Origin of the sequence: Mesorhizobium sp. LNJC391B00 (genome assembly GCF_000502535.1) — a bacterium.
GTDB lineage: Bacteria > Pseudomonadota > Alphaproteobacteria > Rhizobiales > Rhizobiaceae > Mesorhizobium.
This window is the reverse complement of the sequence record NZ_AYWI01000017.1, coordinates 1-54260: the sequence shown is the minus strand read 5'-3', so window position 1 is coordinate 54260 and position 54260 is coordinate 1. Positions and strand designations below refer to the sequence as shown.

Genomic DNA, 54260 nt, shown 5'->3' with positions numbered 1-54260 from the left:
TCTGGCTGGCGTCGAGCGGCCGGTCGGCGAACTCGGCCACCGCCAGCCCTTCGGCGAGCTTCAGCGCCGTTTCGATGGAATCGGCAAGCCGTGTTGCCAGGTCGCCGCGCACGACGATGCGGTCGACGACGACGTCGATGTCGTGCTTGTACTTCTTGTCCAACGCCGGCACATCGGCGATCTCATAGAAGACGCCGTCGACCTTGACGCGCTGAAAGCCCTTCTTCTGCAGCTCCAGCAGTTCCTTGCGATATTCGCCCTTGCGGCCGCGCACGATCGGCGCCAGCAGGAAAAGGCGCGTGCCTTCCTCGACCGCCAGCACCCGGTCGACCATCTGTGAAACCGTCTGGCTCTCGATCGGCAGGCCGGTCGCCGGCGAATAGGGGATGCCGACGCGCGCGAACAGCAAGCGCATGTAGTCGTAGATCTCGGTGACGGTGCCGACCGTCGAACGCGGGTTCTTCGACGTGGTCTTCTGCTCGATCGAGATGGCCGGCGACAGGCCGTCGATCTGGTCGACATCCGGCTTCTGCATCATTTCGAGGAACTGGCGCGCATAAGCCGACAGGCTCTCGACGTAACGGCGCTGGCCCTCGGCATAGATGGTGTCGAAAGCAAGCGACGATTTGCCGGAGCCCGACAGGCCGGTCATGACGATCAGGCTGTCACGCGGCAGGTCGAGATCGACATTCTTTAGGTTGTGTTCGCGTGCCCCGCGAATGGAAAGGTATTTATGGTCGGCCATCGCCGGTCGCCGCCTCAGGTCTGGTGTCAGTGGGATCGGCGGGTTTTCCCGGCCATTCCCTATGTAGGTATTTTTGCCGCCACGTCGAGAGACGCCACACTTCTCGACCAAAGCCGTTTAACCGTCTTTCGCGCGAACGGGCAAGCGGAAAGAACAAAGACCGAACACGCTCCTGACAAAGCTGTGCAGAAACTGACAAGGGTGTTTCAGAAACTGACCCTAACGTAAGCTCCCGACGATCACATTTTCCGTAACCGGCTATTCAAGGTTGACGCCGTCGAATCAGGGGCGCACTCTGCCGGAGTCAACGGAGCCGGCCGTCTTTGATGGCCTCGCCGCCCATAGCGGCCTGCGAGACGCCGCAGGTTTTTGCGATTTGTGCTTCGGATTGACACCTGTCGCAACGGACATAGGAGCGGAGCATGACGCCACCGGATAGTCCCTTGAGGCTCCACCTGCTAGTGGAGCCGCGGCGGGCATAAGTGCCAGGTAGTTTCGAGGCATTGAAGTGTATGTGTCCAAATGGACGCATCGCGACAATCCAACAAACCACCCGACAAACCGTGACCTGCCGAATCCCACAAAAATCAGAGACGGCTAGTCGGATCGTCGGCTGAACGCCGCGAAGCATCCGAAATCAAAGTCGGTATAACACTACCGGCAGTTTGGATTTGGAATCCAAAAAAAGCCCCGACCGTTAGCGGAAGCAACGGCGGGGCTGTTCTTTTGCGAGGAAGTCGTCGGCGCAGGCTTTCTCTCCCGTATAGTAGCTGGGAGAAGGGGCTACCGGCGCGGCGGCTTGATCCCACCCGTGCCGACATCGACAGTGATGCTGCCGGAAATCCTGACATCGGTGCCGCCGATCTTGAACGTGCCGTTCTCGCCGGCAGACAGCGCGTCGTCCGGCTCCGGCTGCGGCGCGGGCTTGGCGATGCGGTAGTCGCCGGTCACGCCGGGCAGGGCGCCTTTCCGCGACGTGCTGGTGCTGCCCCCGGCAAAGGCCATGCTCGATGTCGCCGCCGTGATGGCAATGGCTATGGTCAGTCTGTTCAGGTGGTAGCGCATGGCAAGACTATAGTGCCGCGCTCAAGGCGAGGCCAGACCAGCGGCGTTGAAATTGAGGGAACACCGGCCTGCATTCAATCCGCCGATCAGGCCGCCGCCTTTTTGCGGGTGTCGAACACATGGTCGACGAGGCCCCACTCCTTGGCCTCCTTGGCGGTCATGAAGAAATCGCGGTCGAGCGTGCGTTCGACCTCTTCATAGGTGCGGCCGCAATGCTGCGCATACAGTTCCGTCATGTGCCGTTTGGTGCGCAAAATGCCTTCGGCATGGCGCTGGATGTCGGAGGCCTGGCCCTGGAAGCCGCCCAGAGGCTGGTGCAGCACGATGCTGGCGTTGGGGAGCGCGATGCGCCGGCCCGGCGTTCCCGCCATTAGCAGGAACGAGGCCATCGAGGCGGCAAAGCCCATGCACACCGTCGATACCGGGCAACTGACAAATTGCATCGTGTCGTAGATGGCGAAGCCGCTGGTCACCACGCCGCCCGGCGAGTTGATGTAAAGCGAGATCTCCTTGTCGGGGTTTTCGGATTCCAGTGACAGGAGCTGGGCGCAGACCAGCGCCGACATGCCGTCATTGATCTCGCCATTGACGAAGATGATGCGCTCGCGCAGCAGCCGCGAGAAAATGTCGAAGGCGCGTTCGCCGCGGCTCGATTGCTCGATCACCATCGGCACCAGATTGGCAAAGCCGCTCATCTCATTGTCTCCGTTTTGATTTTTCCGGTTCAGGCAGCGCGCAGCAACAGGCGTGGCGCGTTGGCGGCGACAGGCGGTTTGGGCTTGTATGCGCGCAGCCAGAGCCGGCAGCCGGCGCCGGCCATCGCGACCGCAGGCGTCAGGACAAACGCGTCATGGACGATGCGCAGATGCGTGCCGCCGGAAACGGTGCGGGCGAGTGTGAAGGTGACGATGCTCTCCAACTCCTCGCGGTCGGCGTCGCCGGAACGCTCGCGCCAGGAATAGCGCAGCAGGCGCCCCGGTTCGGCATCGAGCACTTCGCACTCGATCGGCTTCTCAGGCCCGGCAAAGGCAAAGCGGCTGCCGGTTTCCGGATTGATGTCGTTCGGCATCATCCATTCCGCCAAGAGGTCCGGCACGGTCAGTGCCCGCCACACTTTTTCCGGTGCGTCCGGCAGATCGCATTCGAAGGCGAGGGCATCTTTGGCGGTCTGCGTCTGCTTTTCGTCGGTCATTGGTCCATGTCCTTCAAAACGGCCTTCAGTCTTTCGATGCGCTCCGGCCAGAATGCGCGGTAGCGTTCGATCCAGCCGAGCAGCGGCTCGAGCCCTTGCGGATCGGCGCGATAGTAGGCGTTGCGGCCGGCGCGTCTTTCGCTGACCAGGCCTGCGCCGCGCAGCACGGCAAGGTGCTGCGACACCGCCGGCTGCGACACGCTCATGCCAGTGCGCAACTCCGACACGCTCATCTCGCCGGAAGTCAGCCGCTCGTAGACGGCGCGTCGCGTCGGGTCGGCCAGGGCGCGAAAAATCTCTGCTTCGATCATGGCAAAAGCATAAGTCGATACTTATCGATTTGGCAAGGGGTGTTTTGAATGCCCCGTATTGATTGGATCCTGCCGGGCCTCTAATCCATGGGCAACAAGATGGGCCGATCATGGCGAGGCAGGAGTAGTATTTATGAATTCCAACGTCGATCGTTCGTCCGCCGAGAACCTCAACGAGGCTCTGAGGCTCTATCGCCGCCTCGTCCTCGGTATAGGCGCCATCGCCGTCATCGGTTTCGTGGCCGTGATCTTGTTGGCCAAGCTGGGTACGGCGCTATCGCCGCCATACGGGATTTACATCTTCGGCGAAGGATTGGGGACCTGGGGCCTGATCGCGGTGGTAGCGGCGCTCGTCGCTCAGGTCTGGTGGCACGGGCGCGCGATCGGGAAATTGCTGAATGACCCGGCTCTGAAATCTGAACCTGCAGTCGGGCTGATGTCGGCACCAACCGTGATCGCACAGCGCGCCCATGCCATGGGCATGGAGTGGAGCGGCTTTTTCGGTCCGTTGCGACCAGCGAAAAAACGGCGCTGACGACACCGCTTCTCGCCGCTGCGTGTCAGCTAAATCCACGCGCCCGCGTCGGCGATTGCTGCCATTCCTTGACAATCCGTGGTTAACAGTATAGGAACGAAAAGGGAACAAAAACCTTGTGGGAAAAGCCAGCCGCGGCAAGCCAGGATTGTCCGCGGCCTGTAAGGTGAACGACTTGAAATTTGTTTCGGATGAGCACGGAGAAGTGTCATGGCGGGTAGCGTCAACAAGGTCATTCTGGTCGGTAACCTCGGCGCGGACCCTGAAATCCGCCGCCTGAATTCCGGTGATCCGGTCGTCAACATCCGCATCGCCACGTCGGAAAGCTGGCGCGACAAGAACTCCGGCGAGCGCAAGGAAAAGACCGAATGGCACAACGTGGTCATTTTCAATGACCAGATCGCCAAGGTCGCCGAGCAGTACCTGAAGAAGGGCATGAAGGTTTACGTCGAAGGCCAGCTGCAGACACGCAAATGGCAAGACCAGACCGGCGCCGACAAGTACACGACCGAAGTCGTGCTGCAGAAATTCCGCGGCGAGCTGCAGATGCTCGATTCTCGCGGCGAGGGCGGCGGTCAGGTCGGCAACTATGCCGGCGGCGGCGGCGCGAGCCGTGGCTCGGATTTCGGCCAGTCTGGCCCCAATGAGAGCTTCAACCGCGGCGGCAATAGCGGTGGCGGCGGTTCCAAGGGCGGCGGTGGCGGCGGCTCGTCGCGCGAACTGGACGACGAAATCCCGTTCTGAGCTGACGATAGTCAGCGATATCTGAGGAGAGGGTGCGGTGTCGCTCGGACCGCTTCTATCGGCGAGCCCTCCCATTCCATGGCACGCCTTCGCGGCCTTTGCCGCGCTGGCCGTTGGCGCTACGCAACTGGCGCTGCCGAAAGGCACGACGCGTCATCGTGTCGTCGGCTATGCCTGGGCGGCGCTGATGCTGGTCTCGCCGTCTCCAGTTTCTGGATCCAGCAGATACGCCTCGTCGGTCCGTTCAGCCCGATCCATCTCTTATCGATTTTAGTGTTGATCGCCGTGCCGTTGGCGGTCTGGCACGCGCATATGCATCGGGTCGCCAAACATCGCAGGGTCATGATATCGCTGTATGTTTTCGCCCTGATCGGCGCCGGCGTGTTCACGCTGCTGCCGGGGCGGATCATGCACACGGTCGTCTTCGGCCAGTGACGCTTTCTGAAAGGAAGATTGCCGTGAAAGCCCGGATCAAATGGGTCGAGGAGCGCACCTTCGTCGGCGAGTCCGGCAGCGGCCACAAGGTTGTGCTGGGAACCGCCTCCGGGCCGGAAGGCAAGACGCCGGGTCCGAGCCCGATGGAACTGGTGCTGATCGGCACCGGCGGCTGCTCGGCCTATGATGTCGTTCACATCCTCGAAAAAGGCCGCGAGGCGATCGAGGACTGTGTTGTCGAACTCGACGCCGACCGGGCCGAAACCGACCCGAAAGTCTTCACCCGCATCCACATGCATTTCATCGTCACGGGCCACGCGCTGTCGCACGACAAGGTCCAGCGCGCCATCAACCTGTCGATCGAGAAATACTGCTCGGCCTCGGCTATGCTGGCCAAGACGGCTGTCATCACCCACGATTTCGAGGTCGTCGATACGGCGGTGGAGTAGGGAGCAGGGAGCAGGGAGCAGGGGCTGCCGTTTACCCCGCCATCAGCGCCTTGATGCCATCCGCGACGAACTGAACCGCAAGCGCGGCCAGGATGACGCCGAGCAGGCGGGTCAGGATCGAGCGGCCGGTCTGGCCGAGGATGCGGTCGATGCGCTCCGACAGCACGAACACCAGATAGGTGATGGCAAGGCAGACGAAGATGATGCCGACCAGCGCCGCTTGTGCTGCAAAACCCTGAAACGAGCCCGACAGTAGCACGGTCGCCGAAATCGCACCGGGGCCGGCGATCAGCGGGATCGCCAGCGGGAAGGCCGCGATGTTGTGGATCATGTCCTTGGTGATGGCGACGTCGCCGATCTTCTCCTTGCGGTCCTGGCGGCGCTCGAACACCATTTCGAACGCGATGAAGAACAGCAAAAACCCGCCGGCGACGCGGAAAGCCGGCAGCGTGATGCCGAACACCGACAGGATGGACGCCCCGGCCACCGCAAACAGCGCCATCACCAGGAAGCCGATGATCGAGGCGCGCACCGAAACCTGCTGACGTTCCTCGCGGTTCATGCCGCGTGTCACCGCGAGGAAGAGCGGCGCGAGACCTGGCGGGTCGATGGTCACCAGAATGGTGACGAAGGCGTTGAACAGGCTGTCGAAACTCGGCATCGCTGACCCCTCCCGCCGGGCCGGACCCCTGCGCCACGATAGTGGTAGAGCAAAGCCTGGCCGGTGGGAACCGTCTGAGATGGCGATACCGGAGACGCCGGCAGTGTTAGGCGGCAGCGTTGCAACAGGCCTCCAGGCGATAGCCGTCGGGATCGACGATGAAGGCAGCGTAATAGTTCTCGCCATAGTCGGCGCGCAGCCCCGGCGCGCCATTGTCGTTGCCGCCTGCACGCAAGGCGTCGGCGTGAAAGGCGTCGACGCTCCGCCTGGTCGGCGCGGTAAAGCAGAAATGCAGACCGGACTTCTCGTCCGACGGCACTGGCTGCTCCGCGTCGTTCACCCACAGCCCGACGGCTTGCGCACCATAACCCAATGAGCCTGGCGACTGGCTGAGGCAGGAATAACCGAGCGGCTTTAGCGCGGCATCGTAGAAGGGGTTCGAAACGTTGGTGTCGCGGACACCGATCGAGACATGGTCAAGCATGTTTTTTCACCTTTTTTGCAATATGTTGCGTCATCAGTCCTGGGCGACGCGGCGCGCCAGGAACTCGACTTCGAGACGCCATGTCTTGCGATCGTCGTGCGAACGCTCGCCGAGCCAGCGGAAGCTGTCTTTGGTGATGCGTGAAAAGCTCCAGCGGACCGAGGAACCAGTGCCGTCGGCGCCGACCTGCACAATCGTGTCGCCTTCGGCGCGACCAAGCTGGCGGCTGTAGTATTGGTTGCGCGGGTCGCTCCAGAAGATGTGCCAGGCATCCGAGCCGGGATCATAGGCCCGCAGCGTTGTGCCATAGAAAGTCCATTTGCCGAGCGAGGGCGAGGGGCCGGCATCCCGCGCGGGCAGGATCCATACATCCTGGATCGCCCTGCCTTCCAGGACCCAGCCGAAATGCACCTCGCCGCGTCCGGTGAGAACCGTGCCGTCCTCGAGATGGCGCGTGGCCTCGAATGTCCAGGCGCCGACGAAGCGGCCGTAGAGATCCAGCTTTTCAGCCAGGCCGGGATTGGGGCCGTCGCTGTGGAGCGCTTCGGCAAAGGAGGATGCACCGATCATACTTGCTGCCTTCGTTGTGTCAGGAGGCTGCAAGCGATAGGCCCCGGCAGGGTGTCGCGCTTGGGAAAAATTGCTATCTTTCAAGCCATGACGACGAGCCAACAAAACCTGGCATCGGGGCAGGGTTGGTATGTCTGTGACGTGCTGTGCACGGCCGGCGCCGGCGACCGCCCGTTCGAGGAGGCGCACGACACCTTCTGCGTTGCCGCTGTCACCAGCGGCACCTTCCGCTACCGCACCAGGCAAGGCGCCGCCATGCTGGCGCCGGGCGCGATCCTGCTCGGCAATGTCGGCGCCTGCTATGAATGCGGGCATGAGCATGGCGCCGGCGACCGTTGCCTGTCCTTCCACTTCGCTCCGGCCTATCTCGACCGCATCGCCAGCGACGTGCCCGGCGCGAGCAAGCTCGCCTTCGGCGTGCCGCATATGCCGCCCTTGCCGGCGCTGGCATCGCTGCTGGCCGAGGCGGAAGCGGCGCGCGAGATGGTCGACATCGACGCCTTTGAAGAGCTTGGCCTGCGAATTGCGGGCGCAGCACTGGCAGTTGCCGGCGCAGCACTGCCTGTGGCCAGCGATGCGGTGCCTGGCGTTCGACCGCCGAGCCGCCGCGACCAGAAACGGGTTGCCGAGGCGGTGCGGCAGATCGAGCTCAATGCCGACAGGCCGGTCTCGCTTTCCGAGCTTGCCTGCGCGACGGCGACCAGCCCGTATCATTTCCTGCGCACCTTCCGGCAGGTCGCCGGCATGACGCCCTATCAGTTTCTGCTGAGAACCCGGCTGCACCGCGCGGCGGTGCGGCTGCGCATGTCAGGCGATGCCATCTCGGCAATCGCCTTCGAGGCCGGTTTCAACGATTTGTCGACGTTCAACCGCCGTTTCCGGCGCGTCATGGGTGAGACGCCTGGCCACTATCGCGCCCGGCGGGTGGCTACCCGCTGACGCGTCTGTCTGCCTCCAGATAAGCTGTTGGCTTGGAAAACTGTCCTTCGCAGGCTTTTGCCCCTGGCGGCGGCGAATGCGTTATGGCCAAATCGTCGCAATCAGAGGTATCCATTTGAATTTACCACTGAAATCCTCATTGGAAAAGCACCACGAATATTGGAGTTTCGGCCGTGCTTCCTATATAAGCGGTCAGTGATTCCTGATTAGATTGTGATCCGATTTGACCGACCAAAAACCCCCGCGCGGCGCCGACGGCGGCCCTACCGGCATCGAGCCCATCTCCATCATCGAGGAGATGCAGAGCTCCTACCTCTCTTATGCCATGAGCGTCATCGTCAGCCGTGCGCTGCCCGATGTACGCGACGGCCTGAAGCCGGTTCACCGCCGCATTCTCTATGCGGCGCATGAGAGCGGTTACCACTGGAACCGCAAATATGTGAAGTCGGCCCGCCCGGTCGCCGACGTGATGGGTAAATACCATCCGCATGGCGACGCCTCGATCTACGACGCCTTGGTGCGCATGGCGCAGGACTGGTCGCTGCGCGTTCCGCTGATCGACGGGCAGGGTAATTTCGGCTCCATCGACGGCGATCCGCCGGCGGCGATGCGCTACACCGAATCGCGGCTGACCAAGGTCGCACATGAACTCTTGGAGGACATCGACAAGGAAACCGTCGATTTCCAGGAGACTTATGACGCATCCGACACCGAACCGAAGGTGCTGCCGGCCCGCTTCCCCAATCTTCTGGTCAACGGTTCCGGCGGCATCGCCGTCGGCATGGCCACCAACATCCCGCCGCACAATCTGGCCGAGATCTGCAACGGCGCCATCGCCATCATCGACAATCCGGCGATCGATTTGCCGGCGCTGATGGAGATCATTCCGGGTCCCGATTTCCCGACCGGCGGCATCGTGCTCGGCCGTTCCGGCATCTACAGCGCCTATGCGACTGGCCGTGGCTCTATCGTCATGCGCGGCAAGGTCAATGTCGAACAGCGCGGAAACGACCGTGAATCGATCATCATCACGGAAGTCCCGTACCAGGTGAACAAGGCCTCGATGATCGAGAAGATGNAGACGTGTGCTCTTCCGATCTGGAAACGACCGTGAATCGATCATCATCACGGAAGTCCCGTACCAGGTGAACAAGGCCTCGATGATCGAGAAGATGGCCGAACTGGTGCGCGACAAGCGCATCGAAGGCATTTCCGACATTCGCGACGAAAGCGACCGCCAGGGCTACCGCGTCGTCATCGAGCTGAAGCGCGACGCCGTCGCCGACGTCATTCTCAACCAGCTTTATCGCTTCACGCCGCTGCAAACCTCCTTCGGCGCCAATATGGTGGCGCTGAACGGCGGCAAGCCGGAAGTGATGAACCTGACCGACATGCTAAAGGCATTTGTCGGCTTCCGCGAAGAGGTGATTAGCCGGCGCACGAAGTTCCTGCTGCGCAAGGCGCGTGACCGTGCCCATGTATTGGTCGGTCTCGCCATAGCCGTCGCCAACATCGACGAAGTGATCAAGCTGATCCGCACCGCGCCCGATCCGCAGACGGCGCGCGAGCAGTTGATGGAGCGGCGCTGGCCCTCCGGCGACGTCGAGTCATTGATTCTGCTGATCGACGATCCGCGCCATCGCATCAATGAGGATGGCACCTACAACCTGTCCGAGGAACAGGCGCGCGCCATCCTCGAACTGCGCCTGCAGCGCCTGACTGCGCTCGGCCGTGACGAAATCGCCGACGAGCTGAACACCATCGGCGACGAGATCAAGGATTACCTCGACATTCTGTCGTCCCGCGCCCGCATCCAGCAGATCGTCAAGGACGAGCTTGCCGCCGTGCGCGACGAGTTCGGCACGCCGCGCCGCACCGAGCTCACCGACGGCGGCGCCGACATGGAAGACGAGGATCTGATCCAGCGCGAGGACATGGTCGTCACCGTCAGCCATTCCGGCTACATCAAGCGCGTGCCGCTGTCGCTCTACCGGGCGCAACGCCGCGGCGGCAAGGGCCGCTCCGGCATGTCGACCAAGGAAGAGGATTTCGTCACCCGGCTGTTCGTCGCCAACACGCATACACCGGTGCTGTTCTTCTCCTCGCGCGGCATCGTCTACAAGGAAAAGGTCTGGCGGCTGCCAATCGGCAATCCGCAGTCGCGCGGCAAGGCGCTGATCAACATGCTGCCGCTGGAGCAGGGCGAGCGCATCACCACCATCATGCCGCTGCCCGAGGACGAGACCAGCTGGGGCGAACTCGACGTCATGTTCGCCACCACGCGCGGCACCGTGCGCCGCAACAAGCTGTCCGAATTCGTCCAGGTCAACCGCAACGGCAAGATCGCCATGAAGCTGGAGGAGGAGGGCGACGAGATCCTCGGCGTCGAGACCTGCACAGACAATGACGATGTGCTTTTGACCGCCAGCTCCGGCCAGTGCATCCGCTTCCGCGTTGGCGATGTGCGCGTCTTCCAGAGCCGCAATTCGGTCGGCGTGCGCGGCATAAGCATGGCCGAGACCGACCGCATCATCTCCATGTCGGTGATCGAGCATGTCGATGCTTCGCCGGCGGAACGCTCCGCCTACCTCAAGCGGGCAGCACTGGAGCGGCGGCTTGCCGCCGAGGTGACCGGCGAGGAAGAAGAGATTGCACTCACCAATGAGGAGATTGGCGAGGAGACCGAGCTTTCCGACAGCCGTTACGAAGAGCTCAAGGCGCATGAGCAATTTGTGCTGACGGTGACCGAATATGGCTACGGCAAGCGCTCGTCATCCTACGATTTCCGCCTGACCGGACGCGGCGGCAAGGGCATCCGCGCCACCGACGTGTCGAAGGTGGCCGAGATCGGCCAGCTGGTGGCGACTTTCCCGGTCGGCAATGACGACCAGATCATGCTGGTTTCGGACGGCGGCACGGTCATCCGGGTGCCGGTCAACGGTATCCGTTTCGCCAGCCGCGCCACCAAGGGCGTGACCATCTTCAACACCGCCGAAGGCGAGAAGGTGGTTTCGGTCGAACGGATTTCGGAGCCGCAGGCCGACGAGGATGTCGAAGAGGGTGTCATTGAGGCCGGCGCCGGAGATGCCGTACCGGACAGCACCGAATAGGTTTGAGCAACAACGCCGGCCCGATGGGCCGGCGCAAACAAGAAACTAGCAATAAATCAGGGGCGACGGTGGGGCCAGCGAGCGCCGAAACCTTCGAACCGCTTTGTGCGGACACGGACGCGCTCTGCCTCGCTATGCAATCCGAATGCGGTGGCGATCAGCATGGCGACGGTCATTGCGGTGGCGAGCATGTAGATCAGCATGTGCGTGTTCTCCTGCGCCTATCCAACGGTTAGATCGGGTTTTGGTTTCATCTTCCGAAGTGCAAACTAGCGAACGCGGCGTGAAGTCTTCGTGATCAAGGCATTCATCTGTCGTTCATGTCTGCGAAAAGGTTCACGCAGATGTTCCCAATCGCATTTGCCTTCCGCCCAATGCCCCGCTAGAAGCACCTCCCATGACCGATCGCATCGCCCTTTATGCCGGCTCCTTCGACCCGCTGACCAACGGCCATCTCGATGTGCTGAAGGCATCGCTGGCTGTCGCCGACACGGTATATGCGGCGATCGGCACCCATCCCGGCAAGACGCCGCTGTTTTCCTTCGACGAACGGGTGAAGCTGATCGAGGCCGCGACCAAGGCCGAATTCGGCCGCGACGGCGACCGCATCAAGGTCGTCGCCTTTGACGGGCTGGTCATCGACGCGGCCCGCAAGCATGGCGCCTCGATCATGATCCGCGGCCTGCGTGACGGCACCGATCTCGACTATGAGATGCAGATGGCTGGAATGAACGAGACGATGGCGCCGGAACTGCAAACGGTTTTTCTGCCCGCCAGCCCGTCGGTACGCACCATTACCGCCACACTTGTGCGCCAGATAGCCTCGATGGGCGGCGACATCCGTCCGTTCGTGCCGGCCGCCGTTGCCGGCGCGCTCACCGCCAAATTCGCGAAATAGTGCATGTCGCCCAAAAGTGGATGCCGGTTTTGGGGCAACGACATGCACCCTAACAAAGACCTTCGGAGATCCCTTATGCAGCTGAAAAAGCTCGCCTCGTTCCTCGTCGTGCTTGCCGGTCTCGTGACCGCATCCGTTTCGGCCTTCGCCGCCGAACCGGAAAACACCATGGTCATCACCTTGAAGAACGGCGACGTTACCATCGCGCTACGCCCCGACCTGGCGCCCAAGCATGTCGCGCAGATCAAGAAGCTGGTGCGCGAAGGCGCTTATAACGATGTCGCATTCCACCGCGTCATCAACGGCTTTATGGCGCAGACCGGCGACGTCAAGTTCGGCAACATGAAGAAGGGGTTCAGCCCCGAGGCCGTCGGCACCGGCGGTTCAGACCTGCCCGACCTGCCGGCCGAATTCTCGCAGAGCGAACATTTCAAGCGCGGCACGCTCGGCATGGCCCGCTCGGAGGACCCGAACTCCGCCAATTCGCAGTTCTTCATCATGTTCGCGCCGGCGCCGAACCTCGATGGCCAGTACACCATCGTCGGCAATGTCGTCAGTGGCATCGAACTGGTGGACAAGATCAAGAAGGGTGATGAGGCCGACAACGGAACCGTCACAGACCCCGATCGCATGATCAAAGTGCGCATGGCGGCCGACAAGTGACCTATCAAATCAATCTGTTTTTCTGAGATAAAAGGATATCCGACATGGCTGAGATCAAGGACCGCGAGAACGCGCTCATCCTGGAAACGACCAAGGGCAAGGTCGTCATCGAACTGTTTCCCGACCTGGCTCCCGGCCACGTCGCCCGCATCAAGGAACTGGCGCGTGAAGGCGCCTATGATGGCGTGGTCTTCCACCGCGTCATAGAAGGCTTCATGGCGCAGACCGGCGACGTGAAGTTCGGCAATTCGACCAAGCCCACCTTCGCGCCGTCGCGTGCGGGCATGGGCGGCTCGGAAAAGCCGGACCTGAAGGCTGAATTCTCCAACGCCAACCATGGCCGCGGCACCTGCTCGATGGCCCGTTCGCAGAACCCGCACTCGGCCAATTCGCAGTTCTTCATCTGCTTCGACGATGCCGCTTTCCTCAACCGCCAGTACACGGTCTGGGGCCAGGTCATCGAAGGCATGGACAATGTCGACAAGATCAAGCGCGGCGAGCCGGTGGTCGATCCCGACAAGATCGTGTCGCTGAAGGTCGCGGCCGACGTCAGGTAAGGACAAACGAAGATGATGGGCGTGGTCTGGTCGCTGCTCGGCATCCTGTCAGGCGCCTTCATCGCCGTCCAGGCGCCGATCAACTCGCAGCTGGCGCGCGGCCTGGGGCTCCCGGTCGCGGCTGCTGCGTTTTCGTTCCTGTCGGGCGCGATCGTGCTTGGTATCATCTCCATTGCCGTTGTGCGGCTGCAGGACATCTCGCTCGACTGGAAGGCGCCGGCGCCTTGGCTGTTCATCGCCGGCGGCATGCTCGGCGGTTTCTATGTTACCCTGTCAACCATTCTTACGCCGCGCATTGGTGCAGCCGCGTTGATGGCGTTCCTGGTTGCCGGCCAGTTGCTGGCCGGCATGCTGATCGATCGCGTCGGCTTTCTCGGCGTGGCGGTGCGCGAGATTTCGCTCGGCCGCATCGCCGGCGCGGTGCTGCTGTTGGCCGGAGCGCTGCTCGTCCGGCTCTACTGATGCGCGTCGATCTCTTCGACTTCGACCTGCCGGAGGAGCGCATCGCGCTGCGCCCGGCCGAGCCGCGCGACAGCGCCAGAATGCTGGTGGTCAGGCCAGGCGAAGACTTTGCGGACCGCGCGGTGCGCGACCTTCCGTCCTTGCTCAGAACGGGCGACGTGTTGGTCTTCAACGACACCAAGGTCATTCCGGCACAGTTGAGAGGCATCAGGCGGCGCGGTGAAGCGCAGGCGCAGGTCGACGCCACGCTGCATATGCGCATGGCGCCGGACCGCTGGCTGGCCTTCATGCGGCCGGGCAAGCGCATCGCCGCCGGCGACCGCATCCATTTCGGCCATGACGGCAATTCCTGTTTCCTCGGCCAGCTCGACGCCACGGTGATCGAGAAGGGCGATGCCGGCGAGGTGCTGCTCGGTTTCGACCTGTCGGGGCCGTTTCTCGACGAGGCGCTGCATGCCGTCGGCCGCATCCCGCTGCCGCCCTATATCGCGTCGAAGCGCGACGACGACGCGCGCGACCTGACCGACTACCAGACCATCTATGCCAAAGAGGAAGGTGCTGTGGCAGCGCCCACCGCCGGCCTGCATTTCACGCCGGAACTGTTTGCAGCACTCGACTCTAAAGGCATCGAACGCCGCTTCGTCACCTTGCATGTCGGCGCCGGCACCTTCCTGCCGGTCAAGGCGGACGACACCGCTGACCACAAGATGCATGCCGAGACCGGCTCGGTCAGCGAAGCAACAGCCGACGCTCTGAATGGCGCCAAGGCGCGGGGCGGGCGCATCATCGCTGTCGGCACGACCTCGCTGCGCCTGCTGGAGAGCGCGGCACGGCCTGATGGCTCGCTGACCGCCTGGTCCGGCCCGACCGACATCTTCATCACGCCGGGCTATCGCTTCCGCACCGCCGATCTGCTGATGACCAATTTCCATCTGCCGCGTTCGACGCTGTTCATGCTGGTTTCGGCCTTCAGCGGCCTAGATACGATGCGTGCGGCCTATGCTCATGCCATCGGGAACAATTACAGGTTCTATTCCTACGGAGATGCAAGCCTGCTTTATCGAGCGGAGATGAGCGATGGACGATGATCTGCAAGCCTTTGATCGCGAGAGCCTGATCGCCGAAGTGAAGAAACTCCGTGCCGGCATACGCCAGCATCGAGATTCTACCGGCCATGATTTATGCTGGCATCATCCCAACCTGTGGGACCTGCTGCCGGAAAAGACCGATCCATCGATTGCCGTGCCGCCATGGCCGAAATTCATGCGCGGCTGCATCCAATACCGCCAGTCGCTCGACAGGCAGGCGCCAGGCGCGCCTGTCCATGACAAGGAATTCAATGGCTGAGACATTCACCTTCAAGATCCTCGCCACCGACGGCAAGGCGCGGCGCGGTTCCATCACCATGCCGCGCGGCGAAATCCGCACGCCGGCCTTCATGCCGGTCGGCACCGGCGGCACGGTCAAGGCCATGTATATGGACCAGGTGCGCGGCGTCGGCGCCGACATCATCCTGGGCAATACCTATCATCTGATGCTGCGCCCCGGCGCCGAGCGCGTGGCGCGGCTTGGTGGGTTGCATGAATTCGCCCGCTGGCCGCAGCCGATCCTGACCGACAGTGGCGGTTTTCAGGTCATGTCGCTGTCGAAGCTCAGAAAATTGACCGAGAAGGGCGTCACCTTTCGCTCGCACATTGACGGCGCTGCCTACGAGATGTCGCCGGAGCGCTCGATCGAGATCCAGGGCCTGCTCGATTCCGACATCCAGATGCAGCTCGACGAATGCACAGCGCTGCCGGCCGACCTCAAGCAGATCGAGCGCGCGATGGAGCTGTCGCTGCGCTGGGCCGAGCGCTGCAAGACAGCGTTCGGCGATCAGCCCGGCAAGGCGATGTTCGGCATCGTCCAGGGTGGCGACAACGCAGCTCTCAGGGTGCGTTCGGCGCAGGCGCTGAGCGCGATGGAGCTGAAGGGCTATGCGGTCGGCGGCCTGGCCGTCGGCGAACCGCAAGCGGTGATGCTGGATATGCTGGAGATCACCTGTCCGGAATTGCCTGACGACAAGCCTCGATATCTCATGGGCGTCGGCACGCCGGACGACATCATGAAATCGGTGGCGCGCGGCATCGACATGTTCGACTGCGTCATGCCGACCCGCGCCGGCCGCCATGGCCTGGCTTATACCAGGCGCGGCAAGGTCAATCTCAAGAATGCCCGCCACGCGGACGATCCGCGGCCGCTGGATGAGGAGAGCGACTGCCCGGCCGCGCGCGACTACTCACGCGCCTATCTGCACCATCTCGTGCGCTCGCAAGAGGCGCTGGGGGCGATGCTTCTGACCTGGAACAACCTGTCCTACTATCAGAAGCTGATGCAGGACATTCGCGCCGCGATCGAGGCCCGGGCCTTTGAGGCGCGCACGGCTGAGATTTCCGAGGCATGGGCGAGGGGTGATATTCCGGTGCTGTAGCCGGGCCTCAGGTACTGAGCGAATTCGCTGCGCGCAAGCTGCAGCCGGTGATCTGAAAGCTGCCGTCGGGCTGCTGTTCCAGCGTGTAGACCGCCTCATAGTCCTTGCCGTCGGGTCCGACGATCAGCACTTGCTGGATTATCGAAGTTGGCCCCATCTGCTCGACCTTGCCGAAGGAATAGCTCTGCGGCTGGCGCACCGGCGGATAGCCGTTGGTCACCATGTTCATGAAGGTGTCGACGGTCGGAAAGATGCGCTTCACATTTGGAGCGGCGAAACTGTACGCCTTGGCGCCATCATTGGCGATGAGCGCCTTCAACTGACCATCGATGACGGCCTGGCCGGCCTTGACTTCGGCGTCGCCGGCAAGGGCTGCCGAGACGAACAACGCGAACAGCAATGAAACGACTGCGAATGCGATGCGGCGCATGGCCTGTCTCCATTGTCCTCAACAAAACCTGTCCCAGGACGCATCATACCATACGCTTGGCGGAGCCTCACGGTTTCAGCAACCGCAATATTTGCCACGCAAGTGCCACAAGATCATGCTTAAGCCTCCTTTAACGCGGGGCGCGCATCGTAGGGACGGGTGGGGACCCGTTCGCGCAACCAGGGGACGACCATGTTCAAGCAGCCGATCGACCGGCGCCTTTTGCTGAAGGGCGCGGCAAGCCTCGCAGTTTTGGCTCCCTTGCCCGCCTGGGCAAGCACTGGGCCGACCGTCACGGAAGTCGCCTTCGATCCCGCCATTCCAGCGCTCGGCAACCCCGATGGCGACGTCACCATCGCCGAATTCGTCGACTATCAGTGCCCGATCTGCAAGCTCGTCTTCGTCGAACTGAAGAAGTTGATGGAAGAGGACAGCGGCGTTCGGCTTGTGATGAAGGACTGGCCGATCTTCGGCGACGTGTCGCGCGACGCGGCGCGGGTGACGCTGCTGAGCGGCGAACACTATGGCGCGGCGGTCGATGCGCTGATGACCAACCAGCGCGGCCTTTCGGAACGCCGCACCAACGACATCCTTTCTTCCGTCGGTGTCGATGTGGCGATGGTGCGTGCCGACCTCGCCATCCGTGAACCCGACATCGACGCTGCCCTTGTCCGCACCGAAGTCCAGGCGACAGCGTTCAAGCTGCGCGGCACGCCAGCCCTGGTCATCGGCGGCAACTTGTATCGGCGCGGCATGCCGGTGTCCGAACTGAGACAAGCCGTCGCCAAGGCGCGCTCGGCCTGATGCTTGAAAGCCGGGCGGCAGTCTGCCACAAGGGCCGCTTGAGTGCTGAAGCTTGATCGGGACCGGCAATGAAGACGTTTTTCATGCAGATAAAGTGCGATCTGGGCAAGTCCTATGAGGTCGCCAGCGCGCTCGCCGATGCCGAAATCGCCTCGGAAATCTACTCGACCGCCGGCAATTACGACCTGCTTGCCAAATTCTACGTCGACGACGAGGAAGATGTCGGCCACTTCGTCAACGAGAAGGTGCAGATTATTCCCGGAATCAAGGACACCTTCACGGTCGTCACTTTCCGCGCTTTCTAAAGCAATTCCAGGAAAAAAATGTGAAGCGGTTTTCCGTCCGGAATTGCGTCAAAGCAAAAAGCCATGGCAGGTCGCCGTTTCCATGAAACGGTGAACTGCTATGGCCGCATCAGGCACTTGCCCGGCGACAAGGCAGAGCCTGATTAAGGTCCCGTTCCGACTGCCCGAATTTTGGGCAGTCGAAACATACTGATCGCCGATATCCTCCAAATCACCGATTGCGCTTGATTTTCTCCCGCGACGCCAGTGAAATGGCGTCACAGGGGAGTATGCGATTGGCAGCGTTCGATGAAATGCTTCCGGAAGTTTCCGGGCTTAGACAACCGTATACGGCTTACGACCGCTGGCTGAAGGAGCAGGACCCGGCCAGGCTTACCGAAAAGATGCAGGACGCCGAGCGCGTCTTCCGCAAGACCGGCATTACCTTCGCCGTCTATGGCGAGCAGGAAGCCTCCGAGCGGCTGATCCCCTTCGACATCGTGCCGCGCATCATCTCCGGCAATGAATGGCGAAGGCTGACGCAAGGCATCGAGCAGCGCGTGCAGGCGCTGAACGCTTTCCTCGACGACATTTACCACCGCCAGGAAATCCTGCGCGCCGGCCGCGTGCCGAGGGAGCTGATCGCCAGGAACGAGGCGTTCCTGCCGGAAATGATCGGAGTGCGGCCACCGGCCGGCGTCTACACCCACATTATCGGCGTCGATATCGTCCGGATCTCGGAGAACGAGTTCTACGTGCTGGAGGACAATGCGCGCACGCCGTCGGGGGTCTCCTACATGCTGGAGAACCGCGAGACGATGATGCAGCTCTTTCCCGAGCTGTTCCAGCAGATCAAGGTGCGGCCGGTGGAGAATTATCCGCAATTGCTGCGCCAGTCGCTGGCGGCAGTGCGGCCGCAAAGCACCAAGGGCGCACCGACCATTGCCGTGCTGACGCCGGGCAGCTTCAACTCCGCCTATTTCGAACATGCCTTCCTCGCCGACCAGATGGGCGTGCAACTGGTCGAAGGCCAGGATCTGCGCGTTGTAGACGGCCACGTCGCTATGCGCACGACCGAAGGCTACAAGCAGATCGACGTGCTTTACCGGCGCGTCGACGATTCCTTCCTCGATCCGCTGACCTTCCGGCCGGAATCGGCCCTTGGCGTGCCCGGCATCATGGACGTCTACCGCGCCGGCAACATCACCATCGCCAACGCGCCGGGAACCGGCATCGCCGACGACAAGGCGATTTATTCCTACATGCCCGACATCGTCGAGTTCTACACCGGCCGCAAAGCCATCCTCGGCAACATCCCGACCTGGCGCTGCTCGGAGCCCGACAGCCTGAAATACGTGCTCGAACACATCCATGAGCTGGTCATCAAGGAAGTGCACGGCTCCGGCGGCTACGGCATGCTGGTGGGGCCGGCTGCGACCAAGAAGGAATGCCAGGATTTCGCCAAGAAGCTGCAGGCGAAGCCTTCCAACTACATCGCCCAGCCGACGCTGGCGCTGTCGACCTGCCCGATCCTGACAGAAAAAGGCCTGTCGCCGCGCCATGTCGACTTGCGACCCTATGTTCTGGTCTCCGACCGAATCCAGATCGTTCCCGGCGGCTTGACGCGGGTGGCGCTGAAGGAGGGTTCTTTGGTCGTGAATTCCTCGCAAGGCGGCGGCACGAAGGATACGTGGGTGTTGGACGATTAGGTAGGGAATAGGGCAGTAGGCAGTAGGCAGTAGGCAGTAGGCAGTAGGCAGTAGAGGGACAAGAAATGCCATATTCCACAGAGATTCAAATGCTTACTAATCCCTACTCACTATTCCCTACTCACTAGCCCCGAAGGGCCACTTCACATGCTTCTCGGCCGCACCGCCAACGGGCTCTACTGGATGAACCGCTATATCGAGCGGGCGGAAAACATGGCGCGTCTGGTCGATGCCGGCCTTCGCATGGCGCTGACCCGCACCCAGAGCGCGTCGGAAGAGTGGAATTCGGTGCTGCTCAGCGCCGGCTCCGACGTCACCTTCACGCAGAAATACAAGGACTATACCGCCGCCAACGTCGCCGACTTCCTGCTGCGCGACACCTCGAACCCGTCGAGCACGATGTCGGCGATCGAGACCGCTCGCAACAATGCCCGCATGGTGCGCACCGCGCTGACGCGCGAGACGTGGGAGAGCATCAACGAAGCCTGGATGGCCCTGAAGCGCATGCTGGCAAAGCCGATCGACGAGCGCGACCTGCCGAGTGTGCTCGACGCCATCAAGCGCGAGACGGCGCTGATCCGCGGCTCGTTCTACGGCACGATGCTGCGCAACGAGATCTTCGACTTCTCGCAGCTCGGCACCTATGTCGAGCGGGCCGACAACACGGCACGCATCCTCGACGTGAAATACTACGTGCTGCTGCCGTCGATCTCCTGGGTCGGCTCGAGCCTCGACAACTACCAGTGGGAATCGATCCTGCGCTCGGTGTCGGCGCACCGTTCCTATCGCTGGGTCTATGAGGCCGACTACAAACCGACCAACATTGCCGACTATCTGATCCTCAATGTGCGCATGCCGCGCTCGCTGACCTTCTGTTATCGTTTTCTCGCCGAGCATCTGAAGTTCCTCGGCGACGATTATGGCGACCGTCATGCCTGCCACGCCACCGTCGACAGGACACAGGCGATGCTGCAGGCAGGGTCGATCAAGGACATATTCGACACCGGCCTGCACGAATTCCTGGCCAGGTTCATTCAAGACAACACCAAGCTTGGCGAAGAGATCGCACAAGATTACCGGTTCAATTGACATGCGATTGAAAATCACCCATCGGACCGAATACCGCTACGACGCGCCGGTGCATTATCTGCTGCAGCGGCTGCGGCTGCTGCCGGTCAGCGGACCGACGCAGACCGTGCTGTCCTGGGCGCTGAAGATCGAGGGCGCGCGCGAGGAAGTCCGCTTTAACGACCATTTCGGCAACGATAACAGGCTGTTGAGCGTCGAGGGCGAGCGCGACTTCATCACCGTCGAGGCCTCCGGCGAGGTTGTCACCCGCGACACAGCGGGCGTCTCGGGTCCGCATCACGGCTTTGCGCCACTGTGGCTGTTCAGCCAGGAGACAGCTTTGACCATCCCCGGCGAGGGCATAAGCGAGCTTGCCGCGGCGGTCGGCAAAGGTACCGACATCGAAAGGCTGCATCGGCTGATGGCGCTGATCGTCGAGCGCGTCGCCTACACGCCGGGCACCACCAGCGTGACGACCCCGGCGGAAGAGGCATTGGCGCTGAAGACCGGCGTTTGCCAGGATCACAGCCACATCTTTGTCACCGCAGCCCGCGTCATGGGTTTTCCGGCCCGCTATGTCAGTGGCTATCTGATGATGGATGCGGCCATCGAGCAGGCGGCAAGCCATGCCTGGGCCGAAGCCCATGTTCAGGGTCTCGGCTGGGTCGCCTTCGACGCCGCCAACGGCATTTCCCCCGATGAACGCTATGTCAGGGTAGCCACCGGCCGTGATTATCGCGACGCCTCGCCGGTGTCGGGAATTCGACTGGGACAGGCGGAGGAACAGCTTGCAGTCACCGTCACGGTAGAGCAGTAGTCTCCGGCAAGATTGCTGCCTGAAGAGATTCCATGACTTATTGCGTCGGCCTCAAGATCGATCGTGGGCTCGTGTTCATGTCGGACACGCGCACCAATGCAGGGATGGATTCGATCTCCACTTTCAAGAAGATGCATGTCTGGGAAGAGCCAGGCGAGCGCGTCATCGTACTGATGTCGGCCGGCAATCTGGCTACGACGCAGGCCGTGGTCAGCCTGCTCGACGAGCGCACAAAGGCGGTGGCGGAACGCCACGCGACGCTGCTCGAGACCCCATCCATGTACCAGACGGTGCGGCTGGTCGGCGACACCGTCAAGGAAGTCATCGCCAGCTCGTCGCCTGCCGGCGAAAAGGCGGATTCCTATTTCAACGCCTCCTTCATCCTCGGCGGCCAGATCAAGGGCAGCCCGCCACGGCTGTTCATGATCTATCCCGAGGGCAATTTCATCGAATCGACCGACGACACGCCGTTCTTCCAGATCGGCGAGACCAAATACGGCAAGCCGATCATCATCCGTGCCTATGAAAGGACGATGAGCCTGGCTGAAACGGTCAAGCTCTTGCTGGTATCGTTCGATTCGACGCTGAAATCGAACCTGTCCGTCGGCCTGCCTCTCGACCTGCTGTTCCTGGAGGAGGACACGTTCACGGTGGGTTTGAAAAAGCGCATCGGCCAGGACGATCGATATTATCGTGCTATTTCCGAGGGCTGGTCGAACGCGTTGAAGACGGCCTTTGCCAGCCTGCCGGATTTTCCGGGGTAGCGCGGGAACCTTCGTCGCGGTTGCCTGTCTCTATTTAACATGTTAATCAAAATTCAAACGGCTGGCTGATCGGCGCGTCGGGAGGATCCATGGACAACGAGCAATTCCGCGACTGGTCGAGGCGCGCCGCCGAATGGGGCGCTGATTACCGCGCCGGCCTTCGCGATCGGCCCGTGCGACCTGCCATAGCGCCGGGCGAGATCTTCAGGAGCATCGAAGCTTCTCCGCCGGAGGCTGCGGAATCGATGGAGACGATCTTCGCCGATTTCGAAGCCAAGATCGTGCCCGGCATGACGCATTGGCAGCATCCGCGTTTCTTTGCTTATTTCCCGGCCAATGCAGCACCCGTCTCGGTGGTTGCCGAATATCTGGTCTCTGCGATGGCCGCGCAGTGCATGCTGTGGCAGACTTCGCCGGCGGCGACAGAGCTTGAGACGCGCATCGTCGACTGGATGCGCCAGGCGCTCGGCCTGCCCGAAGGCTTTTCCGGTGTGATCCAGGACTCCGCATCATCGGCGACGCTGGCCGCCGTGTTGACCATGCGCGAGCGCACGCTCGACTGGCAGGGCAACAAGAAGGGCCTTTCCGGGCAGGGCAGGCTGCGCGTCTATTCCTCCGACCAGGTGCACACCTCGATCGACCGCGCCATCTGGGTCGCCGGCATTGGCGAGGAAAACCTCGTCCGCATTCCCGTCGCCGGCACCTACCGCGCCATGGATACCGCGGCTTTGGAAGCGGCGATTGTTGCCGACCGCGCGGCCGGCCTATTGCCGGCCGGCATCATCGCGTGCGTCGGCGGCACCAGCACCGGCGGCACCGACGACATCGCTGAAGTGGCCGCGGTGGCCAAACGCCAGGGGCTCTATCTGCATATCGACGCCGCCTGGGCCGGATCGGCGATGATCTGTCCGGAATACCGGCATTTCTGGACCGGTGTCGAGGGCGCGGACTCGATCGTCTTCAACCCGCACAAATGGCTGGGCGCGCAATTCGACTGCTCGATCCAGTTCGTCCGCCAGCCGGAGGATCTCGTGCGCACGCTGGCGATCAAGCCGGACTATCTGAAAACTCGCGGCCATGACGGCATCATCAACTACTCCGAATGGTCGGTGCCTCTCGGCCGTCGCTTCCGGGCGCTGAAGCTGTGGTTCCTGCTGCGCGCCCATGGCCTCGAGGCGCTGCGCACCATGATCCGCAATCACGTCGCCTGGAGCGAAGGCATAGCCGGGCGCCTGGCCGAGGAGGAGGATTTCGAGCTCGCCAGCCAGCCGATGCTGTCGCTGTTCTCGTTCCGGCATCGCGCCGCATCCGGCATTGACTCCGACGAGCACAATTTGCGTCTGGTCGACGCCATCAACAATGACGGCCGTATCTACCTGACGCAGACGCGTGTCGATGGCCGGGTCGCCATCCGCTTCCAGGCAGGCCAGTTCGAGACAACCGCGGCCGATGTCGATACCGCCTTCACTGTCATCTGCGAGTGTGCAAGATCCCCGAAGGACTGACAGGGATTGCTCGGGTGGTTGCCGCCGCCGGGGCAAGCCAGCAAGGACTTGCGAGCAAGCATATGGCCGGAAGGGCCGAAGGGGTTAGCCAGAATCTGACGGGCGTCTGGAGCGGGCGCTATTTCTATCCGCGCGAACTGCCGCCGGTTTCCTTCGTTGCAACGCTGATCGAGACGGCAACCAGCTTGACGGGGATGACCCACGAACCGGCGGCGACCAGCACGGCAAGATACGCAAGCCTGCAGGGGCAGCGAGAGGGCAACGCCGTCTCCTTTACCAAGACATACGACAAGGCCGAATTGAAGGCGCACCCGATTCACTACAGCGGCATCATCAACGGTGATGCAACCGAGATCAAAGGCACTTGGCGAATCCCGGGATACTGGTCCGGCAATTTCCTGATGATCCGCTCGCCAGGTAAAGTCGCGGCTGTCACCCGCAAGGTGGCGGAGCGGGTCTGAGCCGTATCTGCCCGGTTCGCCTTTGCAATCATCGATATTTCATTAGCCGGCGTCTCCCTTTTCATTGCTTTCGTTTTCAGCTACAAACAAGAAAAACGAAAACGGGAGGTTCTCAGTGTATTTGTCGCCGCGCCATGCCGAGATCATCCAGATGGCGAAGGACCATGGCCGTGTGCTGGTCGATGACCTCGCCACGCATTTCAACGTGACGCCACAGACCATCCGCAAGGACCTCAACGATCTCTGCGATCAGCGGCTGCTGACGCGCATCCATGGCGGGGCCCTGTTCCCGTCCGGCATCGAAAACATGGAGTATGAGGCGCGCCGCAAGATTGCCGCCGACGAGAAGGAGGCCATCGGCCGCGCGGCGGCCAGGCTGATACCCGACAACGCCTCCCTGTTCATCAACATCGGCACCACGACCGAGTCGGTCAGCAAGGCGCTGCTCGACCATGCCGGGCTGATGGTCATCACCAATAATATCAATGTTGCCAACAGGATGCGCATCTATCCTTCGATCGAGGTGGTAATCGCCGGCGGCGTCGTGCGCGGCTCCGACGGCGGCGTTGTCGGCGAGGCCGCGGTCGATTTCATCAGGCAGTTCAAGGTCGACTATGCGGTGATCGGCGCCTCGGCCATCGACCATGACGGCGCGTTGCTCGATTTCGACTTTCGCGAAGTGAAAGTGGCGCAAGCCATCATCGCCAATGCCAGGCATGTCATCCTGGTGTCCGACCAGACCAAGTTCGAACGCACCGCGCCGGTTCGCATCGGCCATCTCTCGCAAGTCAACACCTTCATCACCGACCGTTGCGACATCCCGTCGGTGCGCAAGATCTGCGAGGAAGCGGAGGTTCAATTGATCGAAACGTCGCTCGGCTAAGCTATCGATCACGGTCCCGTTACATTTCGTTTGACATTCGTTCTTATTTCGAAATAATCCCGCTACGGTTTCGTAAAAACCTAAAAATGCTGCAATGCGAAATCGCGGGAGGGCTTTGTGGACGCAGTCCGTGACATCTTCGTCATCGGTGGCGGCATCAATGGCTGCGGCATCGCCCGCGACGCCGTTGGGCGGGGCTTTTCGGTATTTCTGGCCGAGATGAACGATCTTGCCAGCGGAACCTCCTCCGGCTCGACCAAGCTGATCCACGGCGGTCTGCGCTACCTCGAATTCTACGAGTTCCGGCTGGTGCGCGAGGCGCTGATGGAGCGCGAGGTTCTTTGGAAGAACGCGCCGCACATCATCTGGCCGATGCGCTTCGTGCTGCCCTATGCCAAGGGCCTGCGCCCGGCCTGGCTGATCCGGCTCGGCCTGTTCCTCTACGATCATATTGGTGGCCGCAAATTGCTGCCGGCGACCCGGACACTGGACATGTCCAAGGATCCGGCGGGCAAGCCGCTGAAGCCGCTGTTTCACAAGGCCTTCGAGTACTCGGACGGCTGGGTCAACGATGCCCGGCTGGTGGTGTTGAACGCGCGTGACGCCGCCGACCGCGGCGCCACCATCCGCACCCGCACGAAAGTCGTCGGGGCGCGGCGCGAAGGCGATCTATGGGCGATCCGCGTGGAAGACGTGCGGACGGGAGATGCCGACGAGGTCAAGGCCCGGCTGCTGGTCAATGCCGCCGGTCCATGGGTCGACCACGTCCTGTCGACCACCGTGGGCCAGAACGACGTGCACAATGTGCGCCTGGTGCAGGGCAGTCATATCGTCATCAAAAAGAAATTCGATGATCCGCGCGCCTACTTCTTCCAGAACAAGGACGGGCGCATCATCTTCGCCATCCCTTACGAGGAAGAATTTACGCTGATCGGCACCACCGATCGCGACTATCCCGGCGATCCGCATGACGTGAAGATCAGCGACACCGAGATCGACTATCTCTGCGCGGCGGCGAGCGAATATTTTGCTGTAGCCGTGACGCGCCCCGACATCGTCTGGACCTATTCGGCCGTGCGCCCGCTCTACGACGACGGCGCTTCGAAGGCGCAGGAAGCGACCCGCGACTATGTGTTGAAAGCCGATGGCGGCGAGGGCAAGGCGCCGATCGTCAACGCTTTCGGCGGCAAGATCACCACCTACCGCCGGCTGTCGGAATCGATGCTGGAAAAGATCGAAGGTTTTCTCGGCAAGCGCGGCAAGCCGTGGACGGCGAACGCGCCCTTGCCGGGCGGCGATTTCCCGGCCACCGGTTTCGACGTCCAGGTGGCGAAGCTGAAGAGCGCCTATCCTTTCCTCGACCAGCGCCTGGCGCGTCGGTTGACCAGGCTTTACGGCACGCGCGCGCAAGTGCTGCTCGGCCTCGCCAAGTCGAACGCCGATCTCGGCCGCAATTTCGGCGCCGATCTCTATGAGGCCGAGGTACGCTACCTCAGCGAAAACGAATGGGCGCTGACCGCCGAAGATGTATTGTGGCGTCGCACCAAGCGCGGTCTGCATCTCAGCCGCGAACAGGCCTCGGCGCTTGACGAATTCATGCGCGGCATCAGCCGGCGCCATGTCGCGGCAGCGGAATAGGGAAGGCGATTGATGCACAAAGCCTGGGAGGAGGCATCATGCTGGAACTGAGAAACGTGACGAAGATGGTCGGCGCGGTGGAGCATATCCGCGACGTGTCGCTGACGCTTCAGCACGGCTCGCTCAACGTTTTGCTCGGGCCGACACTGTCGGGCAAGACCAGCCTGATGCGGCTGATGGCCGGGCTCGACGTGCCGACCACCGGTTCAGTCTGGTTCGACGGCCAGAATGTCACCGGCATGCCGGTGCAGCAGCGCAAGATCGCCATGGTCTATCAGCAGTTCATCAACTACCCCGCGATGACCGTCTACGAGAACATCGCCTCGCCGTTGCGCGTCGCCGGCACCGACCAGGCCAAGATCGACAAGGAAGTCCGCAACGCGGCAGGGCTTCTGAAGCTCACACCCTATCTCGACCGCACGCCGCTCAGCCTGTCCGGCGGACAGCAGCAGCGTACGGCGCTGGCCCGCGCCATCGTCAAGAATGCCAGCCTGGTGCTGCTCGACGAGCCGCTCGCCAATCTCGACTACAAATTGCGCGAGGAGCTGCGCGCCGAACTGCCCAAGATATTTGCCGCCGCCGGCACCATTTTCGTCTACGCCACGACTGAGCCGCATGAAGCCTTGCTGCTCGGCGGCAATACGGCGACGCTGTCCGAGGGGCGGATCACCCAATTCGGGCCGACCATCGACGTCTTCCGCAAGCCGATCGACCTGGTGACGGCGAAAACCTTTGCCGATCCGCCGCTCAACACCATCGTGCTGGCCAAGAAGGGCCCGGATTTCCTGCTCGAGGGCGGCGTCAAGCTGCCGGTGCCGGCCGAACTCGCCGGCATTGCCGACGCCAATTACACGATCGGCTTTCAGCCGCATCATCTGTCGCTGGAGCGGCCCAACGCTGCCGCGGTGCCGGTGCGCGCCAAGGTGACGATCACCGAGATCACCGGCTCGGAAAGCTTCATCCACCTCGATTTTGCCGATGCGCGCTGGGTCATGCTGACCCACGGCATCCGCGATTTCGAGCCGGACGCCGAGATCGAGGTGTTTATCGATCCGCGCCACATCATGGTCTTCGACAGCAACGGCAGCGCCGTCGCCGCGCCGAAGCTTGCGGCCTGAGGGGGAAGAGATGGCGCGCATCGACGTCAACCATGTCAGGCACTCCTACCTGCCCAATCCGCAGAAGGATGCCGATTTTGCGCTGCGGGAAGTGCACCACACATTCGAGGATGGCGGCGCCTATGCGCTGCTTGGGCCCTCGGGTTGCGGCAAGACCACGCTGCTCAACATCATTTCGGGACTTCTGCACCCCTCGCACGGTGAGTTGTTGTTCAACGGCAAGGACGTCACCAATCTGTCGACGCAGGAGCGCAACATCGCGCAGGTGTTCCAGTTCCCGGTCATCTACGACACCATGACCGTTTACGACAATCTTGCCTTCCCGCTGCGCAATCGCGGCGTGCCGGAGGCCGATGTCGACCGCAAGGTGCGCGAGACGCTGGAGATGATCGACCTGGCGTCGTGGGCGAAGAAGAAGGCGAGGGGCCTGACCGCCGACCAGAAGCAGAAGATCTCGCTCGGCCGCGGCCTGGTGCGCTCGGATGTCAATGCCATCCTGTTCGACGAACCGCTGACGGTTATCGATCCGCACATGAAATGGGTGCTGCGATCGCAGTTGAAGCAACTGCACCGCCGCTTCGGCTACACCATGGTCTATGTCACCCATGACCAGACCGAGGCGCTGACCTTCGCCGACCAGGTCGTCGTCATGTATGATGGCGGCATCGTCCAGATCGGCACGCCGGCTGAATTGTTTGAGCGCCCGCGCCACACATTCGTCGGTTACTTCATCGGCTCGCCCGGCATGAACGTCATGCCGGTGGCGATCGACGGCAAGACTGCGACCATTGGCAGCCAGCGCATCGAGTTGCCCGGCGCGCCAAAGACCGCCGCTGGGAGCTCCGGCGCCATCGAACTCGGCATCCGCCCCGAATATGTCAGGCTCGGCCTCGAGGGCATGGCGGTTAAAATAAGCAAGGTCGAGGATCTCGGCCGCCACAAGGTGGTGCGCGCCAGCCTCGAAGGCCGCGAGATCGCTGCCGTCATCGGCGAGGACGAGAGCGTGCCGGCCGACCCAAAGGTTCGCTTCGATCCGGCCGGCATCAACATCTATGCCGATTCCTGGCTGGTTGAGATGGGGCGTGTCGAGATGGGGGCATAGATGGAAAAGACCTGGAACAACAAGGCCTGGTTCCTGGTGCTGCCGGTGCTGGTGCTGGTGGCGTTCTCGGCCGTCATTCCGCTGATGACGGTCGTCAACTATTCGGTGCAGGACACCTTCGGCAACAACGTCTTCTTCTGGGCAGGCACCCAGTGGTTCGAGGAACTGCTGTCGTCCAGCCGCTTCTGGGAAGCCATGGTGCGCAACCTGATCTTCTCCTTCATCATCCTGGCCATCGAAGTGCCGCTCGGCATCTTCATCGCGCTCAACATGCCGAAGAAGGGTTGGGGCGTGCCGGTCTGCCTGGTGCTTATGTCGTTGCCGCTGCTCATTCCGTGGAACGTCGTCGGCACCATCTGGCAGGTCTTCGGCCGCAACGACATCGGCCTGCTCGGCTACTACGTCAACGCGCTCGGCATCGACTACAATTACGTGCAGGATCCGTTCGACGCCTGGGTCACCATCATCATCATGGACGTCTGGCACTGGACCAGCCTTGTCGTGCTGCTCTGCTATGCCGGCCTGGTTTCGATCCCGGATGCCTTCTACCAGGCGGCCAAGATCGACGGCGCCTCGCGCTGGGCGGTGTTCCGTTATATCCAGCTGCCGAAGATGCAGCGTGTGCTTTTGATCGCCGTGCTGTTGCGCTTCATGGATAGCTTCATGATCTACACCGAGCCCTTCGTCGTCACCGGCGGCGGCCCCGGCAACTCGACCACCTTCCTGTCGATCGACCTCGTCAAGACCGCGCTCGGCCAGTTCGACCTCGGTCCGGCGGCCGCCATGTCGCTGGTCTACTTCCTGATCATCCTGTTGTTGTCGTGGGTGTTCTACACCGTGATGACCAACTACGACGCGGAGCGCTGAGATGAGCGGCGCCAACGAAAGAGCCGACAGAGTGAGCGAAACCACCGCTTCGGGAAAATTGGCGAGCACGCTTTCGCAGGATCAGGTCGCCCGGCTGATGCGCAAGCGCGGCGAGGAATCGCGCTGGTGGTGGATCGTGCCGACGATCTACATCATCGTGCTTCTGCNGTGCTTCTGCTGCCGATCTACTGGCTCATCAACATGAGCTTCAAGACCAATGCCGAGATCGTCTCCTCGCTGACGCTCTATCCGCATCAGCCTACGATCGCCAACTACGTCACCATCTTTACCGACGCCTCCTGGTATTCGGGCTACATCAATTCGATCACCTATGTGGTGATGAACATGGTGATCTCGGTGGCCGCAGCGCTGCCGGCGGCCTACGCCTTTTCGCGCTACCGCTTCCTCGGCGACAAGCATCTGTTCTTCTGGCTGCTGACCAACCGCATGGCGCCGCCGGCAGTGTTCGCGCTGCCGTTCTTCCAGCTCTATTCGGCTTTCGGCCTGATCGACACCCACATCGCTGTGGCGCTGGCGCACTGCCTGTTCAACGTGCCGCTGGCGGTGTGGATCCTCGAAGGCTTCATGTCGGGCGTGCCCAAAGAGATCGACGAAACAGCCTATATCGACGGCTACTCCTTCCCGCGCTTCTTCGTCAGGATATTCATGCCGCTGATCGCCAGTGGCATCGGTGTCGCCTGCTTCTTCTGCTTCATGTTCTCATGGGTCGAGCTTTTGATCGCTCGCACGCTGACGACCACCGATGCCAAGCCCATCGCCGCCACCATGACCCGCACCGTTTCGGCCGCCGGCATGGATTGGGGCCTGCTCGCTGCCGCCGGCGTGCTGACGCTGATCCCCGGCGCGCTCGTCATCTGGTTTGTCCGCAACTACATCGCCAAGGGCTTCGCCCTGGGGAGGGTGTGATGAAACAAAAGCACGGGTTCACCCTCACCACCACCGCCAAGGGCTTTGCCCTGGGGAGGGTGTCACCATGAATCTCGACCTCACCTGGATGGCGTGGACGTGGCCGACGGCGGCGTTCTTCGGCACCATTCTTCTACTGCTGTGCGGCATGGCGTTTTGGGAATTTGCCTCGCCGGGCGGCAATCCGCGCGTCGGCATCCTGCGCTTCGAGACGACGCGCGGCGACCGTCTTTTTCTGTCGCTGCTTGGCAGCGCCTTTATCCATCTCGCTTGGCTGGGTCTTGTCGGATCCAACCTGTGGTGGGCTCTCGCTCTCTCCGTGGTCTACGCCGTTGGCGTGTTCCGCTACGTATAGAGGGGGAAACTGTTGGAGCGACCGCGTGCCGGCGGCCGTTCCAGATCACACTTGAAACCTAAATGTGGAGGAAACCTATGCGACGGCAATTTTTAACATCAACTGCCCTTGTCCTGTTGCTCGGGGTAGGCAACGCCTACGCCGGAATGGATGAGGCCAAGGCGTTTCTGGACAAGGAAATCGGCCCGCTGTCGACGCTCGACCGCGCCGGCCAGGAAGCAGAAATGCAGTGGTTCATCGATGCCGCGAAGCCTTTCGCCGGCATGGACATCAAGGTCGTGTCCGAAACCATCGCCACCCACCAGTATGAATCGCAGGTGCTGGCGCCGGCCTTTACCGCCATCACCGGCATCAAGATCACGCATGACGTCATCCAGGAAGGCGACGTCGTCGAGAAGATCCAGACCCAGATGCAGACCGGCCAGAACCTTTATGACGGCTGGGTCAACGATTCCGACCTGATCGGCACCCACTGGCGCTACCAGCAGGTCCGCAACCTGACCGACTGGATGGCGGGCGAGGGCAAGGACGTTACCAATCCGAACCTCGACCTGAAGGATTTTATCGGCACCTCCTTCACCACCGCGCCGGACAAGAAGCTCTATCAGCTGCCCGACCAGCAGTTCGCCAACCTCTACTGGTTCCGTTACGACTGGTTCAACGACGAGAAGAACAAGGCCGACTTCAAGGCGAAATACGGCTACGACCTCGGCGTTCCCGTCAACTGGTCGGCCTATGAGGACATCGCCGAGTTCTTCACCGGCCGCGAGATCGACGGCAAGAAGGTCTATGGCCACATGGACTACGGCAAGAAGGACCCGTCGCTCGGCTGGCGGTTCACTGATGCCTGGCTGTCGATGGCCGGCAACGGCGACAAGGGTCTGCCGAACGGCCTGCCGGTCGACGAATGGGGCATCAAGGTCAACGAGAAATCACAGCCGGTCGGCTCCTGCACGGCGCGCGGCGGCGACACCAACGGCCCGGCTGCCGTCTACTCGATCCAGAAATACCTCGACTGGCTGAAGGCCTACGCTCCGGCCGAAGCCCAAGGCATGACCTTCTCCGAATCCGGCCCGGTGCCGGCACAGGGTGCGGTCGCGCAGCAGATATTCTGGTACACCGCCTTCACCGCTTCGATGGTCGACGCCGGCGCCAAGGCGGTGCTGAACGACGACGGAACGCCGAAGTGGCGCATGGCCCCGTCGCCGCATGGCGTCTACTGGAAGGACGGCATGAAGCTCGGCTATCAGGACGTGGGTTCCTGGACGCTGATGAAGTCGACGCCGACCGACCGCGCCAAGGCCGCCTGGCTCTACGCGCAGTTCGTGACCTCGAAGACGGTCGACGTGAAGAAGAGCCATGTCGGCTTGACCTTCATCCGCGAAAGCACGATCCACGACAAGAGCTTCACCGAACGTGCGCCGAAGCTCGGTGGTCTGATCGAGTTCTACCGCTCGCCGGCCCGCGTTCAGTGGTCGCCGACCGGCACCAACGTGCCCGATTATCCGAAGCTGGCACAGCTCTGGTGGCAGGCGATCGGCGATGCCTCGTCCGGCGCCAAGACGGCGCAGGAAGCCATGGACTCGCTCTGCGCCGAGCAGGAAAAAGTCATGACCCGCATCGAGAAGTCGGGCGTCCAGGGCGATATCGGCCCGAAGATGGCCGAAGAGCATGACCTCGCCTACTGGAACGCCGACGCGGTCAAGAACGGCAATCTCGCGCCTCAGCTGAAGATCGAGAACGAGAAGGAAAAGCCGATCACCATCAACTACGACGAACTGGTGAAGAGCTGGCAGAAGTAATCTTGGCGTACGCGCCAGGATCATAGTGAACGGGGAGGCGGCATCTTGCCGTCTCCCCTGTTTGTATAGGCGAGCTACCGGGAGGACTAATGACCGGATACATCCTTGCAATCGACCAGGGTACGACATCGACCAGGGCGATCCTGTTCGACGGCGCGATGAAGGTCGCCGGCAGCAAGCAGCAGGAATTCACGCAGCATTATCCTGCCTCCGGCTGGGTGGAGCATGATCCGGAAGAGATCTGGGCAAGCGTCGTCGCGACGATCAAAGGCGCGCTGAAGGCCGCCGGCCGCGAGGCCTCGGATGTGGCGGCGATCGGCATCACCAACCAGCGCGAAACCGTCGTCATCTGGGACAAGGCGACCGGCAAGCCGATCCACAATGCCATCGTCTGGCAGGACCGCCGCACCGCGCCGCTCTGCCAGAAGCTGAAGAAACACGGCCTGGAGAAAAAGTTCACCAGAAAAACCGGCCTGCTGCTCGATCCCTATTTCTCCGGCACCAAGATCGCCTGGATGCTGGACAAGGTGAACGGTGCGAGAAAGCGCGCCGAAAAGGGCGAACTGCTCGCCGGCACCATCGACAGTTTTTTGATCTGGCGGCTGACCGGCGGCAAGGTGCATGCGACAGATGCCACCAACGCCTCGCGCACGCTGGTCTACAACATCGAGAAAAATGTCTGGGACGACGAGCTGCTCTCCATCCTGCGCATCCCGGTGGCGATGCTGCCTGAGGTCAAGGATTGCGCCGACGACTACGGCGTGACGGAAAAAAGCCTGTTTGGCGCCGAAATCAAAATCCTTGGCGTGGCCGGCGATCAGCACGCAGCGACCATCGGCCAGGCCTGTTTCGAGCCAGGCATGATGAAATCGACCTATGGCACCGGCTGCTTTGCGCTGCTCAACACCGGCGCCGATCTGGTGCGCTCGAAGAACCGGCTGTTGACCACCATCGCCTATCGGCTGAACGGCAAGACTACCTATGCCTTGGAAGGCTCGATCTTCATCGCGGGTGCCGCCGTGCAATGGCTGCGCGACGGCATCAAGGTGATCGGCAAGGCCGAGCATAGCGGCGTTTTGGCGGCAACCGCCGACCCCACGCAGAACGTCTATCTGGTGCCGGCTTTCGTCGGTCTCGGCGCGCCGCATTGGGACGCCGAGGCGCGTGGCGCGATCTTCGGGCTGACCCGCAACTCTGGCCCGGCGGAGTTCGCCCGCGCGGCGCTGGAATCCGTCGCCTACCAGACGCGCGATCTCCTCGACGCAATGCGCAAGGACTGGAAGGGGGCGTCGGCCAAAACCGTGCTTCGCGTCGACGGCGGCATGGTGGCCTCCGACTGGACCATGCAGCGGCTGGCCGATATCCTCGATGCGCCGGTCGATCGCCCGACCATTCTGGAGACCACGGCGCTGGGCGCAGCGTGGCTTGCCGGCTCGAAGGCGGGTGTGTTGCCGAAGGCGAAGGATTTTGCCAGGAGTTGGGCGCTCGAGCGCCGCTTCAAGCCGGACATGGATGCCGACACCCGCTCGGCAAAACTGGCGGGTTGGCGCGACGCGGTGCGCCGGACATTGAGCGCGTCCTGATTTCGCACTTAAGACCAAGTCCGCGAAAAGACGAAGCCCGCGCCCGTTGCCGGCGCAGGCTCCGTCCTACCCTAACTTCGCCCTAAACACATCAATAGGGCGAATTACACTGCCGCCGAGGGCCGTAGTTGGGCTGGAATGTGTTGTCCGAGGCGCGGTAGGAGCGATAGCGGTCGTAGCACCACTGCACATGCGCATCGCCGCCGTAGACGCGGTTGTTCTCGCTGTTGACGATCGCACCGGTGATCAAGGCGCCGGTGGCGAAGGCAGCCAGCGGGAACCAGTAGTCGCCGTGACGGCGATAGCCGCGGTGATATTCGCGATAGCCGCGATGGCCATTCCAATAGCTGCCGCCATCATTGTTGCGCGAGAACTGGCGGCCTACGCGGAAATCGCGATTGCCGGAATTGCGGTTGCCGTGGCGCATCCACCGCCAGTTGTCATGACGAGAATCGCCCACATTCACGATGTCGGACGAAGTTGCTGATGACTGGGGCACGAACATCTGGGCGGCATTGGCCGGCATAGCGGCGGCCGCGGCAAACGAAATTGACAGGGTGGTCGCCAGTAGACCCGTTGCGATCTTGTTCATGATCTTCTCCTTGAAGGGTGGTTGACGTCCCTTGTGAGACGAAAACGGCCCGCTCGTGCGATGGTTCCCACCAAAACAGTAAGTTGCTGATTTGTAATGTTTCTCGAATTCGGCGCGTGAGAAAAGGCGCGTCTCGCGCGCCAACAGATCGAAGCGGCGACCACGTTGCGGGAGCGGCTCACCGGGCTGGTGACGACGCAATTTGCGGCGCGTCTGGCGATGGCTGAAACCCCGGTCGAAGGGCCATCTTTTTCCGGTTGACCGGTCGCGGCACTCTCCCTATGTTCCGCGCAATTTCGAGGGCGGCCTTTAGAGCCCGCGGGAGCGCGTAGCTCAGCCGGTAGAGCAACTGACTTTTAATCAGTAGGTCTCGGGTTCGAACCCCGACGCGCTCACCAAAGTTTCACGTGTAACATCAATATCTTACCGGTTTTGCGTTTGGAACAGATGCGGAACCGTGCGACTTTTTGCGACCCGTGCGACTTCGAAAAGTCGCACGGGCGTTCTGCGGTTGTTCCGGCCTATGCGGCGAGTCTCATTAACAGGCTGACATCGCGGTTGGCGGCCGCGATCTTATCGAGGACTGAATGGCAGAGGCTGATAGCGGAATGCTGCAGCAGCTCCTGCTGGTGGTCTTCGACGTTCTCCGAAATAAAAATCAGCGCGGCCAGCAAGTCATGGCTTTCGGCCAAATGCTGATCGATCCGTTGGACGGCTTCGTTCTGTGACACTTCCTTAGTTTTCCTCGTGCGGTGTGGGTTGCCTGCCCGGCCCTCGGCCGCCAGGGCAATGCTTTGTTGCTTGCCGAACTTAAACCTTGCGAAATATCGCCGCTTCTTCCCCGTCCAAGGGAAACTGCAAAGACCCCGCCGCTGGTCGTGCTCGTCCCGCTTCGAACGGCGGGTTGACTTAGGGTGAACGACATACCCGGTTCTATCAATCACCGAAATGTGACTCGCCGTTGCGCCATGTGATTAGCGGGGACAATAGGTGCCACACGGTGGGCCTTTTAGCCCACCGTGTGGATGCATTTCAGAGGCTTAAGGACTCGGCCATAAGAACGGGCAATGCCTGATCCGATCACATTCCACGCCCGCCTGCCCGCATCGCTGCTCAAGCGGTTGAAGATCGCCGCTGCCGAGGACGGGCGCAGCATGAATGCCGAGATCGTGGCGAGGCTGGTGAAGTCGTTCGAACTCACTGAGGCCGAACGCGAGCAGGTTAAGGCGCTGCTGGCGCAAGCGCAGGCCGTGATTGACGGATCAAGCTAGCCGCTAAATCCCGAACTCCGTTTCGCCGCCGGCCTCGTACCAGCTGACCATCTTCTTGATTGCCGCGTCGGCCATTTCCGGATGCACGGCCAGATAATGTTTCAGCACGCGCGTGGCGCTCGACAGGCTGTGGCCGGTGATGGCGCAGATTTCGGGAATGGTGCAGCCGGCCAGCGCCAGCCAGGTCACCGCCGTGTCGCGCAGATCGGGCTCCTGAAAATCGGCCAGGGTCGGGCAAGGCTTGATGATCCAGTCAACGCCATTGTCGGCGCGGATGCCGGCAACGGCGATGTCGCGCACCTTGGCGAACACATGGCTGTAGTGCTGGCCTTCGAAGGGTTGCCAGCGGCAGATGCCATAGCGCTTGTCGACATGCTCATTGAGGATCACGCGCTTGAACCGGCGCTCGATCGCCGGGCGCTCGTCGGCCTCCGCGCCCAGCAGGGCTTCGGCCTTGGCGGCGCGGCGGCGCTCGACCGATGCCGCAAGCCGGCGCTCAAGCTCCGGCGATTCCAGCACCCACACGATGGCGCCGGTCTTGGCCTGGCGGAAATGCCGGCGGCCTTTCTGCAGGCCGATGTCGATCAGGTCGAGCCGATCGCGCTGGCGCTGGCCGGTCCAGACGCCCAGCATGGTCATGTCGCCACTCTCCGGCACGCCGATGTGATCAGCGACGGCGACCAGCGTTTCAATCTCGGTGCGGGTGCCGAAGCGGATGCGCGGCGGCGGCGTCGCCATCTGCAGATCCTGCGCCGGGTTGACGCCAAGGTTTTCGCGGAAGGTGAATTTGCCGCGCCGCTTGCCCCAGCCCAGCGCGATCGACAGCACGGCGATGGCTCCGCGTGCGGTGGAGATCCCGCGCGCCGCCACAAGCGCCTCGTAGAGCCCGAACAGCACTGGCTGCGAGAGCGCGTCGACCGGCGAGGCGTAGAGCGATGGGTCATAGTCCTCGATCACGCGCGCCTTCTGCCGATAGTCCTTGATGGTTTTCGGCGCATATATGTTGCGCGCCGCGATCTGGCGCTGGCGCTCGGCCTGGTCGGCCGGCATCTGGAATTTCAGCGAGGCAAACCAATCTTCGAAAAGCTGGCCGACGCTGTAGAGCTTTCCGCGCGCCGGCGTCGGCGCTGCCTTGGCCGGTGCGGCCGCCTTGGTCTCCTTCACCAGCTGCTTGCAGAACGCGTCCGACCAGTCGATGGCCTCGCCGCGGCTGAACCAGGCGCCATCCTCGTGGCGCAAATCCTTGCCGGCGTAGCCAGCGTCGCGCAGCTGGCGGCCGGGCTGGAAGCGCGGCCGGCCGTCGCGCCATGAGACGTGCTTGATTGAGGCTGGCTTTGTGCGGGTAGAAGACTGGCGCATCGGTGTGGCTCCCGTTTCGCCCGCGAGGGTGAATCGCGTGGGGTGAAATGTCAAAGGGCAGCGCTCAAGCCCAGCCCGCCAAGAATTTTTCCAACGCACCCGCCACCTGATTGCGGTCGCCGTCCGGGTCGGGTTGGTCAGAGAGGATTTCCGCCACCAACTTCGCGGCGTCGCAGAGCTTCTCCAGCGGCTCGACATCGGGGTGGAATTCGTAGTCCATCCATTCGCCCTCACGGGCATAGCGTAGCAGCTCCGCTATCGCTTCTGCCGCTTGGGCGGCCGCCGCCATTGCCAGGCTCTGCTTGTTGGTCAAGTCCATGTTGGCTCCTTCGTAAAGAAAAAGGCCGGGGTGCCATTCGCGGCAACCCCGGCCAGCTGCGCCTACGCCAGAAACGGAACGCGGCGATGAAGTGCCCGGCAGGTACGCGAGCGTTGGGGAACGGCTCATCCTGTCGGGTGGGCGAAGGCGCGAGGTCAAAGCGCGATCGACCAGAAAGTTGCCCGGCAGAATGAGAGGGGGGACTGTCTCATTCTGCCGGGCTGACCAGCCGCCAACGCGGGGGCGGCAAACGGCTGGTCAATTCATTCGCCGGGCCGGCCCTGTATCAGGCTGGTCAGCGCATGACGCCAAGGCCGGTGACGATGGAGCCGATCGCGGCGCCGGCGAGCAGGCCGATGGCGAGGGCGAAGGTTTCAGCGGTCATGGTGCCTCCTTTGGGGAAGATGCTCATAGCGAACCTCGAAGCCGCAGCGCACCGGCTGTGGCCGCCAGTAGGCCAGCGAGACGGCGCAGCCAAGCAGGAAGGCGATCGAGCCGCCGGCGCCGAGCATGAGCAGGAACGTCATGCGGCCTTCCTCCGGCGCTGTTCGGCGACCGTCAGCGTGTTGCGGCCGACGCCGGTGATTTCGGGGCGGGTCTTGCCGCCATAGATGCGGTGGTTGACCAGGCCCATGGCGGCCAGCGTCGACATCATGTCGAGGGTGACGCGCGGCGAGCCGCCGGCGCGCCAGCCGTTCTTGCAGCGGATCAGGCGATAGTCGCGCACGACGAACAAAGCGGCTAGCTGGCGATCGGTGATGTCGCGCGGGTCGACCTGCGAGGCCGACGCGATTTCAGCGAGGGTCATGGTGTTGCTCCGTAGCGTTCAAGAAGGGCCTTGGCGGCGGCGCTGATGGCGTCGACCTGCCCTTCGTTCTGGTTGGCGGGCAGAAGCGCGGGCAGCTGCCCGGCCGAACGCAGCCACACTTCGACAGCCCGACGCGGCCACACATCGCCGGTGGGGATTTTTCGCGGGAAGCCTTCGCGCTGGTGAAGCTTCAGCCAGTTTCGCTTCAGCCACGCCGCCGGCCGCCCGATCGCCTGGGCGACCTCTTCGATTGGTGCGGTTTCGTCGGTGAGCATCGGGAAAGGTCCGCGTGTGAGTCGCGGATTACAATAAGCGAGTTTGCTTATTACGCAAGTAGCGCGCTGATTGAAGCTTTGTGACGCTGATTTTCGGCGTTGCCTGGGCGCGCAAAGATGCTGCCGCGCAAGCCGCATCGGCGCGCGCGCTTTGTCAGGTGTGGTGTTCGGAGAAGCGCGCGCGCTTTGTCAGGTGTGAGATTCGAGAAAGCGCGCGCGCTTTGTCAGGTGCTAACCCGGAAAACAGCGCGCGCGCTTTGTCAGGTGCTGATTATTGGCGCGGACGGATAACGCCGCACTCGACGCCCATGATGACGACGCGGTCATCATCGACCGTTTCCGGCCGGCCTGGTCCCATCTTGGAAGAATGGGTGGTGATGAACGGCGGATCGAACCGCCGCATCACGCTTTCGGTGCGCTGGGTGACCGGATCGGTCAGCTGCGCCACGACGATGTCGCCGGCCTTCGGGCGGCGGTTCTGGTCGATCATCAGGATATCGCCGGGCAAGATGCCAAGCTGGTCAAGGGCCCAGCCCTTCATCAGCCACGGCTCGACGCCGTTGCGATTGCCTTTGTGGGCGGCGATCGCCGTGTTGACCCAATCCGGCAGGGCGCCGTCCTGGCGCGCGTCATATTTAACCGTCTCGCTTTCACCGAAGCCCGGTAGCCGTCGCTGGCCCGGCAGCACGTTTTTGGGGATGCCGGAGTAAACGGCTATCGCCTCTATGGTTCGTTCGGTGACCGACAGCTTGCCCGACTTGTCGTTGATGTAGCGGGTGACGGTGGACGCGGCGAGGCCGGCGTTCAAGGCAAGGTCCGACAGCGAAAGGTTCATGTACCGGGCAACCGCCCGGATCCATTCTTTCGTATCGTGCGGCTCCACCATGGCACGCACAATAGTTTGTGGACTCACTGAAACGCGCACACACACCACACTTGCCTAATCAGCAAACTCGCTTATCACAGTGAGCGAATGAGCGGCAAGGTGATTCGCGGTGCTTGATTTTTCCGACATCGAAATTCGGCGTGAGACTGCCCGTATCGAGCAGAAGGAACTGTGCGAGCGCGCCGGCGTCCATCACCAGACCTATTCGAAGCTGAAAAACAGGCCGGGCGCGCAGGGCGCGACCGAAAACACCCTCAAGAAACTGAAGTTCGCGCTCGATGCCCTGGTGGCCGAACGCATGCGCAAGCTTGCCGAAACCACAGGGGAAGGCTGATGCGCGCCATGGCCGTCATGGTCGACGTGCGCGACCTCGGCGCCGCCGGGGTTTCGGCGCGCCGGGTGGTCGGCCTGCTGGATGACAACGTCACGATCGGCGTCTGCTCGATGCGTGACGGCGACAAGCTTGCCGACACCGAACTTGAATTCAACCTGGGCGAGGCCGCGCATTTGGCCGAGCTGATCCTTTCGGGCGACCAGCGGGCGAAAACCACGCCGGGGCTTGCCCGCATTCTTTCCGCCTCGGTCGCCGTGTTGTTCCGCGTCTCGCTCGCGGCTGGGGCTCTGCAACGCCAATACGAGGACTTTGATGGCGGAGACGCTGGACATCTGGACGATCAACCGGAAGCGGGCAGTGAAGAAGATCCCGATCGCTAGGCTGTGCTTGCAGGCCGGGGTGTCGACACGCGCCTTTTTCGAAGGGCTGAAGGGCACCAAGGAAACGCGCCCCGACACGCTGGCGAAGCTCAACGCGGCGCTGGGCCGCTCGAAAATGCAGTTTGCCGGCGAGCATGGGCCGGCGACGACGCACGGGGCCTTCAAGGTGTGCCTGATCTACGCCGCCGCCGAGCTGAAACAGAACCCGAAGGCGGTGCTGGCCAGCGATCCTTCGCGCAAGGCGACAAGCGACCCGGTGTGGCAGGCGGCGGCGGAAGTCCGGCAGGTCGCGTTCTGGATCGCCACCCGCATGCTGGGCTTCGCGCAAGCCGATGTCGGCCGCGCCGCCGGCGTGACGCGCGCGGCGGTGAGTGAAGCGATCAAGGCGCTGGAAGACCAGCGCGACCACGACAAGCAGCTGGACAGGCTTTTGAGCCACATCGAGGAGGTGTTTTCGTGAGCTATGAAGCATGGGGCGAACCCGACGACAGTCCATTCGACGCCGCGATTGAGGCCGGCTGGCTCGATCCGAAGGACATGAGCAAGGCGCTGCTCGACGTGATGAACGAGCGCGATCGGCAGTGGAACGAAGAAAATTTCGATCCTGCGCACGATGACCGTTACCTCAATTTCGAATTGGGCAAGGCCGCCGCCGCCTATCTTGGCGAAGCGATCATCAAGGATGCCACGCGGGCCGATCATTCCAAGCGCGATTTCCCGCCTGGCGTCTGGCCTTGGCACAGGAATTGGTGGAAGCCAAAAGACCGCCGGCGCGACCTCGTCAGAGCTGGCGCGCTGATCATCGCAGAAATCGAACGGCTGGACCGCGCCGCCGCCAAGGCGGTGACGCCGTGAACAAGCGCAGCAAGGAAGACGTCACGGAAACCAGCCAGACGGTTGCGGCCGGCCAGCTGCGCGCCATTGTCGAGCGCATCGAGCGGCTGAATGAGGAAGCCAAGGCGATCGGCGACGACAAGAAGGAAATCTTCGCCGAGGCGAAGGGCACCGGTTTCGACACCAAGGCGATCAAGTCGCTGATCCGGCTGCGCCGCATGGACCCTGCCGCCCGGCAGGAGGAAGAAAGCATCCTCGACCTCTACAAAGCCGCGCTGGGGATGGTGTGATGGGCGACGCGCTGACCCTCGAAGCGCTGCTTGCCTCTGTCCGGCCGCTGCTCGACCTGCCGCCGAACCCGTTGGCCGGCGTTAACGAGCTGCGCTGCTGCGACACCATGCTGGCGGATGCTCGCAGGCTACGGGATGACGCATTCTGCCATCAGCGTTCGCCGTTCACAGGAGGTACGGAACACCTTTACGGCGTGCGAATTGTTGCGTCTGCCATCGTGCCGCCTGGCTTTATCGTGGCGATGAAGCCGGGCAAGAACGGCCCGGAAGTCGCATTCATCGTCGGTCCTGAAAAGGCCAAGACATGAACGCGCGCACCAACAGCACCGCCGTCATGCAGCGGCGCCATGATCCGGCTGACAGTCTGGATTTCTTCCCGACGCCGCCCTGGGGCACGCGCGCCTTTTGCACGCACGTGCTGCCGCGTTTCGAGACGCCGGATGCGAGCACCGGCCTGGTGCCGTTGACGGCGGCCGATCCGTGCTGCGGGCAGGGCCATATGGCGCTCGTCCTGCGCGAATATTTCCCGCTGGTGACGGCGACCGACATTTTCGACTACGGCTTCGGCGGGGTGACCGATTTCCTGCATCCCGACCACGCCCAAGCGCCGCGCGACTGGTTCTTTTTCAACCCGCCGTTCAATCTGGGGCTGGAATTCATCCTGCACGGGCTTGAACTGGCGACGCGCGGTGTCGCGGTGCTGGTGCGCACGGCGTTTCTGGAAGGCGAGGGGCGCTATGACAAGCTTTTCGACCGGCGGCCGCCAAACCTGATTGCGCAATATTCCGAGCGCATGCCGATGCATCGCGGCCGCTGGGTGATCGAAGGCAAGAGCGCCACCGCCTATTGCTGGCTGGTCTGGCACAAATTCAGCCCGCGCGCGGCCGATCCGGCCTTCATGTGGATCCCGAAATCGCGCCGCACGCTGACCCGCAAGGATGATTGGGAGCGTTTTGGCGGCTGCGTCGACCTGCCGAAAGACCATGCGGTCATGAAGGCGATTGAAGATCTCGCCAAAGCGAAGGTCTACCGCGAACCGGTGCTGACCATCGCCCAGGTGCGGGCCGAGAAAGCGGCGCTTGAAGGCCGGCCGGTGCCGGCGTCACTCGGCGATATCGCCCGCGAGCTGGGGCGGCTGCTGTGAAATCGCTGCGCGTCCTGATTGGCTGCGAGATTTCCGGCATCGTTCGCAGGGCCTTCCTCGATCGCGGGCATGACGCCTGGTCGTGCGATCTGTTGCCCAGCCAGGACGGCAGCAACCGGCACATCATCTGCGATATCCGCCAGATCCTGAATGACGGCTGGGATTTGCTGGCCGTCATGCATCCGCCTTGCACCCGGCTGTGCCGCTCCGGCCGCCGCTGGCTGTCTGGGCCCGGCAAGATGACACCGCCGAAAAAGCTGCCGCGCGGCCGCACATGGGAAAGCATGATCGAGGAATTCGAGCAGGGCGTTGACCTGTTCAAAACCTGCTGGCACGCGCCGATCGGCGCCGTGGCGATTGAAAACCCCGAAATGCACGATCTTGCCAAGGCGCGCATGCCTGACGATCTGCCAGCGCCTCACATGGTCCAGCCGTTCTGGTTCGGTCACCCTGAATACAAGGGCACCGGCTGGTATCTGCGCGGGCTGCAGCCGCTGGTCGAGACCGATCGTCTGGCCGAGCCGGCGAAGGGCAGCGACGAATGGAAGGCCTGGAACCGTGTCTGGCGCATGTCGCCGAGCAAGGATCGTGGGCAAGAGCGCAGCCGCTTCTTTGGCGGCATGGCCGACGCAATGGCGCTGCAATGGGGAGCGCAGGCGGCATGACCGGCGATCTCGACATCATCAAGTCCGGCTTGATCGACCGCATCGAGGCCGTCTGCGAACGCCTGCTGCCGGATGGCAAGCCCGAAGGCGGCCTGTGGGTGGCGTGGAACCCGATCGAGCATGACCAGAAGCCCGGCCGCCTGCCGGCGCTGAAAGTGCGCATTCGCAATGGCGATATCGGCGCGTGGAGCTGCTGGCGATCGGGCGCGAAAGGCGACGTGCTGAAACTGGTCGCCTATGTCGAGCGCACCGACATCAAGGGCGCGCTGGCATGGGGCCGCGATTTTCTCGGCATCCGCTCGATGTCGCCGGCCGAGCGGCAGAATTTGCGCAAGGCCGAAGTGGTGCGCCAGAAGGAGCGCGACCACAAGGCCGAGCGCGCCAGGCTGTTCAAGCTGCAGAGCGCCGACCAGCTGTTTTTCGCCAAGCCGAGCGACAAGGAAACCGGCCCGGCCTGGTGCCCGCAAGGCACGTTTGCCTATGGCGAGGGCACGGCGGCCGAGCTGCACGCCAAGGCGTACTTTCGCGGCCGTGGCGTCGACCTCGACGCTATTCCCAATCTCAACCGCTATTCCTTCCGGTTCTCGCCGGCGACGGAATGGTGGAAGGGCGCGCGCTACGAGAATTCGGACGGCCGGCGCTGGAAGGCCGAGCGCGGGCCGCTGTTTCCGGCCATGCATTCGGCGATGCGCAACCGCATGGGCATCGTGACCGCCTGCCACATCACCTTTTTCGACCCGGTCAAGCCGAAGAAAGCGCCGGTGACGCCGGCGAAGCTGATGTGGGGCGAGGCGCTGGGCGCCGTCATCGAAATTTCCATGGGGCCGAACGCCGTGCCGTTCTGGATGGCCGATCGCGACGGCCTGGTGCCCGATCCGGTCGTGGTCGGCGAGGGCATCGAGACGGCGGCCAGCTTTTCGCAGCCGGTGCCGGAAGCGCGCGTGTGGGCCGGCGGCTCGCTCGCCGGCGTCGGCTCGGCGCCGATCGACCTCGCCTGCATCGAGTGGGCGCTGTTCGCGCGCGACAACAACGCCGGCAACGCCCAGGCGCAAAAGCAGTTCGATCAAGCACTCGCCGGGCTCGAACGCCACGGCAAGACAGTCGTCGTGGAAGCCAGCCATGTCGGCGATGATTTCAACGATCTGGCGCAAGGAGAAGAATGATGGATTTCGGAAAAGCCTTGGACGCGCTCAAGGAAGGCAAGCGCGTGAGCCGATCCGGCTGGAATGGCAAGGGCATGTTCCTGTTCCTCGTCGCCGGCTCCAACTTCACCGTCAACCGAGAGCCGCTGGCGTCGATCGTCGGCATGGGCTCCGAAATCACCTATCGGCCGCACATCGACATGAAAGACGCCGAAGGCAAGGTGGTGCCGTGGCTGGCCTCGCAGACCGACATGCTGGCCGAAGATTGGGACGTGGTGTCGCTGGCCGTCCAGGCCGACCGCGTGAAAGTGGAGGTTTAGGATTATGGGACGCAACAGAGGAAGCAAGAATGTCAAAGCGCCGATCGCCGCCAAGGCCAAAACGCCGGCCGACGCTGGAACAACTGATGTGGCCAAAGCGGGCGATGCCGGCGGCGCCGCGCAACCTGCTGCCGACCAGCATGCTGCTGTCGCAGGTGCGGCGGTATCGCAACAGCCAGGTGCGGTGGCACCGGCCGATGACAATCAGGCAGGCGAAACACGAGTATTGAGCGATAGCAAGCTGGCGCCACAGTATCGGTGCCACAAGCAGGTGCGAGCGCTCAAACTGACCGACATCACGCGCAATCTTGACACCGGGCAGGTTACGCTGACGCCGGAAGACAAGAGCCATGCGCCATTCGATGCGCCTCCGGGCTGGTATGAGCGTTTCCATGGGAGCGACAACGACACAGGCTATTTCGTCCAATACGAGGACGGCTTTGCGTCATGGTCGCCGACCGAGCCATTCGAGGACGGCTACAGCTTGCTGCCGGACGATGAACGCGACGGTCTGACCTTCAAATCGCCGCTCGACATCGCCGAGCTGGCGCGCGGCGTCGCCGGCGCCGCCCGGTTCTTCGCCGATGGCGCGGTAGGCAAGCCGGGCCTGTTCGATCGTGAAGAAGCCGCCATCATGGCCGATTTCGTGCGCGGCAATCCCGACGCGCCGGTGGAAGCCATGTTCATCCACCTTGGCCTGCAGAAACGCTATCCGCGCACCGAACCCAACACGGCCGACCGCTTCGTGCTGGGGCTGTTCCATGCGGCGGCCAGTGCGGCGATCAAGTTCGAAGCCGAGCGCGCGGCCGAGGAAGCCGCCGCCCAGGCCAAGCCGGAACCGTCCGGCCGCTGGCCCGGCGAGGGCGCCATGCAACCGTCCGATCCGGTTTTCGCGCCGACCGGCTTTTCCCCTCGCTGACTGTCTATCCGGCTCTAAACCCAAGGAGAGAAATCTAATGGAAGTGGCTACTATCGAAGGGGCAACCCACAATCCCGGCGCTCCGGCTAACTGGACGCCGTCCAATGGGCCATGCGGCACGCTGCCGATCCGGCTTCAAAAGGATACTTACGGCAATCCGGAATGCGTGAGCGCTTGGAAGCCCAGCCCGGAAGAGATCAAGACCCTCTCGGACGGGGGCTTCATCCTACTGAAAGTGGTCGGCTGGCAAGTGCCGGTGTGGATATCCGTCGCCGACCAAGACGCGGCCAAAACGCCGCGCTAGGTCGGTCTAGCGCGACGCCCGCCGGCCAACGACGCCGGCGGGCTTTTTCTCCCAGCATGGAATGACAGGCAGCAATGGCGAAGGCGCAGACACAGACCGGTTCGAAGGCAATCCGTGCCGCCTTTGCCGATGCCAAGCGGGCAAAGGATGAGGCCGACGCGCTGTCGGCGATCGACCCGGACCCGAATTTGCCGCGCGACGGCATCAACCCCGGCATGTGGGAAGGCGCGCCGTTCGACTCGATGCCGCCGGACTGCCCGGTCAAAGTCGTCGGCCGCGATTCGGACGGCCTGGTCTATTGCATTTCCGCCACCGGCCACATGCGCCGCGTCGAGCGCTGGGACATGCCGGCGCTGTCCGACCTGTTCGCGCCAAAGCTCAACAGCCTGATGTGGGCATGGCCCGGCTGGGGCAAGAAGGATGTTTGGGACGCCGAGCAGGAGAAAATGGTCTCGAAAAAGATCGTCAACCGCGTCGAGCGCGACAAATGCATGATGGCGATCATCAACGAGGCTTCGCGCAAGCCCGACTTCGACCCGAACACGCAACACCGGGGCCGTGGCGGCTGGGTGGACAACCACGGCCGCTTCGTCTGGCATTCGGGCGGCTGGCTGTGGCTGGTCGACGGCAAGAAGCTGGAACAGGCGCGCCCGGCCCAGCATGACGGGTTTTTGTACACCAAGCAGGCAACGACGATCGAGCCATGGGCCGAGCCCGTCACCCAGGAGGAAAGCCCGGCCCGGCGCATCCTCGAAGATCTCCGCACATGGAACTGGCAGCGGCCATACCTCGACCCGGTGCTGGTGCTGGGCTGGATCGCCACGGCATTGATGGGCGGCGCCTTGCGGGCGCGGCCGATCATCTTTGCCACCGGCGGCGCCGGCGTGGGAAAAAGCCGGCTGCAGGAGGTTGTCAGCTCGGCGCTGGCCGGCGCCGTGACGCAATCGGTCAACACCACGGCCGCCGGCGTCTACCAGAAATCGAAAACCGACAGCCTGCCGTTCATGATCGATGAGCTGGAAAGCAAGCCCGGCTCGACCAGGTCGGAAAGCATCATCGAGCTGGCGCGTGTTGCCTATACCGGCGGCGATATCAGCCGCGGCGGCCAGGATCACCAGGCGACTACGTTCACGGCGCGCAACTCGTTCTTTTTCTCGGCCATCATCCCGCCGCCCATGGGCGCGCAGGACAAGACCCGCATGGCGATGCTCAACCTTTCGCAGCTTGACCGGCCGGGCAAGAGCGGCCGCGACCTGGTGCTGAAGCCGGAGACGGACGGCCGCATGATCCTGCGGCAGATCATGGACGGCTGGAAAGAGTTCAACGATGTGCTGATGCCGGACCTTGCGACCATCCTGGGCGAGCGCGGGCTGTCCGCGCGGGCGATCGATACATTCGGCACGCTGCTGGCGGCAGCGCGGCTGCTGGTCGGCGATACCGTGCTCGAGGAAATCGGTTTGCCGATGACGGATGCTGCGCACCTGGGCGAGCTGATCGCCGAGGCGACGGCGGCCGACCGCACCGAAAATCTCGACCACTGGCACAAATGCATAGACACGCTGTTTCAGAGCCAGATCGACGCCTGGCGCGACGGCGTCAAGCCGACGATCGGCGGCGTGTGCGAAAAGCTGCGCATCGGCCCGGCGCAAGGCGGCTGGGACGAACGCGGCACGCGCGAACGGCTGGAGCTGGTCAGCCTTGGCTGTTTCGAGCGCGGCAAGGTGCCGAACGCCGGCGCGCTGCTGGCGGTGCCGGCCAACGCGCCGCAGCTGCACAGGATCTTCGCCGATACCGATTTCCACAAGGGCGGCTGGTACACGGCGCTGAAACAGGCGCCCAAGGGCATCGTGCTGCCGGCGCGCAAGGTCAAAATCAACGGCAGCACCACGCATTGCCTGCTGATCGACCTCGATGCGTTTGAGAAGCATGTTGGAGCGGGGCTGTGATGGATGCGGGGCAGCTGGTCACCGCTGCAACGTTTTTCGACCGCATCGGCAACGACGATGAGCGCAATCACGACCGTCGGATATGGTGCGCCATGGCGATGTGGCGCTGGCGGCACGACTGGCGGCAGGCAGAGGCGGCCAGCGACTATGAGGCGCTTGATGGCCTCAATAGACAGTATGAAATGATCAACAGCCTCTGACCAGGCCGGCGCGCGACTAGCGCGCCTTGCAGCGCGATTCCCTTGCCCTGATGGATGATGAGCGCACCCAGCGCCTGCCTTGGCCTTGCTGTGCCCTGGTGCGCGGCGCTGATGCCATGCGTCACCTCAAGACAACTTGCAGCCTGGCAGGGCTGCGCCGCTTTCCCTATACCCGCCGCCACAGGCTGAATTGAATCGCGTTTTCAGGCGGTTTTCGAACCTATCCCGCGCCCGTTTCACCAAAGGAATCGCCGGGTCAAATCGTGCCATTTTGTCACCATTTCCCGCGCCCCATTTGACGCGCTTTGCCCCCACCCGACCAGCGATCAAGCGAGTTCCGCCGCGCCAAACCATGGCTTGCAATTGACGATAGGCGATTTGGGCGAGGCTGATTTCGCCGCTGACGGGATCGGGAGCGGTTACCGGGTTACCAGCGGGTTACCGCATGGGTAACCAGAAAAGCCCAAGGAAATCAACAACATGACTGTTTCGGTTACCGGTTCCCCGGCTAATGCAACCTCGCATCGCACGCGCGCGCGCATGCGCTGTATGAGGTAACCACGTAACCGGTAACCGCAGGGGTATATCCATTTGAATTATCTATCGAAAAGCCGGTTCCCGAACGGTAACCCGTCGCCTCGAACGGGAACCGGAATAAAAAATGGCACATGGTGCGAATTCGATGGCCGATAAGCTCGACCAGGGGCATCCAGACGCCCACACACCGCCGCCGGCCGAGCTGCCCGGCGCCGATCCGCTCGATCTCCTGGCCGGCTTGCCAGATGGCGAGGGCGTTGACGCCCTGGCGCTGGTCGCGGAAATCGTCGCTGCGCCAGCGAGGGCGCGGGGGAGGCCGCTCGGATCGCCCAACCGCAAGAACGGCGACATGATCCGCTACCTCGATGCGCGCGGCCATCGCGACCCGATGGTGACGCTGTCCATGCTGCAGTCGGCCGACTTCGGCGCGCTGTGCAAGCTGGTAGGCGCCGCCGGCGCAAAGCAGAAGATCGCGGTGCTGGGCATCATTCGCGGCGCGGCGGCCGACCTGATGCCATACCGCCATGCGAAGATCCCGCAGCAGCTCGACCTGGTCGTGCCCGGCCAGCGGCCGCTGATGGTGTTCGGCAACGTCGAGCAGCTGCAAGTCGTGGCCGATGGCGACGGATACATGAGCGCTGGGCTCATGCCCGATCGGGCCGAAAAAGCCAATGAAATCAATGGCGATGCCGTGCGACAACCAGCTGACAAGTCGCACGAGAACGCTAACCCGTTGAATACCAACGACAAAGCCGGGTTGAACGACTGATTGCAAATCAGTTGCGCGATTGAAAACAGGAATCGCGAGGGCAGTTCTCGTGCACGTGCGCGCGAGGCCGGCGCCGGCTGGTGTGCCGCCTCGACCCCGCCCCCATGCCTCGACCAGGCCGAACCGGCGCGCCCGAATTTCGAAAATCGCAGGGGCCCCCCACCGCCCACGGGCGTTGCGTCGCACACACGCGACCTATTCCGCAGGCTCGCAATGGACTCGCTGGCGGCGGAAATAAATTTACCGCGCTGAATCGGGACGCGGGCACGCGGGCCGGGCGCAAATCGAGGGCCGAGGGTCATGGGTACAGGGTCGGATTACACGCCGGATTTCGACATCAAGCGGTTCAAGCCGGCCGGTCCAGTCTGTGAAGCCTTCATCAACAGCAACGGCCCTTTCGACTTCATCAGAGGGCCATGGGGCAGCGGCAAAACGGTCAGCGCCGTGTTCAAGATCGCCAACAAGGCGGGCACGCTGTTTCCGGTCTGCAAGGATGGCAAGATCAACGTCCGGTGCGCGGCCGTGCGCGAAACCTACCGCGAGCTGGCCAAGACCGCGCTGCCGACCTGGCTGCGCTTCTTCCCCAAATACGGGCCATACACGGCGAAGGAAAAGGATGCCTACTCCGGCGGCCAGGACCGGCCGGTAAACCACATCCTTGAATGGGATGTGCTGCGCAAATGGCCGGACGGCTGGAAAGAAACGACCGTCCGGCTGGAAATGCAGTTCGGCGCGATCGGCTCGGAAAATCTCGAAAGCTTCTTCAAGGGCTACGAAATTTCCTTTGGCTGGCTGAACGAATGCGACACGATGCATGAGGACGTGCCGGGCCTGCTGTTCGGCCGAACGGGCCGTTTCCCGCCGCGCGACACGATCATGGAATGGGAGGGTGAACGGCTCGGCTATGAGGTCGACCCCGACACCGGCAACAAGGTGATCAAGATCCCGCGCATGGTGTTCGGCGACTTCAACCCGCCGGATGAGGTCAACTGGACCTACAAGCGCGAGATCGAGGAACCGGAGAAGTGGCCGGGCTACAATTTCTTCGCCCAGCCGTCCGGCCTTGCCGCCAATGCCGAGAACCGCGACCGCAAGACCAGGGCGGATTACGAGGCCGAGGAACGCGGCTTCGGCGGGCCGAAAGCGGCCGACAGTATCCGCAACGTGCACGGCAAGTATGCGCCAAAGAAAGTCGGCACGATCATCTATGACACCTTCGACCTGATGGTGCATCGCTCTAACGAGTTGCTGGCTCCCATTCCGGGCCTGCCGATCTATCTAGGGTTCGACGGCGGCGGCCGGCCGGCGCTGGCGCTCGGCCAGTTCCTGCCCGATGGGCGGTTGCGAGCGTTGCGCGAAATCGTCTCGCAGCCGGACGTGGTGACGGGCGCCACGCGCTTCGCCACCTATTGCGTCGAGCTGCTGTTGAGCGACGATTTCCGTGGCTTCCGCATCGGGGGTGCCTGGGGCGATCCGTCCGATTTTGAAGGCGCTGACCGCATCCAGGGCGAGCTGGCGTTCATGCAGACGGTCAGCCAGGCGATCGGCGTCATGATCATGCCGACCGAAACCAACGACATCCATTCGCGCACGGAAGCTTTGCGCTGGTACTTCGGCATGGAAGACGCCAACACGCCGCGGTCGATCTGGGACCCGCGATGCAAGACATCTATCCGGGGCTTCGTGTCGCAGTATCACCTCACCAAGCAGGCCAGCGAGGGCAAGACTGGCACGCTGGAAATTGACAAGAACGAATATTCCCACTCGATCAATGCCTGGGAATATCTGGCCTATGGTCGGCGCGGCCGGACGGCGGTGATCAGGGAAGGCGCCCAGGCAGGCCGGCCGAACAATGTGGTGCCGCTGAAGTCCGTCACCGCCCGGTCAGATTTCAATGTCTTCGACACCCGCTGACTGGCGCATCGTCTCGCCGGCGCCGCGCATTGCCGCGCTCGACCTCGCGGGCGCAGGTGCACGTGTGAGGCGCACGGTTCTTTCGCAGGTTCGCAACTTCGAAACGGTCGCCATCTATCGCGGCGACGACTGCATGGCCGTGGTCTACTTCGGTCGGGATGGCTGGCGCCGCACCGAAATGGCGCTGTCGATCGCCCCGGCGGCGCGCCAGCACATGGGCCGGCTTGTCCGAATGGCGCAATTGACGCTTTTTGCCATGGCCGAAACTCACCTCATCGTCGCCCGCATCCGGCCCAGCAACCACGCCGGCCAGCGCATGGCGATGCTCGTTGGCTTCCATGCGCATAAATCCGGCGTGTGGATTTTGAGGAAGGCTAGACATGAGCTCGATCCTAAATCCCGGCGCGGAAGCCAAGAAAGCGGCGGCCGCGCAGAAGGCGCAGCAGGCGGTGGCGAATGACCGCCAGCTGGCCGAGCTGCGCAATGCCGACGCCACCAGCGGCGCGACCAGGCGCAACCCGCGCGGCCGCCGGCTGTTCGTGACGGACCCGGCCTCCAAGGCCGATTTGAGCTAATGGCCGACATCGTGGACGGCACGCCGGTCGCCCAGCAGCGCGCCCGCTCCAAGCAGGTTTGGACGAACCGAAGCGGCTGGGATTCGCTGTACAGCGAAGCCTATGACTATGTGCTGCCGAACCGGCGGCCAGGCGGCACGGGCAAGACTAAAGCCCCCACGCAGATGATTTTCGACATGACCGGGCCGAATTCGGCCATGCATTGCGCCGGCGAGATCCAGCGCCAGATTTTCCCGGCCTCGACGCCGTTCAATCTCGAAACAGGCCCGCTAGTCGCCTCGCATCTGTCGGCGGCGGAAAAAACCGAGTTCGACAAGAAGCTGCAGGGCGTCGCCAGCTTCGTTTATCCGTTCATGAAAACCGGCGATTTCGACACGTCGATGCACGAATGCTGCACCGATCTGACGGTCGGCACCGGCGTGGTCTTGCCGTTGCGCGGCCCGTCGATCAACGAGCCGCTGCGCTTCGTCTGCGTTCCCCAGGACGAAGTGGCGATCGGGCAGGATGCCTGGGGGCGCGTGAACTATGCCTCATGGAAACGCTGCAATCTCGGCCGCGAGGCGGTGGTTGAGGCATGGCCGAAAGGCGTTTTCACAGACGAGTTCAAACGGCTGGCCAAGGAAAAGCCCTACGACGAAATCGTGCTGTTTCAGGATTTCTACCGGTTGCCCGATGGCCGCTGGCGCTTTTGCGTTTATCTCGAGACGGATGGCGGTTTCATCGCCCAGGAGACGACGCGCACCCAGCCGATCGCCGTTGCGCGCTTCTACCGCTGGCCGGGAGAGGCCTATGGGCGCGGCCCGGTGCTGTTCGCGCTGCCGACCATCAAGACCGTCAACAAAGCGCAGGAACTGACGCTGAAGGCGGCCGCCATCCAGCTGCTCGGCATCTGGGGCTTTAGGGCCGGCGGCACGTTCAACCCCGACACCGTGCGGCTCGGCCCCGGCGAGTTCTGGCCGATGCAGTCGACCGGCGGCCTGCTCGGTCCTGATGTCCAGCGGCTCGACACGGCGAGCGGCCGCATCGATGTGGCGAAGATGATCATCGGCGACGGCCAGCGCCAGATCCGCGACGCGCTGCTGGACACCCGGATCTTCGACGATGGCGGCACGCCGGCGTCGGCGTCGGAAATGGCGCTGACCGCGCAGCAGAATTCGCGCGTGCATATCGGCGCCTATGGCCGGTTGAACGTCGAAATGCTGGGCACGATCGTGCCGCGCGCGATGGAAATCCTCAACGATTGGCAACTGCTGCCGCAGCTGATGAGCTTCAACCAGCTGCTGGTGTCGATGTACATCAATTCACCGATGGCGGCGGCGCTTAAGGCCGACCAGCTGGCGGCTTCGGTGAACTATTACAACCTGGTTGCGCAGACGGTCGGGCAAGATCGCGTGAACGAGGAAATCTCGATCGACCGCTATCTTGACCGCAGCCGGCAGGGCTTGCTGGTGCCGGCCGACATCGTCACCACGCCGGACGAAAAAGCGGCCGCGCAAAAAGAAAACGCCGATCGCCAGACGGCGGCGCTCGCCGCCCAGGCGGCGATCAAGGCCGCGCCGCAGCTGATCGACGCCGCAACCCAGCCGGAAGCACAAGCCGCATGAGTGGACCATTTGCGTTTTCGCGGCCGATGTTGGCCGTCGACCAGCTGCTTTCGTCAACGCCGGATTGGAGTGGCCTTAGCCAGGCGATGTTCCCGGCGAAGGTTGCCGACAATTTCGACCCTGGCGACGATATGAAGCTGGTGCTTTACCACTTCTACGGCAACGCAGAAGGGCGCCGGATCATCGAATGGCTGGCCGACCTGACGGTGCGCGCGCCATTCCCGCATGTCGGCTCGATGAAGGAAAGCGCGGCGCTGGCCGCCGCCAAGCATGAGGCACGAACAGCCGTCGGCTACGCGTTGCTGCGAGCGATCGCCGAGGGTGAAGAACTCTGGAAGCAGCAAACGAGGAGCCAAGACCCATGAAACATCTGCTTGAGAAGTATTTGCCCGTTCGCGAAGGCGAGGGCGCTGGCGGCGGCGGCGGCGGCGCGGCCGCTGCAGCGGCCGGCGGTGGAGATCCCGCC

The 54260-nt window shown here is 62.8% G+C and carries 67 protein-coding genes, 1 tRNA gene and 3 pseudogenes (1 of these 71 running past the window's edge); 52 read left to right on the top strand and 19 right to left on the bottom strand.

Translation table 11 applies throughout. The features are described from left to right. From uvrA to X750_RS137380, 5 genes are all read right to left on the bottom strand, one after another. Window positions 1-745: the start of an excinuclease ABC subunit UvrA gene (uvrA, locus tag X750_RS137360; protein WP_023748739.1), read on the bottom strand. 2177 nt of this gene lie to the left of the window's left edge; 745 of the gene's 2922 nt are visible here — the first part of the coding sequence; the start codon lies at window positions 743-745; the stop codon falls past the left edge of the window. Between the two features lie 783 nt (window positions 746-1528). Then, window positions 1529-1750 (bottom strand): hypothetical protein, encoded by a 222-nt coding sequence (locus X750_RS137365; RefSeq protein ID WP_156932470.1) that lies wholly within the window; start codon window positions 1748-1750, stop codon window positions 1529-1531. 146 nt (window positions 1751-1896) lie between these two features. Beyond that, on the bottom strand, window positions 1897-2505 hold the full coding sequence (locus X750_RS137370) for an ATP-dependent Clp protease proteolytic subunit (protein WP_023734315.1): 609 nt from the start codon (window positions 2503-2505) through the stop codon (window positions 1897-1899). Between the two features lie 29 nt (window positions 2506-2534). Further along, window positions 2535-3002, bottom strand: a complete 468-nt coding sequence (locus X750_RS137375; RefSeq protein ID WP_023748738.1) for an SRPBCC domain-containing protein — start codon at window positions 3000-3002, stop codon at window positions 2535-2537. Further along, window positions 2999-3313: a metalloregulator ArsR/SmtB family transcription factor gene (locus tag X750_RS137380; protein WP_023670944.1), complete on the bottom strand. Its 315-nt coding sequence runs from the start codon at window positions 3311-3313 to the stop codon at window positions 2999-3001. Before X750_RS137380 ends, X750_RS137375 begins: the two co-directional genes overlap by 4 nt. Before the next feature lie 133 nt (window positions 3314-3446). On the opposite strand from X750_RS137380, the gene X750_RS137385 reads away from it, so the two are divergent. From X750_RS137385 to X750_RS137395, 4 genes and pseudogenes are all read left to right on the top strand, one after another. Beyond that, on the top strand, window positions 3447-3848 hold the full coding sequence (locus X750_RS137385) for a hypothetical protein (protein ID WP_023748737.1): 402 nt from the start codon (window positions 3447-3449) through the stop codon (window positions 3846-3848). Window positions 3849-4058: 210 nt separating this feature from the next. Next, window positions 4059-4592 (top strand): single-stranded DNA-binding protein, encoded by a 534-nt coding sequence (gene ssb, locus X750_RS137390; RefSeq protein ID WP_023670946.1) that lies wholly within the window; start codon window positions 4059-4061, stop codon window positions 4590-4592. A 37-nt stretch (window positions 4593-4629) separates the two neighbouring features. Continuing rightward, window positions 4630-5027 (top strand): annotated as a pseudogene (locus X750_RS01000000163405) (DUF2306 domain-containing protein). A gap of 23 nt (window positions 5028-5050) precedes the next feature. After that, on the top strand, window positions 5051-5476 hold the full coding sequence (locus X750_RS137395; RefSeq protein ID WP_023748736.1) for an OsmC family protein: 426 nt from the start codon (window positions 5051-5053) through the stop codon (window positions 5474-5476). A 31-nt stretch (window positions 5477-5507) separates the two neighbouring features. Here X750_RS137395 and X750_RS137400 read toward each other — a convergent pair whose 3' ends face one another. The 3 genes from X750_RS137400 to X750_RS137410 form a co-directional block, all read right to left on the bottom strand. Continuing rightward, window positions 5508-6137 carry a MarC family protein gene (locus tag X750_RS137400; RefSeq protein ID WP_023670949.1) on the bottom strand — a complete coding sequence of 210 codons (630 nt, stop codon included), beginning with the start codon at window positions 6135-6137 and terminating at the stop codon, window positions 5508-5510. Window positions 6138-6243: 106 nt separating this feature from the next. After that, window positions 6244-6621, bottom strand: a complete 378-nt coding sequence (locus X750_RS137405) for a VOC family protein (RefSeq protein WP_023748735.1) — start codon at window positions 6619-6621, stop codon at window positions 6244-6246. 33 nt (window positions 6622-6654) lie between these two features. Continuing rightward, window positions 6655-7191: a hypothetical protein gene (locus X750_RS137410; RefSeq protein ID WP_023748734.1), complete on the bottom strand. Its 537-nt coding sequence runs from the start codon at window positions 7189-7191 to the stop codon at window positions 6655-6657. A gap of 87 nt (window positions 7192-7278) precedes the next feature. On the opposite strand from X750_RS137410, the gene X750_RS137415 reads away from it, so the two are divergent. Both X750_RS137415 and X750_RS01000000163400 read left to right on the top strand, forming a co-directional pair. Next, on the top strand, window positions 7279-8130 hold the full coding sequence (locus X750_RS137415; protein ID WP_023746160.1) for an AraC family transcriptional regulator: 852 nt from the start codon (window positions 7279-7281) through the stop codon (window positions 8128-8130). Window positions 8131-8353: 223 nt separating this feature from the next. After that, window positions 8354-11240 (top strand): annotated as a pseudogene (locus X750_RS01000000163400) (DNA gyrase subunit A). A gap of 56 nt (window positions 11241-11296) precedes the next feature. Here X750_RS01000000163400 and X750_RS1000000165185 read toward each other — a convergent pair. Further along, the gene (locus tag X750_RS1000000165185) at window positions 11297-11443 is read right to left on the bottom strand and encodes a hypothetical protein (protein ID WP_023670953.1); all 147 of its coding nucleotides are present in this window, start codon (window positions 11441-11443) and stop codon (window positions 11297-11299) included. A 194-nt stretch (window positions 11444-11637) separates the two neighbouring features. On the opposite strand from X750_RS1000000165185, the gene coaD reads away from it, so the two are divergent. The 7 genes from coaD to tgt all read left to right on the top strand — a co-directional run bounded on the left by coaD (window position 11638) and on the right by tgt (window position 16290). Further along, the gene (gene coaD / locus X750_RS137420; protein WP_023670954.1) at window positions 11638-12138 is read left to right on the top strand and encodes a pantetheine-phosphate adenylyltransferase; all 501 of its coding nucleotides are present in this window, start codon (window positions 11638-11640) and stop codon (window positions 12136-12138) included. Between the two features lie 168 nt (window positions 12139-12306). Then, on the top strand, window positions 12307-12801 hold the full coding sequence (locus X750_RS137425) for a peptidylprolyl isomerase (protein WP_245271915.1): 495 nt from the start codon (window positions 12307-12309) through the stop codon (window positions 12799-12801). Between the two features lie 44 nt (window positions 12802-12845). Beyond that, window positions 12846-13358, top strand: coding sequence for a peptidylprolyl isomerase (locus X750_RS137430; protein ID WP_023748732.1), 513 nt, complete (start codon window positions 12846-12848; stop codon window positions 13356-13358). A gap of 12 nt (window positions 13359-13370) precedes the next feature. Beyond that, entirely contained in the window at window positions 13371-13820 is a 450-nt protein-coding gene (locus X750_RS137435; RefSeq protein WP_023693398.1) for a DMT family transporter, read from the top strand. Beyond that, window positions 13820-14908, top strand: a complete 1089-nt coding sequence (queA, locus tag X750_RS137440) for a tRNA preQ1(34) S-adenosylmethionine ribosyltransferase-isomerase QueA (protein ID WP_023748731.1) — start codon at window positions 13820-13822, stop codon at window positions 14906-14908. The genes X750_RS137435 and queA overlap by 1 nt, the downstream gene beginning before the upstream one ends. Beyond that, window positions 14898-15167, top strand: coding sequence for a hypothetical protein (locus X750_RS137445; RefSeq protein WP_023684641.1), 270 nt, complete (start codon window positions 14898-14900; stop codon window positions 15165-15167). The genes queA and X750_RS137445 overlap by 11 nt, the downstream gene beginning before the upstream one ends. Then, window positions 15160-16290, top strand: a complete 1131-nt coding sequence (gene tgt, locus X750_RS137450; protein WP_023748730.1) for a tRNA guanosine(34) transglycosylase Tgt — start codon at window positions 15160-15162, stop codon at window positions 16288-16290. The genes X750_RS137445 and tgt overlap by 8 nt, the downstream gene beginning before the upstream one ends. 7 nt (window positions 16291-16297) lie before the next feature. On the opposite strand, the gene X750_RS137455 is transcribed toward tgt, so the two are convergent. Beyond that, the gene (locus X750_RS137455) at window positions 16298-16720 is read right to left on the bottom strand and encodes a DUF4864 domain-containing protein (RefSeq protein WP_023730151.1); all 423 of its coding nucleotides are present in this window, start codon (window positions 16718-16720) and stop codon (window positions 16298-16300) included. A 192-nt stretch (window positions 16721-16912) separates the two neighbouring features. On the opposite strand from X750_RS137455, the gene X750_RS137460 reads away from it, so the two are divergent. The 17 genes and pseudogenes from X750_RS137460 (at window position 16913) to glpK (ending at window position 34407) form a co-directional block, all read left to right on the top strand. After that, window positions 16913-17524 (top strand): DsbA family protein, encoded by a 612-nt coding sequence (locus X750_RS137460; protein ID WP_023700783.1) that lies wholly within the window; start codon window positions 16913-16915, stop codon window positions 17522-17524. A 68-nt stretch (window positions 17525-17592) separates the two neighbouring features. Continuing rightward, window positions 17593-17829 (top strand): Lrp/AsnC family transcriptional regulator, encoded by a 237-nt coding sequence (locus tag X750_RS137465; protein ID WP_023670963.1) that lies wholly within the window; start codon window positions 17593-17595, stop codon window positions 17827-17829. Between the two features lie 275 nt (window positions 17830-18104). Next, entirely contained in the window at window positions 18105-19517 is a 1413-nt protein-coding gene (locus tag X750_RS137470; protein ID WP_023688618.1) for a circularly permuted type 2 ATP-grasp protein, read from the top strand. A gap of 147 nt (window positions 19518-19664) precedes the next feature. Then, entirely contained in the window at window positions 19665-20606 is a 942-nt protein-coding gene (locus X750_RS137475) for an alpha-E domain-containing protein (RefSeq protein WP_023670965.1), read from the top strand. A 1-nt stretch (window position 20607) separates the two neighbouring features. Then, entirely contained in the window at window positions 20608-21402 is a 795-nt protein-coding gene (locus X750_RS137480; protein ID WP_023670966.1) for a transglutaminase family protein, read from the top strand. Window positions 21403-21434: 32 nt separating this feature from the next. After that, window positions 21435-22166 carry a peptidase gene (locus X750_RS137485; RefSeq protein ID WP_023684646.1) on the top strand — a complete coding sequence of 244 codons (732 nt, stop codon included), beginning with the start codon at window positions 21435-21437 and terminating at the stop codon, window positions 22164-22166. 89 nt (window positions 22167-22255) lie between these two features. After that, a complete protein-coding gene (locus tag X750_RS137490; RefSeq protein WP_023748729.1) occupies window positions 22256-23671 on the top strand; it encodes a pyridoxal-dependent decarboxylase in 1416 nt (471 codons plus the stop codon). 14 nt (window positions 23672-23685) lie between these two features. Next, window positions 23686-24132 carry a hypothetical protein gene (locus tag X750_RS137495; RefSeq protein WP_023693406.1) on the top strand — a complete coding sequence of 149 codons (447 nt, stop codon included), beginning with the start codon at window positions 23686-23688 and terminating at the stop codon, window positions 24130-24132. Between the two features lie 115 nt (window positions 24133-24247). Continuing rightward, a complete protein-coding gene (locus X750_RS137500; RefSeq protein WP_023706202.1) occupies window positions 24248-25015 on the top strand; it encodes a DeoR/GlpR family DNA-binding transcription regulator in 768 nt (255 codons plus the stop codon). A gap of 117 nt (window positions 25016-25132) precedes the next feature. Next, the gene (gene glpD / locus X750_RS137505) at window positions 25133-26653 is read left to right on the top strand and encodes a glycerol-3-phosphate dehydrogenase (protein WP_023748728.1); all 1521 of its coding nucleotides are present in this window, start codon (window positions 25133-25135) and stop codon (window positions 26651-26653) included. A gap of 38 nt (window positions 26654-26691) precedes the next feature. Then, window positions 26692-27771, top strand: a complete 1080-nt coding sequence (locus X750_RS137510; RefSeq protein WP_023684650.1) for an ABC transporter ATP-binding protein — start codon at window positions 26692-26694, stop codon at window positions 27769-27771. Window positions 27772-27781: 10 nt separating this feature from the next. After that, the gene (locus X750_RS137515; RefSeq protein ID WP_023748727.1) at window positions 27782-28873 is read left to right on the top strand and encodes an ABC transporter ATP-binding protein; all 1092 of its coding nucleotides are present in this window, start codon (window positions 27782-27784) and stop codon (window positions 28871-28873) included. Further along, window positions 28874-29740 (top strand): sugar ABC transporter permease, encoded by an 867-nt coding sequence (locus tag X750_RS137520; RefSeq protein WP_023670975.1) that lies wholly within the window; start codon window positions 28874-28876, stop codon window positions 29738-29740. A gap of 97 nt (window positions 29741-29837) precedes the next feature. Further along, window positions 29838-30667 (top strand): annotated as a pseudogene (locus X750_RS01000000163395) (carbohydrate ABC transporter permease). A gap of 67 nt (window positions 30668-30734) precedes the next feature. After that, window positions 30735-31022 (top strand): DUF2160 domain-containing protein, encoded by a 288-nt coding sequence (locus tag X750_RS137525; protein WP_023670977.1) that lies wholly within the window; start codon window positions 30735-30737, stop codon window positions 31020-31022. Window positions 31023-31099: 77 nt separating this feature from the next. Further along, window positions 31100-32824: an ABC transporter substrate-binding protein gene (locus tag X750_RS137530; RefSeq protein WP_023748726.1), complete on the top strand. Its 1725-nt coding sequence runs from the start codon at window positions 31100-31102 to the stop codon at window positions 32822-32824. A gap of 89 nt (window positions 32825-32913) precedes the next feature. Then, the gene (gene glpK, locus X750_RS137535) at window positions 32914-34407 is read left to right on the top strand and encodes a glycerol kinase GlpK (protein ID WP_023748725.1); all 1494 of its coding nucleotides are present in this window, start codon (window positions 32914-32916) and stop codon (window positions 34405-34407) included. A gap of 91 nt (window positions 34408-34498) precedes the next feature. On the opposite strand, the gene X750_RS137540 is transcribed toward glpK, so the two are convergent. Next, window positions 34499-34999 (bottom strand): BA14K family protein, encoded by a 501-nt coding sequence (locus X750_RS137540; protein ID WP_023724353.1) that lies wholly within the window; start codon window positions 34997-34999, stop codon window positions 34499-34501. 322 nt (window positions 35000-35321) lie between these two features. Here X750_RS137540 and X750_RS137545 point away from each other — a divergent pair. After that, window positions 35322-35397, top strand: a tRNA-Lys gene (locus X750_RS137545). Between the two features lie 123 nt (window positions 35398-35520). On the opposite strand, the gene X750_RS1000000166655 is transcribed toward X750_RS137545, so the two are convergent. Continuing rightward, the gene (locus X750_RS1000000166655) at window positions 35521-35730 is read right to left on the bottom strand and encodes a hypothetical protein (RefSeq protein WP_156932469.1); all 210 of its coding nucleotides are present in this window, start codon (window positions 35728-35730) and stop codon (window positions 35521-35523) included. A 336-nt stretch (window positions 35731-36066) separates the two neighbouring features. Here X750_RS1000000166655 and X750_RS137555 point away from each other — a divergent pair, with 336 nt between their 5' ends. Continuing rightward, complete coding sequence (locus X750_RS137555; RefSeq protein ID WP_023748723.1) at window positions 36067-36270, top strand: Arc family DNA-binding protein; 204 nt, start codon at window positions 36067-36069, stop codon at window positions 36268-36270. Between the two features lie 3 nt (window positions 36271-36273). On the opposite strand, the gene X750_RS137560 is transcribed toward X750_RS137555, so the two are convergent. From X750_RS137560 to X750_RS137580, 6 genes are all read right to left on the bottom strand, one after another. Continuing rightward, window positions 36274-37629, bottom strand: coding sequence for a hypothetical protein (locus X750_RS137560; RefSeq protein WP_023748722.1), 1356 nt, complete (start codon window positions 37627-37629; stop codon window positions 36274-36276). Window positions 37630-37693: 64 nt separating this feature from the next. After that, window positions 37694-37948 (bottom strand): hypothetical protein, encoded by a 255-nt coding sequence (locus tag X750_RS137565; protein ID WP_023748721.1) that lies wholly within the window; start codon window positions 37946-37948, stop codon window positions 37694-37696. A gap of 374 nt (window positions 37949-38322) precedes the next feature. After that, a complete protein-coding gene (locus X750_RS1000000166105; RefSeq protein WP_023748719.1) occupies window positions 38323-38475 on the bottom strand; it encodes a hypothetical protein in 153 nt (50 codons plus the stop codon). Continuing rightward, the gene (locus X750_RS137570) at window positions 38472-38756 is read right to left on the bottom strand and encodes a hypothetical protein (protein WP_023748718.1); all 285 of its coding nucleotides are present in this window, start codon (window positions 38754-38756) and stop codon (window positions 38472-38474) included. Before X750_RS137570 ends, X750_RS1000000166105 begins: the two co-directional genes overlap by 4 nt. Beyond that, complete coding sequence (locus tag X750_RS137575; protein ID WP_023748717.1) at window positions 38753-39031, bottom strand: hypothetical protein; 279 nt, start codon at window positions 39029-39031, stop codon at window positions 38753-38755. The genes X750_RS137570 and X750_RS137575 overlap by 4 nt, the downstream gene beginning before the upstream one ends. 271 nt (window positions 39032-39302) lie before the next feature. Further along, window positions 39303-39866 (bottom strand): hypothetical protein, encoded by a 564-nt coding sequence (locus tag X750_RS137580; protein ID WP_198021018.1) that lies wholly within the window; start codon window positions 39864-39866, stop codon window positions 39303-39305. A gap of 160 nt (window positions 39867-40026) precedes the next feature. Between X750_RS137580 and X750_RS137585 the strand changes: the two genes are divergently transcribed. From X750_RS137585 to X750_RS137640, 17 genes are all read left to right on the top strand, one after another. Further along, complete coding sequence (locus X750_RS137585) at window positions 40027-40251, top strand: hypothetical protein (RefSeq protein WP_023748715.1); 225 nt, start codon at window positions 40027-40029, stop codon at window positions 40249-40251. Then, window positions 40251-40631, top strand: a complete 381-nt coding sequence (locus tag X750_RS137590) for a hypothetical protein (RefSeq protein ID WP_023748714.1) — start codon at window positions 40251-40253, stop codon at window positions 40629-40631. The genes X750_RS137585 and X750_RS137590 overlap by 1 nt, the downstream gene beginning before the upstream one ends. Then, the gene (locus tag X750_RS137595) at window positions 40609-41091 is read left to right on the top strand and encodes a hypothetical protein (protein ID WP_031243616.1); all 483 of its coding nucleotides are present in this window, start codon (window positions 40609-40611) and stop codon (window positions 41089-41091) included. The genes X750_RS137590 and X750_RS137595 overlap by 23 nt, the downstream gene beginning before the upstream one ends. Beyond that, on the top strand, window positions 41088-41486 hold the full coding sequence (locus X750_RS0133800; protein ID WP_023748712.1) for a hypothetical protein: 399 nt from the start codon (window positions 41088-41090) through the stop codon (window positions 41484-41486). Before X750_RS137595 ends, X750_RS0133800 begins: the two co-directional genes overlap by 4 nt. Beyond that, window positions 41483-41755, top strand: coding sequence for a DUF2312 domain-containing protein (locus X750_RS137600; protein WP_023748711.1), 273 nt, complete (start codon window positions 41483-41485; stop codon window positions 41753-41755). Before X750_RS0133800 ends, X750_RS137600 begins: the two co-directional genes overlap by 4 nt. Next, window positions 41755-42063 carry a hypothetical protein gene (locus X750_RS137605; protein ID WP_023748710.1) on the top strand — a complete coding sequence of 103 codons (309 nt, stop codon included), beginning with the start codon at window positions 41755-41757 and terminating at the stop codon, window positions 42061-42063. Before X750_RS137600 ends, X750_RS137605 begins: the two co-directional genes overlap by 1 nt. Next, complete coding sequence (locus X750_RS0133795; RefSeq protein ID WP_023748709.1) at window positions 42060-42899, top strand: hypothetical protein; 840 nt, start codon at window positions 42060-42062, stop codon at window positions 42897-42899. The genes X750_RS137605 and X750_RS0133795 overlap by 4 nt, the downstream gene beginning before the upstream one ends. Further along, a complete protein-coding gene (locus X750_RS0133790) occupies window positions 42896-43564 on the top strand; it encodes a hypothetical protein (protein ID WP_156932467.1) in 669 nt (222 codons plus the stop codon). Before X750_RS0133795 ends, X750_RS0133790 begins: the two co-directional genes overlap by 4 nt. Beyond that, window positions 43561-44727 (top strand): toprim domain-containing protein, encoded by a 1167-nt coding sequence (locus tag X750_RS137610; RefSeq protein ID WP_198021017.1) that lies wholly within the window; start codon window positions 43561-43563, stop codon window positions 44725-44727. The genes X750_RS0133790 and X750_RS137610 overlap by 4 nt, the downstream gene beginning before the upstream one ends. Further along, on the top strand, window positions 44727-45026 hold the full coding sequence (locus X750_RS137615) for a DUF2829 domain-containing protein (RefSeq protein WP_023748707.1): 300 nt from the start codon (window positions 44727-44729) through the stop codon (window positions 45024-45026). Before X750_RS137610 ends, X750_RS137615 begins: the two co-directional genes overlap by 1 nt. Before the next feature lie 29 nt (window positions 45027-45055). Continuing rightward, complete coding sequence (locus tag X750_RS1000000166100; RefSeq protein WP_156932465.1) at window positions 45056-45256, top strand: hypothetical protein; 201 nt, start codon at window positions 45056-45058, stop codon at window positions 45254-45256. Next, window positions 45253-45945: a hypothetical protein gene (locus tag X750_RS137620; protein ID WP_156932464.1), complete on the top strand. Its 693-nt coding sequence runs from the start codon at window positions 45253-45255 to the stop codon at window positions 45943-45945. The genes X750_RS1000000166100 and X750_RS137620 overlap by 4 nt, the downstream gene beginning before the upstream one ends. A gap of 37 nt (window positions 45946-45982) precedes the next feature. Further along, complete coding sequence (locus X750_RS03370; protein ID WP_023748705.1) at window positions 45983-46249, top strand: hypothetical protein; 267 nt, start codon at window positions 45983-45985, stop codon at window positions 46247-46249. A gap of 74 nt (window positions 46250-46323) precedes the next feature. Continuing rightward, complete coding sequence (locus X750_RS137625) at window positions 46324-48195, top strand: hypothetical protein (protein ID WP_023748704.1); 1872 nt, start codon at window positions 46324-46326, stop codon at window positions 48193-48195. Continuing rightward, window positions 48195-48395 carry a hypothetical protein gene (locus tag X750_RS137630; protein WP_023739946.1) on the top strand — a complete coding sequence of 67 codons (201 nt, stop codon included), beginning with the start codon at window positions 48195-48197 and terminating at the stop codon, window positions 48393-48395. Before X750_RS137625 ends, X750_RS137630 begins: the two co-directional genes overlap by 1 nt. Window positions 48396-49056: 661 nt before the next feature. Beyond that, window positions 49057-49701 carry a hypothetical protein gene (locus tag X750_RS137635; RefSeq protein WP_023748703.1) on the top strand — a complete coding sequence of 215 codons (645 nt, stop codon included), beginning with the start codon at window positions 49057-49059 and terminating at the stop codon, window positions 49699-49701. Between the two features lie 300 nt (window positions 49702-50001). Then, entirely contained in the window at window positions 50002-51615 is a 1614-nt protein-coding gene (locus tag X750_RS137640) for a hypothetical protein (RefSeq protein ID WP_023748702.1), read from the top strand. On the opposite strand, the gene X750_RS1000000166570 is transcribed toward X750_RS137640, so the two are convergent. Continuing rightward, window positions 51593-51955 (bottom strand): hypothetical protein, encoded by a 363-nt coding sequence (locus tag X750_RS1000000166570; RefSeq protein WP_198021015.1) that lies wholly within the window; start codon window positions 51953-51955, stop codon window positions 51593-51595. The genes X750_RS137640 and X750_RS1000000166570 overlap by 23 nt on opposite strands. Before the next feature lie 40 nt (window positions 51956-51995). Between X750_RS1000000166570 and X750_RS1000000166095 the strand changes: the two genes are divergently transcribed. From X750_RS1000000166095 to X750_RS137655, 3 genes are read left to right on the top strand one after another with little or no spacing between them, the layout of a single operon-like run. Beyond that, window positions 51996-52190, top strand: a complete 195-nt coding sequence (locus X750_RS1000000166095) for a hypothetical protein (RefSeq protein WP_156932463.1) — start codon at window positions 51996-51998, stop codon at window positions 52188-52190. Then, window positions 52190-53794: a portal protein gene (locus tag X750_RS137650; protein ID WP_023748700.1), complete on the top strand. Its 1605-nt coding sequence runs from the start codon at window positions 52190-52192 to the stop codon at window positions 53792-53794. Before X750_RS1000000166095 ends, X750_RS137650 begins: the two co-directional genes overlap by 1 nt. Then, the gene (locus tag X750_RS137655) at window positions 53791-54159 is read left to right on the top strand and encodes a hypothetical protein (protein ID WP_156932462.1); all 369 of its coding nucleotides are present in this window, start codon (window positions 53791-53793) and stop codon (window positions 54157-54159) included. The genes X750_RS137650 and X750_RS137655 overlap by 4 nt, the downstream gene beginning before the upstream one ends. Window positions 54160-54260: the final 101 nt, after the last annotated feature.

Coding starts and splice junctions, on each gene's coding strand:
- X750_RS137515 (WP_023748727.1), top strand. CDS start 27,782: ATGGCGCGCATCGACGTCAACCATGTCAGGCACTCCTACCTGCCCAAT.
- X750_RS1000000165185 (WP_023670953.1), bottom strand. CDS start 11,443: ATGCTGATCTACATGCTCGCCACCGCAATGACCGTCGCCATGCTGATC.
- X750_RS137640 (WP_023748702.1), top strand. CDS start 50,002: ATGGGTACAGGGTCGGATTACACGCCGGATTTCGACATCAAGCGGTTC.
- X750_RS137425 (WP_245271915.1), top strand. CDS start 12,307: ATGGTCATCACCTTGAAGAACGGCGACGTTACCATCGCGCTACGCCCC.
- X750_RS137370 (WP_023734315.1), bottom strand. CDS start 2,505: ATGAGCGGCTTTGCCAATCTGGTGCCGATGGTGATCGAGCAATCGAGC.
- X750_RS137580 (WP_198021018.1), bottom strand. CDS start 39,866: ATGAACCTTTCGCTGTCGGACCTTGCCTTGAACGCCGGCCTCGCCGCG.
- X750_RS137570 (WP_023748718.1), bottom strand. CDS start 38,756: ATGACCCTCGCTGAAATCGCGTCGGCCTCGCAGGTCGACCCGCGCGAC.
- X750_RS137525 (WP_023670977.1), top strand. CDS start 30,735: ATGAATCTCGACCTCACCTGGATGGCGTGGACGTGGCCGACGGCGGCG.
- X750_RS137465 (WP_023670963.1), top strand. CDS start 17,593: ATGAAGACGTTTTTCATGCAGATAAAGTGCGATCTGGGCAAGTCCTAT.
- X750_RS137630 (WP_023739946.1), top strand. CDS start 48,195: ATGGATGCGGGGCAGCTGGTCACCGCTGCAACGTTTTTCGACCGCATC.
- X750_RS137650 (WP_023748700.1), top strand. CDS start 52,190: ATGGCCGACATCGTGGACGGCACGCCGGTCGCCCAGCAGCGCGCCCGC.
- X750_RS137475 (WP_023670965.1), top strand. CDS start 19,665: ATGCTTCTCGGCCGCACCGCCAACGGGCTCTACTGGATGAACCGCTAT.
- X750_RS137610 (WP_198021017.1), top strand. CDS start 43,561: ATGACCGGCGATCTCGACATCATCAAGTCCGGCTTGATCGACCGCATC.
- X750_RS137615 (WP_023748707.1), top strand. CDS start 44,727: ATGGATTTCGGAAAAGCCTTGGACGCGCTCAAGGAAGGCAAGCGCGTG.
- X750_RS137365 (WP_156932470.1), bottom strand. CDS start 1,750: ATGGCCTTTGCCGGGGGCAGCACCAGCACGTCGCGGAAAGGCGCCCTG.
- X750_RS137380 (WP_023670944.1), bottom strand. CDS start 3,313: ATGATCGAAGCAGAGATTTTTCGCGCCCTGGCCGACCCGACGCGACGC.
- X750_RS1000000166570 (WP_198021015.1), bottom strand. CDS start 51,955: ATGGAAGCCAACGAGCATCGCCATGCGCTGGCCGGCGTGGTTGCTGGG.
- X750_RS03370 (WP_023748705.1), top strand. CDS start 45,983: ATGGAAGTGGCTACTATCGAAGGGGCAACCCACAATCCCGGCGCTCCG.
- X750_RS137405 (WP_023748735.1), bottom strand. CDS start 6,621: ATGCTTGACCATGTCTCGATCGGTGTCCGCGACACCAACGTTTCGAAC.
- X750_RS137575 (WP_023748717.1), bottom strand. CDS start 39,031: ATGCTCACCGACGAAACCGCACCAATCGAAGAGGTCGCCCAGGCGATC.
- X750_RS137455 (WP_023730151.1), bottom strand. CDS start 16,720: ATGCGCCGCATCGCATTCGCAGTCGTTTCATTGCTGTTCGCGTTGTTC.
- X750_RS137385 (WP_023748737.1), top strand. CDS start 3,447: ATGAATTCCAACGTCGATCGTTCGTCCGCCGAGAACCTCAACGAGGCT.
- X750_RS137590 (WP_023748714.1), top strand. CDS start 40,251: ATGCGCGCCATGGCCGTCATGGTCGACGTGCGCGACCTCGGCGCCGCC.
- X750_RS137410 (WP_023748734.1), bottom strand. CDS start 7,191: ATGATCGGTGCATCCTCCTTTGCCGAAGCGCTCCACAGCGACGGCCCC.
- glpK (WP_023748725.1), top strand. CDS start 32,914: ATGACCGGATACATCCTTGCAATCGACCAGGGTACGACATCGACCAGG.
- X750_RS137520 (WP_023670975.1), top strand. CDS start 28,874: ATGGAAAAGACCTGGAACAACAAGGCCTGGTTCCTGGTGCTGCCGGTG.
- queA (WP_023748731.1), top strand. CDS start 13,820: ATGCGCGTCGATCTCTTCGACTTCGACCTGCCGGAGGAGCGCATCGCG.
- X750_RS137445 (WP_023684641.1), top strand. CDS start 14,898: ATGGACGATGATCTGCAAGCCTTTGATCGCGAGAGCCTGATCGCCGAA.
- X750_RS137565 (WP_023748721.1), bottom strand. CDS start 37,948: ATGGACTTGACCAACAAGCAGAGCCTGGCAATGGCGGCGGCCGCCCAA.
- X750_RS1000000166095 (WP_156932463.1), top strand. CDS start 51,996: ATGAGCTCGATCCTAAATCCCGGCGCGGAAGCCAAGAAAGCGGCGGCC.
- X750_RS137560 (WP_023748722.1), bottom strand. CDS start 37,629: ATGCGCCAGTCTTCTACCCGCACAAAGCCAGCCTCAATCAAGCACGTC.
- X750_RS0133795 (WP_023748709.1), top strand. CDS start 42,060: ATGAACGCGCGCACCAACAGCACCGCCGTCATGCAGCGGCGCCATGAT.
- X750_RS1000000166105 (WP_023748719.1), bottom strand. CDS start 38,475: ATGACGTTCCTGCTCATGCTCGGCGCCGGCGGCTCGATCGCCTTCCTG.
- X750_RS137430 (WP_023748732.1), top strand. CDS start 12,846: ATGGCTGAGATCAAGGACCGCGAGAACGCGCTCATCCTGGAAACGACC.
- X750_RS137460 (WP_023700783.1), top strand. CDS start 16,913: ATGTTCAAGCAGCCGATCGACCGGCGCCTTTTGCTGAAGGGCGCGGCA.
- X750_RS137625 (WP_023748704.1), top strand. CDS start 46,324: ATGGCGAAGGCGCAGACACAGACCGGTTCGAAGGCAATCCGTGCCGCC.
- X750_RS137540 (WP_023724353.1), bottom strand. CDS start 34,999: ATGAACAAGATCGCAACGGGTCTACTGGCGACCACCCTGTCAATTTCG.
- X750_RS137490 (WP_023748729.1), top strand. CDS start 22,256: ATGGACAACGAGCAATTCCGCGACTGGTCGAGGCGCGCCGCCGAATGG.
- X750_RS137510 (WP_023684650.1), top strand. CDS start 26,692: ATGCTGGAACTGAGAAACGTGACGAAGATGGTCGGCGCGGTGGAGCAT.
- X750_RS137605 (WP_023748710.1), top strand. CDS start 41,755: ATGGGCGACGCGCTGACCCTCGAAGCGCTGCTTGCCTCTGTCCGGCCG.
- ssb (WP_023670946.1), top strand. CDS start 4,059: ATGGCGGGTAGCGTCAACAAGGTCATTCTGGTCGGTAACCTCGGCGCG.
- X750_RS137435 (WP_023693398.1), top strand. CDS start 13,371: ATGATGGGCGTGGTCTGGTCGCTGCTCGGCATCCTGTCAGGCGCCTTC.
- X750_RS137415 (WP_023746160.1), top strand. CDS start 7,279: ATGACGACGAGCCAACAAAACCTGGCATCGGGGCAGGGTTGGTATGTC.
- X750_RS137530 (WP_023748726.1), top strand. CDS start 31,100: ATGCGACGGCAATTTTTAACATCAACTGCCCTTGTCCTGTTGCTCGGG.
- X750_RS137485 (WP_023684646.1), top strand. CDS start 21,435: ATGACTTATTGCGTCGGCCTCAAGATCGATCGTGGGCTCGTGTTCATG.
- coaD (WP_023670954.1), top strand. CDS start 11,638: ATGACCGATCGCATCGCCCTTTATGCCGGCTCCTTCGACCCGCTGACC.
- X750_RS137400 (WP_023670949.1), bottom strand. CDS start 6,137: ATGCCGAGTTTCGACAGCCTGTTCAACGCCTTCGTCACCATTCTGGTG.
- X750_RS137635 (WP_023748703.1), top strand. CDS start 49,057: ATGGCACATGGTGCGAATTCGATGGCCGATAAGCTCGACCAGGGGCAT.
- X750_RS137555 (WP_023748723.1), top strand. CDS start 36,067: ATGCCTGATCCGATCACATTCCACGCCCGCCTGCCCGCATCGCTGCTC.
- tgt (WP_023748730.1), top strand. CDS start 15,160: ATGGCTGAGACATTCACCTTCAAGATCCTCGCCACCGACGGCAAGGCG.
- X750_RS137655 (WP_156932462.1), top strand. CDS start 53,791: ATGAGTGGACCATTTGCGTTTTCGCGGCCGATGTTGGCCGTCGACCAG.
- X750_RS137375 (WP_023748738.1), bottom strand. CDS start 3,002: ATGACCGACGAAAAGCAGACGCAGACCGCCAAAGATGCCCTCGCCTTC.
- X750_RS1000000166100 (WP_156932465.1), top strand. CDS start 45,056: ATGTCAAAGCGCCGATCGCCGCCAAGGCCAAAACGCCGGCCGACGCTG.
- X750_RS137480 (WP_023670966.1), top strand. CDS start 20,608: ATGCGATTGAAAATCACCCATCGGACCGAATACCGCTACGACGCGCCG.